Genomic DNA, 57671 nt, shown 5'->3' with positions numbered 1-57671 from the left:
TTTCTGATGATAACGGATGGCTGCCAACAAGGCAAGTATGGAATCAGCAGGGGTACGCTGTAACCAATATTGGGGATGATTTGTCTGTTCCTTGTCCTGCTTTGGATATGACAACTGTCTTTTCAACAGGCGATTGCCCAAATGGCCTCCCTGGTCCCCAGACTCCACTGAATACGTTTATGAATCAGGTGCCTACTTTAGGTGCAGATGGTTGCCCTTTCTTTCCAGCTCCTGATATCTCATTCGTGGGTAATGATCCTACGCTAGATCCTAGTGATCCAGACTATGTAGACCCCAGTGACCCTAATTACTTCCCAGCTGTGGAGGTAATACCGCCAGTATGTGGTCTAAGAGGAATTGAAGTTGCTTTTAATATTATTAATAGTGGTTCACTAGCAATCACAGACAATTTAGATGTTAGTTTTTGGGAAGGTAACCCTACGTTAGCTGTAGATACGCTCACAGGAGAGCCAGCTACTTTATTAAATACGGAGGTTCTAGCATTATTAGGACTTCAAGTAGGAGATACCTTAAGCCAGGGCGGTATTACGTTCGATTACAGCGGAAGAGTATCTACTCTATACATTGTATTAAATGATGATGGAACTGAATTTCCTGTTGATTTATTTAATAATGAGTTCAGTGAGTGTTTTATAGATAATAACATTTTCGCATTTCCAATAACACCAACACCATTTACAGTAACAATTCAGAAAATTTCTGATAATACCAATTGCGATCCATCTGTAGCTACTAGTAATGACGGTGAGTTAACAGCAGTGATAACGCGAGATGGTGTGACACTTCCTTTAAGTGACTTTTCTTTTCAATGGTATGATGGACCTGATACAACATCGGCTCCTTTGCCAATTGCTCAAGGTGGTGATGCCAGCACTGCATTTCAACTTTCTAATGGTGATTATACTTTGGTTGTTACCGATTTAGACAAAGGTTGTTCAAGTTTACCCATCAGCGAAACAATTGTTCAACTGGCACAGACACCTCAGGCTTCTATTCAGGTAAACTCTAATCAAACAGTCTGTCTGCCGCCTAATGGAGAATTGGAAGTTGTCATGGCTGATTTTTCTGGTGTTACCTTTCAATGGTTTGATCAATTCCTAAATCCATTAGGAATAACAGGGCCTGTAGCTAGTGACCTTGACGAAGGGGGTTATAACGTAGTGGTAACTAAAAATGGTTGCGATACCACATTAGTGGCCAATATTCAAGGGCCGCTAGTGCCTGATATTACCGCTTCCGTAACACAAAATATTGTTTCATGTGCCGATGTTAATACAGGTGCTGTTACATCTGAAGTATTCCTGGCAGGTGTTTTACAAGATCCTGCTCAATACACCTTTAATTGGTATTTCTACGATATTGCTACATCTACACAGGGAAGTGCATTGCCACCTGAAAATGGTACAGGACCATCTCGTACCGGGCTAGCAGCCGGGGATTATGCCGTCTTTGCAACCCAGAATTCCACCAACTGTACCACCACATTTCCGGCCATTGTTACGATTACAGATAGTCGAGTTTTTCCAGAGGCAACTGTTGTGGAGGTTGCTCCCCAGACATCTTGTGACCCTGCTCAACCCAATGGTATTTTGGAAGTACAAATTAACTATCCTGGAGGTGGCCCTGAAGATCCGAACAACTTTACAATACGTTGGTTCAGGGGTGATAATACACTTGATTCAAATGAACACTTTGATGTATCTGCCGATGGTTCACAGGCATTTAATGTTCCTGGAGGTGGTGTGCCTTACACGGCACAAGTTGTTGATGTAAATGGCTGTGATGCTACCGACTTTTTAGCAGTTAGTGAGAGTATCATTTACCCTCAATTAACACTCACCAAGATCAGCGATAACACTATATGTGACGAGACACTAGCAGGAACTTCGTTCAATGGTGAGATTCAAGTTTCTGTAACATATGATGGAGTAAATATTCCATTGCCTGACCCAAATTATGAAATAACCTGGTATGATGGAGGTTCTATTGGTGCTCCCGTTATTGCCGTAGCAGACCCAAATAATCCTACATTATCAGAGCTTCCTGGTGGCCAGCAGTATACGGCAGTTATTACCAGAACAGATATATTTTGTCCTTCGAATGCGGGGACTGTGAACGTGCTTAACTTAAGCGTTCCTCCGGTAATTGATTTTACTATGTTTCCTAGTACAAGGTGTGCAGCGCCATTTAATGGAGCTGTGACCTTAAATACTATTGATGGAGCGGCCGTTGATTTTGGTACTCACACCGTAAATTGGTATGATGGAAATGCTTTAAAAGCCATTCCTGATGGTACTAATATTGGTACTTATTTCGGTTCAGGATTGGCTCCGGGAGATCAGGTATTGTTAGAAGTTATTGATAACGCTACCGGATGTAGTACTACTCAAATCAATACTATTACAGAGGGGCAGGCTAAGCCTACTTTCACCTTTACAACACAGCCCAACTCAGTTTGTGACGAATCTTTGGCTTCAAGTTTATTTACAGGTGAAATTGTAATTACCCTGGATGCGTATCCCAATGATCCGGGTGCGGATGGTATTGCCGACACTTATGATTACACTATTACTTCAGCTGCTACAGGAGCGATAACTCAAACTACAGCTGCAGGAGTAGTTACTTTTAGTAATCTTCCCGATGATAATTATACCGCTATTGTCACTAATAATGATTTAGACTGTCCTTCAGATGCGGTACCAATCACTGTAAATGATATTCAAATACCACCAGTAATTGATTTCACGATGAACCCGAATACAAGGTGTGTAGCCCCATTCAATGGTTCAGTAACGTTGAATACAATTGATGGCAATCCATTTAGTCCAGCGACTCATACAATAAATTGGTACGATGGCAATACCATTGATTTTTCGGGACCTGGGGGAGCAAGAAACCCTGATGGAACGAACATAGAAACTTATCTAGGCTCAGGTATCGCACCAGGAGATCAGGTATTATTAGAGGTAATTGATAATGCAACCGGCTGTAGCACCACACAGCTGAGTACAATTACTGATGGTCAGGCAAAACCTACATTTACCTTTGCTACACAACCCAACTCAGTTTGCGATGAGTCAATCGCTACTAACTTATTTACGGGAGAGATCGTCATAACTTTAGACCCCTATGCGAATGATCCAGGAGTAGATGGAAATCCTGATACTTACACCTACAGTATCACCGGTCAGGTAACAGGCTTTACAGCCAATAATAATACAGGTGTATTCCAAAACTTGGAAGATGACACCTATGATGTTGTAGTTACCAACGATGATTTGGGATGTCCTTCAGATGTTGTTCCAGTGGTAGTAAGTGATATTCAAATACCACCGGTAATTGATTTCACGATGAACCCGAATACAAGGTGTATAGCCCCATTCAATGGTTCAGTAACGTTGAATACAATTGATGGCAATCCATTTAGTCCAGCGACTCACACAATAAATTGGTACGATGGCAATACTATTGATTTTTCAGGACCAGGAGGAACAAGAAACCCAGATGGAACGAACATAGAAACTTATCTAGGCTCAGGTATCGCACCAGGAGATCAGGTATTATTGGAGGTAATTGATAATGCAACCGGCTGTAGCACCACTCAGCTTAATACAATTACAGATGGTCAGTTAAAACCTACATTTACCTTTGCTACACAGCCCAACTCAGTTTGCAATGAGTCAATAGCTACCAACTTATTTACGGGAGAGATCGTCATAACTTTAGACCCCTACGCGAATGATCCCGGTGTAGATGGAATTCCTGATACTTATACCTACAGTATCACCGGTCAGGTAACAGGCTTTACAGCCAATAATAATACAGGTGTATTCCAAAACTTGGAAGATGACACCTATGATGTTGTAGTTACCAACGATGATTTGGGATGTCTTTCAGATGTTGTTCCAGTGGTAGTAAGTGATATTCAAATACCACCGGTAATTGATTTCACGATGAACCCGAATACAAGGTGTGTAGCCCCATTCAATGGTTCAGTAACGTTGAATACGATTGATGGTAATCCTTTTAGTCCAGCGACTCACACAATAAATTGGTACGATGGCAATACTATTGATTTTTCGGGACCTGGGGGAACAAGAAACCCAGATGGAACAAACATTGTAACTTATCTAGGATCGGGTATCGCACCTGGAGATCAAGTGTTATTGGAAGTAATTGATAATGCCTCGGGATGTAGTACTACTCAAGTGAGTACAATAACTGACGCTCAACTTAAACCAACATTTACGCCATCCACTAACCCTAATTCAGTATGTGATGCTACGTTAACTGTAAATCCTTTTACAGGTGAAATCACGTTAACTCTTGATGCAAATGCTAATGACCCTGGATTGGATGATAATTATACTTATGACATTTCAGGACCAGTTGCCCAATCAAATAGTACTGGAGTATTCCAAAACCTTCCTAATGGTAGTTATACAGCAATTGTTACTAACGATGATTTAGGCTGTGCATCTGACCCTGTGCCGGTAGTAATCGATTTTACGCCTTCTGGCCCTGCAATTACTGAGTTATTAACACCAAGCACAAATTGTAGTGGTAGTGCTGATAACGGACAAATTGAGATTACTGCTATAGATGGTAATCCATTTGACAATACCACACATGAAATTAATTGGTATAATGGTAATTCTATTGTTTTTAGCGGAGGAGTTAGGAATCCCAACTTATCAGGAACTGATACTTATAGTTCAATTGCAGGTGACGCAGAATATACTGTTGAAGTTATAGATTTAGCGACAGGTTGTAGTTCCTCCGAAACATACACTTTACCAAAAAACCAAATTGACCCAGTTGTTACACTCAACACAAAACAAAATAACTCAATTTGTAATCCATCATTAACGAATCCCTCGGTTGAGTATAATGGATTAATTACAGTAGATGTTACCGACACCAATGGAGACCCTTCTCATACTTACACTTATACTTGGGTTAACGTTGCTACTGGAAACCCTGTATTAACCGATTTTCCAAATGCGGTTATAACACCAGCAGATGGCACTACTAATAGCTTAGTATCTACATTAGATCAGGTTCCTGGCGGAACGTATTCAGTAACTGTTTTAAATAATATTTTAGGTTGTGAATCTGAAGCTAAGGAGTTTACAATAACCAATGTACAGGTACTCCCTACACCTACATTAAACCTAAACCAACAGCAAACCTCGTGTGGAGCGCCAAATGGTGAGATTGAATTGACAGCACCTCTCGGAGTTAACTTCCAATATGAATGGTTTGTTGGATCTGGTACAGGAACACCATTTGTTAGTGGTACACATGGCACACTAACCTCTTCTACAATCATTTCTGATCTTGCAGGTAATACCAGATTTACTGTAAGAGTTACTGACTTAACAACAGGCTGTAGAGATTTGGCTGAGGAGTTGGTAATAGAAAATCTTGTTGATCCCGTTGTGGCTGAACTAAATAAGAATCCTAATGCTACTTGTGATGTTATCAACTTAGGCCCTACCGGAGATTTTGAAGTACAAATTACTTCAGGTTCAGGACCAGATTTAACATTCCCAACTTCTGATTACGATGTATTGTGGTATACAGGCTCAACTCCAACAGGCACTGAAACTAGAATTGATGGTGATGCACTAACAGCAGGCTCTCCAACTCTTTCAGGCTTAGATGATGGAGATTATACAGTCGTTATTGAGGATCAAACTACATTTTGTACTTCCGATCCTTTAGTTATTGAAATTGTTGATGCAATCGTTAACCCAACTATAACCACTGGTTTCACACAACAGACCAGTTGTGATTATACGAACAATCCAAATGGAGAAGTTACGGTAACTGTTACAGGTCCGGCAGGCCCATATACAGTAACGTGGTTCACTGGTTCAGATATTACAGGTACTGATATTACACAGTCTTCAAATACAGGAGTACCCGTAGGTACACCAATCACAGATGATATGGCAGGTTACCCAGCTGGTGATTATACAGTGCTTGTTTATAATGAAGTAACAGGTTGTACTTTTCAGGAGACTGTTACTATAACCCAAAATATAGTTAACCCTATAGTGTCTCTTACTCCTTCAGATCATACAGATTGTACTTTCGATGGGACTATTACTCCTAATCTAGTTCAAGGAGCCAATGTTAATTATTCATTTAATTGGTATCAAGGGCAAACTGTAGGTGCACCGGGTTCTGAAGTTTATAGTGCAACTGCTCTATTTGGAAGTGGTGACGAAGTGTTGAATCAAACGAATATTCAAGCTTTTGGAGTTTTGAATAATTTATATTCTGACTTCTACACACTGGAAGTAATTGATAATGAGAATTTTTGTACAATTAGTACGAGCACATCTTTTATTGCACCAGCACCAGCGCAACTAGATATTCGTTTTATAGATGTGGTTCAACCATCTGATTGTGCTCTGGCTGAAGGAGTATTAACAGGGTATGTTGATTTAAATGGTAGTGGTACAGCAGATTTGGCAACTGAAGTGCCAAATTCAGGTGATTTTAGATTTACCTGGTATGAAGGTCTTCCATCGGATCCTGATCCCAATTTCTTTGAAAATACAATTGACTCTTATTTTAATGGTTCAGCACTAAATGTTGATGTTAACGATATTTATACTAATGGTCCAGTGCCTGGTGGTACGCAAGATGTTAATTACTTTGAAAGTGTATCCGCTACTGACGGTGCAACAATTTATGAACAACCAAGTGGTACTTATACACTAGTTGTTGAAGACCTTAGAGGCGTTGGTGGAACAGGTTGTATTGAATATGCGTCCTTCTTTCTCCCATTCGTTGATGCTCAGGTAACAACGTTCATCTCTAAATCTGATGATACAGATTGTGATCCAGCAGTGGGTAATGGTACAATAGAAGTAATTGTGAATGAGGCGGATGGAACAGTTGCCAACCAGGCCCTTTATCCTGTTTATTTATTTGATGTACCCAATCCAGATATAGTTACTGATCCTGTAAATCCTAGTCCAGTACCAATTCAAACGATTCAAAGAGGCGGATACACGAGTGATTTCAGTGTGGATGTTGATGGGTGGAGTTCAACAAGAGCGAATATTACCAATTTATTAAGTCAAAATGATGGCCTTGCCGATCCAAGAAATGATGTATTGGAAATTGATAATACATCAACTACAGGAGTGCATTATATAGAACTTGACGTAGTATTCGTACCCGGAAATAATTATACGATTAATATTGAATACTTTATACCAAATTCAAATGCCAATGTAGACGGATTTAGGCTATTCAGTCCAGGTGCAGGTTTTTTCTTTGATGGGGCTGCTGGAGCAAACGGTGTGGTAACGAATATTTGGGATACAAAATCAGCAAGTTTCACCGCTTCAAATGAATCAATTAGGATTTATTCTATGAATGGAGTAAGTAATAATTTTCTTGCATCCTTGGGTAATGATTATCTATATATTGCCCAAATTGAGATAATTGATACTACTATTCCAACTACCACTTTCTCGAACTTGGGTCCCGGAGACTATTCAATTGTTTCTCAACAAGATTTTGGTTCAGGCTGTTATTCGGAATTATTACAAGTAACAATTGAAGATGCTGCTCAGCCACCTGTATTAACTCCAACCATTGCTCATGACACTTGGTGCGACAATTCAGGTAATAATGGGGATGGTTCAATTTCAGTAGTTCCAGCGTTAAATCCTTTAGATATAGCATCAGTGGATAACTCACCTGGTTCACCGCAAAATACTGAACCAAACCCAAGAACTTATACCTATTTATGGAATACTGCTGATGGAACCTTAGCGGTGGATGGATTTACTCAAACCCTTCTGGGGCCTAATCCTTCCACAATTTCGGGTTTGGCACCTGGAAATTACCAGGTAACAGTAACAGACGATGATACAGGTTGTCAAACAATTGAATCCTATGAAGTTATTGATCAGGATGTAGATCCATCATTAGCTGTTTTTAATTTAACTCCTTCAGATAGGTGTACGCCAAATGAAAATGGAGTAATTGAAATAGATGCGAATGATATTACCCCACAAGATGGAGTTACTCCAACCACTTCGGATTACTCATTTACACTATTATTGTTAGATGAGATCACGAATACCTATAACGATGTAACTGCATTATCCACCGAAGTTGATGCTGATCCACTTTATAGATTCGAAGATTTACCTGCCGGTAGATACGCACTTCAGATTGAGATATTGGATAATACATTCCCTGGTTTTGGGTGTGTTTCTCCTCCAATACCTGCTGGAGAAATAGTTGATAATTCTACTGACCCTGTTTTAACTGAAGCGATTACAGTGGATAACAGTTGTGACCCTTCATCTAGTGGTGAAATCCATATAATTGCTGATAACGGAGCCCCAAGCGCAGGAGTTTATACTTTTAATTGGTATTTGGGACTGGATGAAACGGGTACTCCGTTTAACGACCCAACGGATGGTACAATTTATAGCCCAGGTGATACACATCCAACTTTTGGTTTGGTAGGTGATAATGAATCATATATATCGGATGTTATCCATGGCGATTATGCTGTAGAAGTATTTGATCCAGTTACAAATTGCTTCACTATTAGAACCTATGAGGTAAATTATGAGCCATTATTGCCAAGTTTAACGGTAAATTTTGAAAGTCAGCGTGCCTGTGATATTACTATTCCAACTGCCGGTTCAATTGAATTAGCAACTGTTTCTATTGATGCAATTGATGACTATGAGTTTTATTTATATGACAATGAAACAGATCTGAATGTCGGTCCGGGCAATGAAGTGGCCCTGGATAATGATTTAGCCGGTGGAGCTTTATTTAATGGTTTGGTTGCAGGTACTTATTATGTAGTCGGCCTTAAAGTTCAGGGTGCTACAGGAGGCTTGGGATGTGCGACATCTCCTGTGTCAGTTGTAATTGAGGATGAAACTGTTCAACCTGATATCTCAATTGTTCCTGAGTTTGATACTTCATGCGATGCTACAAATCCAGAGGGCTTAATTTCTATTACTACCTCTACAACTGGTGGATTAGGGGATGATTCAAATAACCCAGTTTATACTTACACACTAACCAGTACTAATGCAGCTGCTACTGCTGCAATTACTGCATTAGGTGGACCTTTAACCGGTAATGGTAATCCAACGGATGCCGATAATGATAATGTAGATGACGATGGGGATGATGACATTATTTTTGGCTTACCAGAAGCTCTTTATACCATTGTAGCGGAGAATAGTATCACTGGTTGTTCAGTAACTGGCCAATTTGAAATAACTAAAGTAGAAGAACCTATTATTGTTCAGACAGTAGATGCAACTGACATGACTACCTGTGACTTGACAATAGGTGGTGGAACGGCCACTGTTACTTCAGTCAGCCCACTGGATGTTTTTGGTGCAGGTAATACAATCGATGACGAATACAGTTTCGAATGGTATAGAGGAGAATTTGGTGAGGATTTTAGCACTGCATTTACTAATGGGCCGTTCGTAGGTGTAAACGGTGCGGATACTCAGACTCAGATTGAATTAGATGAAGGAACGTACTACGTGATAGCTACAAGAGAACTTGGTTTTCCTCCAGGATCAGGTTGTGCGAGCCCACCATTTAGAGTAGATATTCTTGATCTAAGTATTGACCCAACTTTTACGGCCACAGCCAACTCAGAGACGAGTTGCGATGGTTCAGGGGAAGGTAGTTTAGTAATTAACAATATCGTAGGCACAGGCCCATTGTATAATATTACGATAGATGAAGTAGATGGCGGAGGGGCATTAATGGGTAACATATCCACAAACAATAACTATGATTTTGGGGCTTCCGGAGCGTATACAGAAACAGGCTTAGGTGTAGGTTTCTACCGCACGACAGTATTTGATATAGGTACTGGTTGTCAGACTATTCAGACCAGAGAGATCACGTTAAGTGAACAGCCGATTATCATTACAGATGCTTCAGCCACAGATCAGACTACCTGTGATCCAACAATTAATGGAGGAACAGTATCGATTAATGCTGTAACACCACTAACAGGAGCATCGATTGTAGCTGAGTATGAGATATTCTGGTATGGAGGGGCACTAGGAGCTGATTTTACAACAGCATCTGCTTCACCAGCGATAGCTACGGATGTAGAAACAGTACCGGACTTAACAGAAGGGACCTATTATGTGCAAGTAAGAAGAAGAGCAGGTTTCTCACCTGGAGCAGGTTGCGAGAGTGCGCCTTTCAGAGTAGACGTATTTGACGTAAGCGTGAATCCTACCTTTACAGCCACAGCGAACTCTGAGACGAGTTGTGATGGTTCAGGGGAAGGTAGTTTAGTAATTAACAATATTGTAGGCACAGGCCCATTGTATAATATTACGATAGATGAAGTAGATGGCGGAGGGGCATTAATGGGTAACATATCCACAAACAATAACTATGATTTTGGGGCTTCCGGAGCGTATACAGAAACAGGCTTAGGTGTAGGTTTCTACCGCACGACAGTATTTGATATAGGCACTGGTTGTCAGACTATTCAGACCAGAGAGATCACGTTAAGTGAACAGCCGATTATCATTACAGATGCTTCAGCCACAGATCAGACTACCTGTGATCCAACAATTAATGGAGGAACAGTATCGATTAATGCTGTAACACCACTAACAGGAGCATCGATTGTAGCTGAGTATGAGATATTCTGGTATGGAGGGGCACTAGGAGCTGATTTTACAACAGCATCTGCTTCACCAGCGATAGCTACGGATGTAGAAACAGTACCGGACTTAACAGAAGGGACCTATTATGTGCAAGTAAGAAGAAGAGCAGGTTTCTCACCTGGAGCAGGTTGCGAGAGTGCGCCTTTCAGAGTAGACGTATTTGACGTAAGCGTGAATCCTACCTTTACAGCCACAGCGAACTCTGAGACGAGTTGTGATGGTTCAGGGGAAGGTAGTTTAGTAATTAACAATATTGTAGGCACAGGCCCATTGTATAACATCACGATAGATGAAGTAGATGGCGGAGGGGCATTAATGGGTAACATATCCACAAATAATAACTATGATTTTGGGGCTTCCGGGGCGTATACAGAAACAGGCTTAGGAGTTGGTTTCTATCGCACGACAGTATTTGATGTAGGTACCGGTTGTCAAACTATTCAGACTAGAGAGGTCACGTTAAGTGAACAGCCGATTATCATTACAGATGCTTCAGCCACAGATCAGACTACCTGTGATCCAACAATTAATGGAGGAACAGTATCGATTAATGCTGTAACACCACTGACAGGAGCATCGATTGTAGCAGAGTATGAGATATTCTGGTATGGAGGGGCACTAGGAGCTGACTTTACAACAGCTTCAGGCGGTGGAACGATCGCCACGGATGTAGAAACAGTACCGGACTTAACAGAAGGAACCTATTATGTTCAAGTAAGAAGAAGAGCAGGTTTCTCACCAGGAGCAGGTTGTGAGAGTGCACCATTCAGAGTAGATGTATTTGACGTAAGCGTGAATCCTACCTTTACTGCTTCAGCGAACTCAGAGACAAGTTGCGATGGTTCAGGGGAAGGTAGTTTAGTAATTAACAATATCGTAGGCACAGGCCCATTGTATAATATTACGATAGATGAAGTAGATGGCGGAGGGGCATTAATGGGTAACATATCTACAAACAATAACTATGATTTTGGTTTTTCAGGACCGTATACAGAAACAGGTTTAGGAGTAGGCTTCTATCGCACGACAGTGTTTGATGTTGGTTCAGGTTGTCAACTGGTACAAACGAGAGAAGTGACCTTTAGCCAGCAACCAATAATTATTACCGATGCAGAAGCAACAGATCAATTAACCTGTGATCCTACTATAAATGGCGGAACCGTAACGCTCAATTCAGTTACACCGTTTGGCGCGTCACCAGATATTCTAACCGAATATGAGATTTTCTGGTATGGTGGAGCCTTGGGTGCAGACTTTGCTACTGCTTCTGGAGCTGGTACGATTGCTACTGATGTAGAAACCGTGCCTAACCTGTCAGAAGGGACTTACTATGTACAAGTGAGAAGAAGAGTTGGATTTTCACCTGGTGCGGGTTGTGAAAGTGCACCATATAGATTGGATGTATTCGATTTAAGTACTTTGCCAATATTGTCTTACGATGTACCTGAACCTGACAGAACATGTCCTGGAGCTACCGAGTTTTATGGACAAGTGACCATTGATTCAGATGTAGATATTAGCTTGAATTTGGCTGATTGGGTATTTGAATATGATGCAGACGATGATGGTGTATTTGGAGAAGTAGGTGATGACGATCTTCCAGGTTCTTACGCGTCAGTAGTCAATACAATAAGATCTGCTACTTTCTCAGGGTTATCAGCAGGTACATATCGACTAACAGTTATGGATGTAAATGGCTGTACGAATACCACTGATGTTGAAATCGTAAATGATCCAACGGCTAGTACACCTAATATTGTAGATATCAACCCTGATTACCCAGATGGATGTGATGGTATTAGTGGTAGTTTGGAAGTAACCAGTATAACAATTGGGTCTTCTGGTACTTTTGGTCTTCCAGATGTAGCTGACCCTTTACAATTTACATATGAATGGTACTTTGAAACATTTGATGCTGCCGGCTTGATAGCTGGTGAAACTACGAATACGCTTAATGGCCTTCAAGTAGGTACGTACTACGTGGTCGTAACTAGTGTATTAACACAATGCACATCAATACCTAAAGAATTTGAGGTTGATGATAGGGATATTATTTATCCGGAATTGGTATTAGAGCAGACAATTCCACAATTAAGTTGTGAGGAACCTTATTCTGGTGAGCTCACTGCCACTGTAGATGAAATTGCCGGGCCAACTGGTCCTTACACTTTCGACTGGACTTATGAAGGTAGTGCTGTATTGCCGCTTAATGTAGTTACCGGTAATCCTGTTACACCAGAATTTCCTGCGCCTAATGTAAGTGTTCTAGATAGTTTACCGGTCGGTAGATATGATGTCGTTGTTACAAATACGGCAACGGGATGTACTGCTACCCAGCTATTTATCGTAGAAGATGAAAGTTTATTCTTCCTACCAGTAATAAATACAGGTACAGAGCCTGTAACAAGTTGTGATGTAAATAATGGTGGTATATTTGGTATAGCAGTGCCTTTCTTAGATGCTAATGGTATTGATATTTACCCTATCAGAAATGCTGGTGGAGGCCCTGCTTATAATTATCAAATAGATATTTATTCAGGTGATATTCAGGGTGATCCTAACTTAAATGATCCGACATTCCTGGGAGATAGAGCATCTCAAAATAATGTAAGTGCTGGTGTGAATGTATCAGTTGGCTCGGTGCAAGCTGGATTATATACCGTTAGGTTAATTGATAATAATACTGGTTGTATTTCGGTAAAAGTAGATGAGGTATTTGTGAGTAATACATTCCCTCAACTCGAAATAGTTGTCGAAAATCCATTAGTTTCCTGTGACCCGGCTGATCCGGATGGGCAATTAAATGTAATTGTCGATGGACAGCCATCGGTTAGCGGGTATACATTTGAGTGGTATGAAGGCACTGTAGCCACTGGTGACCCGGCAGATATTATAGATAACAAAAGTAGACTGGTTGGGGTAGGTGCAGGAGATTATACGGTACGTGTTACAAATAACATTTCAGGCTGTTTTACTGATGCAACAGGTACAGTAGAAGAAGATCAGTTGCTAGCTCCAACTCCAACTCCAGAATTGTTGTCTGATAGGTTCTCTTGTATTGTGGAAGATGGAGAGCTAACGGTTACTGTTGATGGAGAAACACAAGGATACACATTTGAGTGGTATGAAGGTGAAGATGGAACAGGTACAGTTATTTCTACGAATGTAAGAGTACAAAACCTTGATGTAGGAACTTACTCAGTTGTAGCTTTTGATAATGTAACGGGTTGTTCTTCCTTACCAGCTAGTATAAGTGTTGGTGATCAGAGAATTGATCCTGAGTTTGTGTTTGAAACCGAAGGTTCTAAATGTGATGAAGCAACCGGTTTAGCAAGAGTTGTAATGACGAACAATGCTTCTGTAGGTTCGATCACCTGGACGGATTTAAGTAATGGTGCTGGATTAGGACTTGGTCAGGAGATCAATGACGTAGAGTCTGGAGAATACAGTGCATTGGTTGTTACACCATTTGGTTGTGAAAACGAAGGTATTGCCGAGGTTGGTACAGTTATTACAAACTATAACCTTGTTTCTCCAGATGGAAGTGGAACCAATGACAACTTCCAAATTGATTGTATTACCAGATACCCTAACAACAATGTGAAAATTTATAATAGATCGGGTGTGCTTGTGTACCAAATTGATGGATACAATAATGAAGACAAATCATTCGTAGGGTTAGGTGAAAACGGAGTATACGGTATAGGTAATGATTTACCGAATGGTACATATTACTATGTAATTGATAGAGGAGATGGTTCTAAGTTGATTTCAGGATTTTTAGAACTAATTCGCTAAATTCAAGATGAACATGAATAAATTTTTTAAAGTAGTTGTATTCGTTTTCTTGACTTGCACTGGGGCTCAGTCTCAGCAGCTAAGGCCAGTACAGAGCTTATACATGTTCGATCTGTTATTAATTAATCCAGCTTATGCAGGTAGCCAGGTACAGTTAAGCGCAACTTCTATTTATAGAAACCAATGGGTGAACTTGGAAGGAGCACCTCAGACTTTTACAGCTTCTATGCAGTCGAGTTTATTAAATAATAGAATGGGGCTTGGTTTGGTCTTGGGTAAAGATGTACTTGGTGTACATGAGAACTACAATATATTTGCGAGCTATGCTTACAAAATACCAATGTACGGTGGTGCAAGCTTGTCAATGGGTTTGCAAGCTGGTTTTGACTTAATTCAATCTGATTTTACGAGAACCACAGTTCCAACAGCTTCTGGAGCGTCAGGTGCGCCCGGTTCAAGTGACCCTTACTACTTAGCAACAAGTGCCGCTAATCCAAACTTTGGTATGGGTCTATTCTATACTAATAGAGTCTTTTATGCAGGAATTTCGGTGCCATATATTCTGGAGAACGACATCATTCAGGATGTTGAAAGTGGACAGTTAACTACTGAGTCAGTAAAAAATACCCGAAACTATTATGTACATGGAGGAACCACTTTTCAGACGGATCCAAACTTCAAAATTTTAGCTTCAACACTCGTTCGATTTCAGGATGGTGCTCCACTAAGTTTTGATGTAAATGCATTGGGCGTAATCAAAGAAACTGTGGGCCTTGGAATGGGTTACCGTTTAGTTGAAGGCCTTATTTTTATGTTCGAGTTAAAAGTAAATGAAAACTTTCATGTAGGATATGCCTATGACAAAACAGTCTCTACCATCGGTAGAGTATCTAGTGGTTCCCATGAGATTATGCTCAACTACAGAATAAAGATTCAGAGATGGCATCAAGGCCTTGAATGCCCTTCTTACTTCTAATTTACGTTCAGCTCTTTCTCTATTTTATCTAGTAAGGCATCTACTTCTTTAGAAACCTTTTCATAGTCTGATACATTTCCAAGTTTTGTATTAGCACTTAGATAAAATTTGATTTTAGGCTCAGTGCCTGATGGCCTGGCCGATATCTTGTAACCTTCTTGAGTGAAAAATTGCAAAACATTTGATTTAGGAAAGTCTATGGTTTTTTCTTCTCCTGTTACAGTATTGCGTTCAATACCCGCTAAATAATCAGCCACTTTTACCACCTTAGAACCAGCAAAAGAAGCTGGAGTTTGTTCTCTAAAGTTGGACATCATTTTTTTGATCTCCTCTTCACCGGCCATACCCTTTTTGGTAATTGAAATCAGGCGTTCTTTGTAAAAACCAAATTTAACGTACATTTCCTGTAGCATCTCATATAATGATTTGCCATTGTCAGAAGCATAGGCACACATTTCGGCAATCATAGCACAAGAAGCAATAGCATCCTTATCACGAACAAAATCACCTACCATATAACCGTAGCTCTCTTCACCTCCAATGATAAACTGCTCTTTACCTTCCAATTGCTTTATTAATGCTGCGATGTACTTGAATCCCGTTAATGTATCGTAGCAGTTTACGCTGTAATGCCTGGCTATATCATTAATAAGGTCAGTGGTTACAATGGTCTTGATAACGCACTCGTTGCCTTTGAACCGGTTAAGCTCTTTCCATCTATTAAGCACATAATATGTGAGTAAACTTCCAGTCTGGTTTCCATTCAGTAAGATATACTCGCCTTTATCATCTTTTATGGCAATACCCACGCGATCGGAGTCAGGGTCGGTTGCCATAATTAGCTCAGCATTAATTTCCTTCGCCTTATTGATGGCAAGGTTTAGTGCTTCCTTCTCTTCCGGATTAGGATAAACAACTGTTGGGAAATTACCATCCGGTGTTGATTGCTCTTCGAGTAAATGAACGTTAGTAAAACCTAATTCCTCCAAGCATCTTGGCACCATTTTATAGCCCGTACCATGGATAGGAGAGTAAATGATGCTGATATCATGCTGATTCTTCACGGATTCAGGAGATAAGCATTGTGATTTTACTTTATCCAAATAGATTGAATCAATCTCTTCGCCAATAGTCTCAATTAAATTGGCGTTTGAATTAAAGTTTACCTCGTCAATGCTTTTAATAGCGCTAACCTCATTTATTACATTTTTATCATGTGGTGCAATTAGCTGCGCGCCATCATTCCAATAGGCTTTATAGCCATTGTATTCTTTCGGGTTATGCGATGCTGTAATAACAACACCACTATGACATTCGAGATGTTTAATAGCAAATGAGAGCTCAGGTGTAGGCCTTAAATCTTCAAATAGATAAACTTTAATACCATTTGCCGAGAATACAGCCGCTGTATTTTCCGCAAAAAATCTACTGTTATTTCTACTGTCATGAGCAATGGCAACTTTTATCTGCTCATTTGGGAATGACTTGAGAAGGTAGTTAGCCAAACCCTGTGTGGCCATCCCAATTGTATATTTATTCATACGATTGGACCCAATGCCCATAATGCCACGAAGACCACCGGTGCCAAACTCCAGGTCTTTATAGAATGCTTCAGCCAAAGCTTCTTCATTCTTCATCAGCGCTCTGATTTCAGCCTTTTCGCTTTCTTCGATATTGCTATTTAGCCACTTCTCTGCAATGGCCTTAACATCTCTATTCATATCACAAATTTCCTCTTAATGCTTGTTCTCTTTCTATTGCTTCGAACAAGGCTTTGAAGTTACCTTTTCCGAATGATTTGGCCCCTTTTCTTTGAATAATTTCGTAGAAAAGGGTAGGGCGGTCCTGCACAGGCTTCGTGAAAATCTGTAGCAGATATCCCTCGTCATCTCTATCCACTAGAATATTTAAGTCTTTCAGTGGTTGAAGATCCTCATCAATTTCACCAACTCTATCTAATAAATCATCATAGTAAGTGCCAGGCACTTCTAAAAAGTCCACACCACGAGCTCTTAGCTCCGAAACCGTATGTATGATATCGTCAGTAGCGATGGCTATATGCTGTACACCTGCTCCTTTGTAAAAGTCGATGTATTCTTCAATTTGCGATTTCTTTTTGCCTTCAGCTGGCTCGTTAATTGGGAATTTAATATAACCGTTGCCATTAGAAACTACTTTTGACATCAATGCTGTGTATTCAGTACTGATATCCTTGTCATCAAAGGTAATTAGCAGTTTGAAGCCCATAACATCTTCGTAGAATTTTACCCATTTGTTCATTTCTCCCCAACCAACATTACCTACACAATGGTCAACATACTTTAATCCAATAGGCGTTACCTTAATCCCTGATTTCTTAGGGATAAAGCCAGGTAAAAATGCGCCTTTGTAGTTTGTTCTTTCCACGAAAGTGTGAATGGTATCTCCGTAGGTTTGGATAGAAGCCATAATCACCTCTCCATTTTCATCTTTTAGTGTATATGGTTCTTTAACACCTACAGCACCTCTTTTTGTTGTTTCTTCGTAAGCTTTTTTAGCATCATCTACCCATAAAGCCAGAACCTTTACTCCATCCCCATGTTTTTTTACATGTTCTGCAACCTCAGTTTCAGGGTGCAAAGTTGATGTTAACACTATTCTTATTTTATCCTGAACTAGAACGTAACTTGCTCTATCTCTTAATCCGGTTTCGGGCCCAGCATAAGCCACTAATTCGTAGCCAAATGCATTTTGATAGTACAATGCAGATTGCTTTGCATTTCCTACATAAAACTCAACATGATCGGTACCTTTTAATGGTAAAAAATCTTCTTGCATGATGCTCTTTTTTTGATTTCAAAATTAGTGTTTTATACCTCCCAACAAAAATATTTTATTGATTCTAATTGTCATTTCAATCGATAATTGACATCATTGAAGATTATTGAATACCAATACCTTAAACCGATTATGGACATTCAGAAACTCAATAATAAATTGATAGAACTTATCACTAAAAAGAAGGAGTTATGCGGAATGTCTTACAGTGATGCAAGCTACGATGCTCTTGAGGAGCAATTGCATGATTTGGAAGATCGGTTTTTGTCTGATTATGGTGTCTATCTCGAAGAAGTGCTACATGAAGTGCATGATGAGTATTGCCCGGATAACGAAGTGTTATTACCAATAGCCTATTTTCCATCTCAATTTGAATTACTGCCGAATGGAGAATTCAAAGTTGGTTGCGATCAAGGAGTTTATGTTGATGTGGATGATTACGATGCATCAGAAACCAAGCTTGTACTAGTTCCAAATCCCATTAGGTTAGTTCTTAATGTAGGAAAAACACAACAAGAAATTGTCTGGCAGGCGTAAATTAATTAAAAACCGAGCTTTGCTCTTACCACTTCCAATTTTTTCGTAGCTATAGCCTTGGCTTTGGCTTCACCTTCACGCAATTCTTTATCAATTAGTTCTGGAGACTCCATATAAGTGTTAAAAATTTCGCGCTCTTTACTAAATTTTTGCACTATAAGTTCAAACAAGGCCTGCTTTGCGTGACCATAACCGTAGTTACCGCCTTCATAATTATTCCGCATTTCTTTAACCTGACTTTCAGTTCCTAGTAAACTATAGATAGAGAAAACATTGCACGTATCAGGATCTTTTGGTTCTTCAAGTGGAGTGCTATCGGTAATTATACTCATTACCTGTTTTCTTAATTTTTTATCGGGTAAAAAGATATCAATTGTATTTCCATATGATTTGCTCATCTTTTGACCATCAGTACCCGGAATAGTCATAACCCTCTCATCAATTTTCGGTTCAGGTAATACAAATGTCTCCCCGTAAGCCTGATTGAATGCATTGGCAATATCTCGCGCAATTTCTAAATGTTGTTTTTGATCTTTGCCCACAGGTACATAATCAGCATCATATAGAATGATATCTGCAGTCATTAATACGGGGTAAGTGAACAAACCAGCATTCACATCAGAAAGCTTATCAGATTTTTCCTTAAATGAATGAGCGTTGGCCAGCATAGGATATGGCGTAAAGCAGCTTAGATACCAAGTTAACTCACACACTTCAGGTATGTGCGATTGCCTGTAGAAGATGTTTTTCTTTGTGTCGAAACCAAAAGCTAACCATGCTGCTGCTGTGGCATTAATATTTTCCTGACGTACCTGTGCATCTTTTATGGTAGTGAGCGAGTGCAAATCAGCAATAAAAAACAATGACTCATTCTTTTCATTTTTTGAAAGCTCAATACCTGGAACGATGGCACCTAAAATGTTACCTAAATGCGGGCGACCACTGCTCTGAATTCCTGTTAATATCCTCGACATAGCTACGTATTATAAAAACTGCACAATGATAAGCCTTGTTAAGTGAATGTTAAAATCAATTGTCGTTTACAATTTAAGTATTGATTCTATAGTTTAGTGAAAAATAAAGGATTATGAGAGGCATTGGAGTGTTATTACTATGGTTTCTGGCTGGTAATTTATTTGCTCAACAGGTGGAGCAGATAAAATTTCTTGAAATGTCACATGATTTTGGTGTGGTGAAGGAGGAGGACGGACCAATCATTCATGAGTTTAAATTCACTAACAATAGCTCAGACAGCATTCAAATTTTGAATGTGAAAGCATCGTGTGGTTGTACAACGCCCGCCTGGAGCAGGGAGCCTGTAGCCCCTGGTGAAACAGGTTTTATTCAAGCGCAATACAATCCAAGAAATAGGCCTGGTAGATTCAATAAGTCATTAACAGTTACAACATCTTTACGCCAACCAATCAGACTTTATATAAGTGGTGAAGTAACTCCCAGGCCAAGAACACCAGAAGAAAATTACCCTAAAGAGATCGGTGCATTGAGATTCAAAACTTCATCAGTTAATATCGGTAAAGTTTATGTAAACAGAGAGCAAGTAGAACGCAAATTTGAAGTATATAATCAAAGCGATAAGCCGGTAAAGATTCTGGAGAAAATTAATAAGCCCAAACATATTGAAATGGCTTTCGAATCAAATGTTATTCCTCCTAAATCGATCACCAATATGGTAATTACCTACAATGCCGGGCTGAAGGACGACTTGGGTTTTATGAATGATCAGGTTGAGTTTTTTACGGATGAGAAGGAAAATGCATCAAAACCAATAACAGTTTATGCGACCATTGAAGAGTATTTTCCTCCATTAAGTGGTGAGGAGCTACAGAAAGCGCCTAAGCTTGTTATTGCTGAATCTGTACATGACTATGGCAGAATTAAGAATGGCGAAACAGCACAAACATCCTTTACTATTGTCAATCAAGGGCAATCGGAATTGCAAATTAGAAAGGTAGTGCCTAATTGCTCTTGCTTAGTAAGTACACTGGATGCTAAAAAAATAAAGCCGGGTGAAAGCACCCAGCTTAAAGTGATATTTGATTCTGATGGCAGAAGAGGTAATCAACAAAAGTCCGTTACCATCTATTCTAATGATCCTAGAGCTTCTGCACAACGCGTTACAGTGAAAGCATACATTGAGAATTAAACTCCCAATTCAGAAGTAAGGTAATACTTACCATCAACTTTTATTACAGTAAAGTCTATGGGAATCTCATAATCCATTTCTATTGGGACAATAACTTCGTACAACTCCAAGGGATGATATTCGCCTCCTTTATATTCGGTATATACGAGATCAGCCATAACAACTTTATCTAGGTCGATATTTTTGGTGTCGAAGAAGTGAAGTAAATTATCAAAGTACTCTTGCTCTTCATGCAAACTAAACCCGTATTCGTGCAAGAACTCCTTTCTAATTGTTGAATCCTGGATTTTTTCAGCCTGCGACATCTCCATTTCTTTTGTCATTATATGGCTATAATAGCTATCGTAATCTCTTTCTTTTAAAGATTTAACCACCGAAGCGGCCAACTTTTCTATTGTTTTGAAGCCTTCAATTTCAACTTCTTCAGAGGTAGTTTCTTCAACAACTTCGGTGTTATTTTCAGAAGTTTCCTCTTTCGATTGGTTAGAACAGCTGAAGGTGCTTAGTAAGGCTGGTAAAACAAGAATGTACAGTTTTTTCATAGTTCAATTTTATTTTAAGAAATTGAAAATATAGATAATAGTCTGATAAACAAAGTTTTCTAAAGCCTATAATGCAAAAAGCCTGCAGATGCAGGCTTTAAATATTCAATTAATAGTGGGGTTTATTGAAATGCCGGTATGCCAGTAATATCAGCACCCAATATTAATAAGTGAATGTCATGTGTTCCTTCGTACGTAACAACAGACTCTAAATTCATCATATGGCGCATCATCGGATATTCTCCTGTGATTCCCATGCCGCCATGAATTTGTCTCGCTTCTCTGGCAATTTTTAATGCCATTTCTACAGAGTTTCTTTTGGCCATGGATATCTGAGGGGTAGTGGCTTTACCTTCATCCATCATTTTACCCAATTTCCAATTAAGCAATTGTGCTTTGGTAATTTCGGTAAGCATTTCAGCGAGCTTCTTTTGAATTAGCTGAAATGATCCTATTGGCTTGCCAAATTGAATACGCTCTTTTGCATATCTTCTTGCTGAATCGTAGCAATCCATTGCTGCACCAATTGCGCCCCAGGCAATTCCATAACGTGCAGAATCAAGACACATCATTGGAGCTCCCAAACCACTCTTGCCAGGAAGAAGATTCTCTTTAGGCACTTTCACATTGTCAAAAACAAGCTCACCAGTAGTACTTGCCCTCAAAGACCATTTTCCATGAGTTTCTGGAGTGCTGAAGCCTTCCATTCCTCTTTCAACAATAAGCCCATGGATTCTTCCTTCTTCATTTTTAGCCCAAACTACTGCAATATCTGCTTTGGGAGAATTAGAAATCCACATTTTAGCACCATTCAAAAGATAATGGTCGCCCATATCTTTAAAGTTGGTAACCATGCCGCTTGGGTTAGAGCCATGGTCTGGTTCAGTTAAGCCAAAGCAACCTAAAAACTCGCCTGAAGCTAATTTTGGCAAGAATTTTTTCTTTTGTTCTTCAGAGCCAAACTTATAGATAGGATACATCACTAACGACCCTTGTACTGAAGCAGTACTACGCATTCCAGAGTCTCCACGCTCAATTTCCTGCATAATAAGTCCATAAGAGATGTAGTCTAGTCCGCCACCACCATACTCTTGAGGTACTGTAGGGCCAAAAGCACCAACATCGCCAAATTTCTTTACTATCTCATAAGGGAAGTGAGCTCTTTCGCACCAATCTTCGATGTACGGACTGATTTCTTTCTTCACAAAATCTCTAATAGAGCTTCTAATTAATTTATGTTCTTCTGTAAGCAAATCATCGATCTGATAGAAGTCTGGGGACTCAAACATATCTGCTGATGACTTTTTGCTTTGTGCCTTTGCAAACGTTGTAGACATTCTTATTTGGGTTATTCGTATTTAAATTTCAAATTTACGCAAGGTTAAACATATATTGTAAAACGTCCATGAATAAGTCAGAAATTGACCCAAAAATACTGGAGCAAATAAAAAAGTTAGAGGAGAAATACCAGGTGATGGGGCAAGACCTGTCTTCATATTTAGATGGTCTCTTGTACAGCGATTATCTCACTTATTGGGACTATGTGCATCTCGATACTTTGCTAAGCCTGCAGAATCCTAAAACAGGTTTTAAAGATGAAATGATCTTCATAACCTACCATCAGCATACTGAGCTGTTTTTTAAACTCATATTATGGGAAATTGATCAAATTGCTGAAAAGGAAAAGCCAGAGCTCGATTTCGTTATTGAACGAATGAAGCGAATCAATGGCTATTTTCAGGTTCTTGAAAATTCTTTTTCTGTGATGGTTGATGGCATGGACAAAGAACAGTTTCTAAAGTTCAGGATGTCTTTACTTCCTGCCAGTGGCTTTCAATCTGCACAATACCGACTAATAGAAATCAGCTCTACCGACATTTTAAATTTGGTAGACGTGGACGCACGTGATCAGTTTAATTCCAAATCTTCGATTGAAGACCTCATGGAAAAGATTTATTGGCGCAGCGGGGCAACTGAGTTGGCTTCCGGCAAAAAAACGCTTACGCTGAAGCAATTTGAGGATAAATACATGCATGAATTCCTGGCCAGAGCAAATAGTTTTAAGCAGAACAATTTATTGAAAGTGTATCAAAACAATTTTGCTGAGCTAAATAATGAGGCCTTAATGAATGAGTACCGAATTTTTGATGTTTATGCGAACGTGAAATGGCGATTGGCACATTATAAATCGGCAGTCAGATATTTACAGAAAGACCCTGAAGATATAGCTGCTACAGGCGGTACTAACTGGCAGAAATACCTGCCACCTCGCTTTCAAAAAATCATATTTTTCCCTGAATTATGGAGTAAAGAGGAAAAAGAACAATGGGGTAAGTCGTGGGTACTCAAAGAGGTTTTTAATCAGGAATAACAGCTATAATTCTTATTGATTATCTTTATAGTCGTTTATGGTACTTAGGCTGACTATATTTTCTTCCATTATTTTCCTGGCTTTTTCGTCAAGAGCACAAGTCTTGCGCACTGTTTATCACGATGAAGATAAGAGTAAGCTAAAGGAAATGTATTATGTGAAAGATACTATTTCTAATATCCTTCAAGGTAAGTACCTCTCTTATTATCTAAATGGAAATGTAGAGTCTCAGGGGCAGTTTGTTAATAATGAAACTGTTGGGGAATGGAATTTCTACTACGAAACCGGTTCGCTAAAAATGAAAGGCGTTGTAAAACGAAACAGCAGCGATGGCTTTTGGGAGTATTACTATGAAAGTGGCACTAAAAGCATGGAGGGTGAGATTAGTAATCAGAAAAGGAGAGGAGAATGGCGCATTTACTATGAAAGTGGAGAACTGAAAGAAAAAGGAATTTTTGTCAATAATAAGCGAGAAGGCCATTGGGAAGAATATTATGAAGACGGAAGATTAAAAGGCACTATAGATTACACCTATGATAAAGGCAAATACACTGAATATTACCCATCTGGGGAAATAAAAGCAGAAGGACCAAAGTCTGGGACGCATCATGTAGGTCTTTGGAAATATTTTTATAGAGATGGAAGTAAACAGGCTGAAGGTCTGTTTTTAAATGGTAAACGTACAGGTGATTGGAAATTCTACCATTCAAATGGCCAATTGTCGGCTACAGGTTCTTATAATAAAGTGGGCGAATCTTCAGGCGAATGGACCTATTACTACGATAATGGCCAGGTTAGCTCCAAAGGCTCCTTTGTTGATGGTAAAAAATCAGGGCATTGGGGGTTGTTTTATGAAGATGGCTTGTCTAAGGGTGAAGTGGAATTTAATGAAGGTACAGGTGAGTATAAGGAATATTACAAAAGTGGGAAGTTAAGGTTAGTCGGAACGATCGTTAATGATAAACATGAAGGCATTTGGAAGTACTACTATGAAAGTGGTGAATTGGAAGGAGAGTGCGACTTTACAAATGGAAGAGGCGAGTATTACGGTTATTACCCTGATGGCACATTACAAACTAAAGGAACCATTGAAGAAAATAACAAGAAAGTAGGAAGATGGGAATTGTATAAAAATGATGGAACATTATCGGGGTATTATAAACCAATATATGATCAGCCCATTGAAAAACAGCAAATTGTTGAGGCTAAATCAACAAGAAGAAAACAGTATGGCGTTGGTGCATACAAATATAAAGGCAGAAGAAAGTTCAATTACTTTGATGCCAAGGGTAATGAATTTCAGGGTTTGATTATGAGCTTTAACCCCTTTGCTACATTTATTGGAAGAATACCTTTTGGTATGGAGTTTTATATGCAAGAGCGTCTGGGGCATGAATTTGAATTCGAAGGCATTAGAGATCCGTTTTATACGGAAGATTTTGATGTGCCACTGGGAGAAGTTTTTACGCGAGGGTATAGTGTAAGCATTCGTCAAAAGTTTTATAACAAAACCACCAGAAATTATGCGCTGTGGTACTTTGGTCATGAGCTGAGGTTTAGTAACGAAAGCCACTTTGTAAATACACAGAATATATTATTCCCTGATAATGTCGTGAGAGCCAGTGCTTCAGAGCAAAGGGTAGAGTATATGCTTCTACTCGGGTATAGGCTTATGCAAAATACCAGGGATAAAGGATTTACCATTGACCTATTTGTTGGGGCTGGCTCTGGTTACCGAAACTTTGAGAACGATCCTAACTTTGGTGAGGCATTTGATAGTTTAGAAAAAGGAAAAATTACCTTTGCATATACTTTCGGAGTAAACTTCGGGTATAACTTTTCATTCGCTGGTTCGAGATAAATTTTAAGGATAAAAACCTTACAACATTGAAAAAGACAGTAACACTAAGGCTCACTCCTGAGGAGGCCTTCTCTACCGATTTACATACGCATGTACTAAAAAAATCTGCGTTTCAATCCTCTGATTGTGTATATGTACAAATACAAAAACGCTCCATTGACGCACGTAAGAAAAAAGTTTGGGTAAACATTCAGGCGGATATTTATGTGAATGAATTGCCTGATTCACAGTCTTTTAGCAAAGAATATCGTGACGTAAGAAATTCAGAGGAAGTAATAATCATTGGAGCCGGACCGGCAGGGTTGTTTGCTGCATTGCGATTAATTGAATTAGGAGTTAAGCCAATCGTGTTGGAAAGAGGTAAGGATGTGCGCGCAAGAAGGCGAGACCTGGCAGCTATTAATAAAGAACATATTGTAAACCCCGAATCTAACTATTGTTTTGGTGAAGGAGGCGCTGGAACATATTCTGATGGTAAGTTATATACCCGATCAAAAAAACGAGGCGACCTTCAAAGGATATTAGAAATATTGGTAGCTCATGGTGCTAAAGATGACATTCTCTATGATGCTCATCCGCACATTGGCACAAACAAGCTCCCAAAAATTGTTCAGGCTCTACGTGAAACAATTGTTGAGTATGGCGGAGAAGTGAGGTTTGATTCTAAGGTTGTAGACTTCATAATTGAACAAGATTCTTTAAAGGGTGTGAAGCTGTTGGACAACAGCTTCATTAATGCTAAAGCCATATTATTAGCTACCGGTCACTCAGCCAGAGATATCTTTCATTTATTGAATGATCGAAAAGTGAAAATTGAATCTAAACCCTTTGCATTGGGAGTAAGGGTGGAGCATCCGCAAGCGTTAATTGATTCTATACAATACAGTTGCGATGGAGATAGAGGCGAGTATTTGCCCGCATCTTCCTATGCGCTAGTAAACCAAACATACCTGGACAATGAGCAACGAGGTGTATTTTCATTTTGTATGTGCCCTGGAGGTTTTATTGTACCATCAGCCACGTCTCCGGGTGAGGTAGTAGTGAATGGAATGAGCCCCTCACGAAGGGACAGTAGGTTTGCCAATTCAGGAATCGTTGTAGCAGTAGAAAATTCTGATTTGAAAGATTATTCTAAATATGGTGAATTGGCAGCCATGAAATTTCAACAAAAAGTGGAACAAGATGCGTTTAGGTTAGGAGGTGAAACTCAGGTTGCTCCAGCCCAAAGGTTAGTAGACTTTGTTAATGGTAAGATTTCAAATCAGCTTAATGAAACATCTTATCAGCCAGGGCTTAATTCTGTAGATATGCGCACTGTCTTGCCTGAATTTATTCACGCAAGACTAAAAATGGCTTTTAAAGGATTTGGCAAAAAAATGAAAGGCTATTTAACGAACGAAGCTCAGATTGTAGGTGTTGAAAGTAGGACATCTTCGCCTGTAAGAGTTCCAAGAGATAAAGAAACGTTGGAACACGTAGAATTAAAAGGCTTATTCCCTTGTGGCGAGGGGGCAGGTTACGCTGGCGGAATAGTTTCTGCAGCTATGGATGGTGAGAGGTGTGCCGAAGCAATTGTGAACAAATATTATAATTAGATGAAAACAGTAGTAATAGGGGCAAGTACCAATCCGGCAAGGTATTCATATGTAGCATCGAATATGTTGAATGACAGAGATATGGAGTTTGTTCCTGTAGGTATAAAAAAAGGTCAGTTGTTTGGCAGGGAGATTTTAGATTTGAGAACCAAACCTTCTATCGATGATGTACATACAGTAACCCTATATATTGGCCCTGACAATCAGGTGGAGTGGTACGATTATATCATCGGCTTGAAGCCTAAGAGAATTATATTTAATCCGGGTACAGAAAACCCTGAATTGGTTGAGCTGGCTGCAAAAAATGGTATAGAAACTGAAATGGCCTGTACCTTGGTATTACTTAGCACCAACAGCTACTCCGAGTAAATGACAACTGACCCTTGAGCGCGTAGCTGCTCAAAAAAAACAAGTAAAAATGGTTCATTCTCTAAATTAATGGGGTTGCCATAAAAATAGAGGAGTTCCAGATTAGTTAATTTAGTGATCTCTTCAGAGATAGCATCTATTTGATTTTCTGAAAAATCTAGGTTTTTTAAACTGGTGAGATAATACACTTCTTTTGGAAGAGAAGAGAAATAATTACTATTCATCCTCAATATTTTCAATGAATCAAGGTTTTTAATTGATTCTGGCAAATAACTAAGCCTGTTGTGATGAACGTATAATTCTTTAAGGTTGGAAAGTTTACCAATCTCTTCCGGCAAAGAATATAATCGGTTGTTTGATATATATAGGATTTCCAGATTGGTCAGGTTTTCAATTTCAGGACTAACTTTCTCAATCTCATTATAATAAAGATCCAATTGTTTCAGACTGCCCAATTCGTATACAACATCTGGCAATTCAGTTAATTTATTATCATAAAGAGTAAGATATTCCAGCTTATTAAGCTTTTCGAGCTCCTTTGGAATGCCGGTTAAGTTATTTCCTGCCAACTGCAGTAACTTTAACTGCGTTAAAGAGGCCAACTCTGTGGGTATGGAGTCCAACTCGCATTTATTTAGTTTTAGCTTATCTAATTGAGTAATTCTTTTAAAGTTGCTTTTATATAAGTTGATAGGGTTTCCACTTAATTCTAAATCAATTAACTCCTTCAGACGCCTTGTATTAGGTATTTTTAAGAATTTATTATTTCCTAAATCAATGGCTTGAAGTGACTTTAATCTCCGTAGCTTCCTTGGTATTTTTTTTAAATCATTTCCTTCCAGGTTAATTCGTGTTATGGTATTATTCTTTTTAAGTTTAATTCTGTGCTTACCATTCAAGTTATCCTTCCATACAATCGACTTAAGATTTTGTAGTTGATTAATTTCTTTTGGTAATTTCTTTATATGATTATTTGAGATATCTAATGATCTGATATTTCTAAACTCATAGACAATATCTGGCAATTCCTCTAAATCAAGATAGGATAGATCTAGAAATTTAACCTGCGATTTATCTTTCGTTGACAGATAAGACTCATACCGTTCTTTAGCTCTTGATTTATTGCGTGATAATCTCAGCTCCCTTAAAGAATCTTGAGATATTTCTTCGCCCTGATTTTGTGCTAAACTGGCTACAAAAGAGCCTAAAATGAACAGAATAAGAGATGCCAATTTCATATCTGTAAACTAAATAATTAGTTGATAATATTACAAGAAAAAAGCAATGTAAAAAAGGTCATAAAAGTGTAGTTTTGGGAGATTTTGAAAAGTGATTATGGCAGAGAAAAAAGAAATAAATAAAGGCGATTATTCAGCAGGTAATATTCAGGTTTTAGAGGGCTTAGAAGCCGTAAGAAAAAGACCTGCGATGTACATTGGTGATGTAGGTGTAAAAGGATTGCATCATCTTATTTGGGAGGTTGTAGATAACTCAATCGATGAGGCATTGGCCGGTCATTGTGATACCATTTCCGTAGTTATCAATAACGATAATTCCATTACTGTAAGTGATAACGGTAGGGGTATTCCAACCGACATTCACGAGAAAGAAAAACGTTCAGCGCTGGAAGTAGTAATGACAGTGCTACATGCTGGTGGTAAGTTTGATAAGGATACTTACAAAGTATCCGGTGGACTTCACGGTGTGGGTGTTTCGTGTGTGAATGCACTATCAACCATGTTGAAGGCTACAGTTCATCGAGGCGGTAAAATATATGAGCAAGAATACAGCAAAGGAGTTCCTCAATATAGTGTTAGAGAAGTAGGTACAACTGATAAAACAGGGACTACCGTACACTTCAAGCCGGATGGAGAAATATTTAATGTTACCGTTTACAATTATGAAACCGTTGCTTCTCGTTTAAGAGAACTTTCATTCTTGAATGCTGGCATTACCATTACTTTAGAAGATACTCGTGAGCAAGATGATGATGGTAAAAACAGAACAGACACGTTCCACTCTGAAGGTGGGTTAAAGGAGTTTGTTACGTATTTAGATAGCACAAGAGAGCGATTGATTCCTGAACCTGTTTATATGGACAGTGAAAAAGGGGAAATCCCAGTTCAGGTAGCACTTAATTATAATACATCTTACACTGAAAATGTGGTTTCTTATGTGAATAACATTAACACCATAGAAGGTGGAACCCACGTTTCTGGTTTTAGAAGAGCATTAACCAGAACACTTAAATCCTACGCAGATAAATCGGGACTTTTAGATAAAGTAAAAGTTGAGATTAGTGGTGATGATTTTAGAGAAGGATTAACAGCAGTTATTTCTGTTAAAGTAGCTGAACCTCAATTTGAAGGTCAGACTAAAACCAAGCTTGGTAACTCTGATGTAAGTGGTGCGGTAGATGTTGTAGTGGGTGAGATGCTTACAAACTATTTGGAAGAAAATCCAAAAGAAGCAAAGGCCATCGTTCAAAAGGTAATAATTGCTGCTCAGGCTAGACATGCGGCTCGTAAAGCGCGTGAGATGGTTCAGCGTAAGAATGTAATGAGCGGAACTGGTTTGCCAGGAAAGCTAGCGGATTGCTCAAACAACGATCCTCAAATTTGCGAACTGTACCTAGTGGAGGGTGACTCTGCAGGAGGTTCAGCCAAGCAAGGTAGAGATAGAAATTTTCAGGCTATTTTGCCTTTAAGAGGTAAAATTCTGAACGTAGAGAAGGCTCAGGAGCACAGAATCTATGAGAATGACGAAATCAAGAATATGATTACTGCCCTAGGCGTTAGCTTCGGTACTGAAGAAGACGACAAAGCACTTAATATTTCTAAATTAAGGTATCATAAAATCATCATCATGACCGATGCCGATGTGGATGGTAGTCACATTCGCACATTAATTCTTACTTTCTTCTTTAGGTACATGCATACACTCATTGAGAAAGGGTATGTATACATTGCTCTTCCACCGCTTTACTTGTTAAAGAAAGGCAAGGATGAGCGTTATTGCTGGACAGAAGATGAACGTGTAGCGCTGATCAAAGAAATGGCGAAGGATGGAAAAGAAGAGTCTGTAGGTATACAGCGATACAAAGGTCTTGGAGAAATGAATCCTGAGCAGCTTTGGTCAACCACCATGAACCCTGAAAGCAGAAGTTTGAAAAAGGTAACAATTGAATCAGCTGCTGAGGCAGATCACTTATTCTCAATGCTTATGGGTGACGAGGTTGCGCCAAGAAGGGAATTCATTGAGAAGAATGCTAAATATGCTAAAGTAGATATATAATTTTAAGCTTGTGATAGATGGAGTGCTGCGATGAACTTGGAAGTAATTTATCGCAGCACTTTTTTTTATCCTTAGCTGTTAATCAAACTGAAGTAGAATTATTTAAATAAAGATAAGATGGTTATTCCTGAACGTCTGAAGAAAGAAATATCCAAAAGTAACTACATAAGCCGTGATTTAAGCTGGCTAAAATTCAATCAACGAGTTTTAGATCAGGCAAAAGACGTAAACAAAAATCTCATCGAGAGATTAAAGTTTTTGGCGATTACAGGCTCAAATTTGGACGAATTCTTTACCATTCGTGTGGGAAGTTTGTATAACTACTTGGATTATGGCAAACAAAGGTTTGACTATTCCGGTCTCAGGGAACAGCCTTTTAAGCAAGTACTATTATCCAGAGCAAAAGAGTTTACAGATGATCAGCATGAACTCTTTTTGAAAAACCTGATGCCTGAGTTCGAGAAATTTGGTTTTTCAATTACTCTTTACAAAAAATTAACTCAAGAGGAGCGGGCAAAAGTGAATAGCTACTTCGAGTCAACAATCTATCCTATGCTTACTCCCATGGCGTATGATAGCTATCATACGTTCCCAATTCTTAGTACTAATAGGTTGGTATTTGGTGTTGTAACCCGTTCAACAGAAGATGACAATAAAAAGCTCAACTTTATTCAGATACCTTCTAACTTGCCCAGATTCTATGAAATAGAGAAGGATGATGTGTTACACTTTGTTCCGATAGAAGATATCATCAAGAATAACATCCATCACCTCTTTAGGAATATTAAAATTCTATCGGTTAACCTGTTTAGAATAACAAGAAATGGAGATTTTACCCTCGATGAAAGTGATGACATTGAAGCGAACTTTCTTGAAGAGCTAAAACAAAAACTTAAAACCAGGAGAACGGGTAGAGTTGTTAGGCTAGAGGTAATTGGCCGACCTGATTCCTGGATGTTGAAAGTATTGAAAGAACGCTGGGAATTAAATGACGATAACATCTTTCGCTACAAAAAGAAAAGTGTTTTAGACTTTACAGCCCTTTGGGAGATTGTTCGGCATAATGAATTTAAGGAACACTTATTCGAAATGCCATCGAATAAACCACCTTTAAGCTACCCTGAAATTGGTGAGAACAACATTTTTGATGTTCTAAAGGATAGAGATGTATTGCTCCATCATCCTTATAATAACATTGAGCCGGTAATTGAGCTGCTCGAAAAAGCTGCTGAAGATCCAGGGGTATTGGCCATTAAAATAACCATATACAGGCTGGCCAAAGACTCTCGTGTAACAGCATCCTTATTAAAGGCGGCTGAAAACGGTAAACACGTTGCAGTTCTATTTGAGGTAAAAGCCAGATTTGATGAAGAGAATAACCTGCGGGAAGCTCAGCGACTGCAAAAGGCCGGTTGCTTCGTGATTTATGGTATCAGTAGCTTTAAAACACACACGAAGCTTTTGCTCGTGGTAAGAAAAGAAGGTGAGAAGGTTACGCGTTACGTTCACCTTTCCAGTGGAAACTATAACGAATCAACGGCTAAGTTATATACAGATTTAGGCTTACTAACCACTGATGATGAATACGCTCACGATGTGTCGGAATTCTTTAATGTAATCACAGGGCATTCATTACCAAGCGTTTATAAAAACCTGATTACTGCGCCCAAAGATATGAGGCAGCAGCTGATCAATCTAATTCGTAAAGAAGCTCAGAATGCAAAAGATGGTAAACCAGCAGGTATAGTTATTAAAATTAACTCACTGCAAGACAAAGAGTGTATCGATGAATTGTATGCTGCTTCTCAGGCCGGTGTGCCAATTAAATTGGTGGTGCGTGGTATGTGTTGTCTGCGTCCGGGTAGAGTAGGGTTAAGTGAGAATATTGAAGTGATTTCAATTGTTGGGCATTATCTGGAGCACTCAAGAATCTATTACTTCCACAATGAAGGAAACGATATCGTTTACATTGGCAGCGCTGATATGATGGTACGTAGTTTCGACAGGCGCTTAGAGTCACTCTTTATGATTAACGATGATTTGATTCAGCGACAAATAAAGAATATCCTGCAGTATAACCTGATGGATAATGTTAACTCGTATCAGATGCAGGAAGATGGTACCTACATTAAAAAGAGTGCAGGTGTGGATCAAGAGTTTAACATTCACAAAGAGTTTTATAATGTTAGTAGAGATAGTTTACTTGATCTTGACTTAACCACCAAATTTATACCACCTGTAGCCGAATCTGTACTAAACGGAGAGCGGGTAGTAGAAGAAGCTAAAACCGGAGATTAATTATTATGATTAGCTAGCGATTAGATTAAAGAAACTTAATCTTTTCCTGTGAGGTGTTTTTAATGTAAAGGTGTTGCATGATACCATCTTTTAAACCTACTTCAGGAACAATAATGTTTTTGGCTTTGGCCCAATCCATCACGGCAATGTAAATTTCAGAAGCTGGCACAATTACATCGGCACGGTCGGGGTTTAATTGTAGTTCGTTTATTCGATCTTCAATAGATGTATTTCTTACAAATTTTTGAACCTCCTTTAATTTGGTAATTCCTAATTTCTCGCCTGGTTGTTTCATAGCCAATTCAAAGAGTTTATTGATGTTTCCTCCTGTACCCACCGCTGTTATTGGCGAATCGTATTTGGCACATTGATCAATCACCCATTTCTTCATGTTTTTCCAAATAACAGGAGAGTCATGGTGTTCCAATCTTCGTACGGATCCCACTTTAAAAGACCTTGAAATGACTTTTATTCCTCCTTTGATAATAGTGAGTTCAGTACTACCACCACCCACATCTATATGCAAATAATTTTTCTTTTTATCGAGGAATGAGCTGATCGCATTATTGATTAATAGTGCTTCATTAGCGCCATCAATTACACGGATTTTTAATTTGCATTCTTCTTCTACCTCTTTTACGATATCGGCACCATTTTTAGATTCCCGCATGGCAGACGTTGCACAAGCCATGTAATCATCCACTTCGTAGAGGTCTATTAAGAGCTTAAAGGCCTTCATTAATTTTTTGAACTTAGCCTTTTTTTCCGGACTAATGGAACCGGTGTTAAACACATCCTGCCCTAAGCGGAGTGGAAAACGAACATATTCTAATTTCTTAAAATTTAGTTGCCCCTTAGTGCGAATTGTAGTTGTAACCTGTAGGCGAATGGCATTGGAACCAATATCAATAGCTGCTAATTTCAAATCGACTTCAACGTTTTAGGTAAAGTTCTAAAATACATAACTAATTCAAGTATCATAAACTTATCCATATTCAAAAGTGTTTATCTTAGCATTAACACAAAAAATAAATGCATGAGTGATCTGAAAAATATTTTGAATAAAAGAATTCTTGTTTTAGATGGCGCCATGGGTACAATGATCCAAAGGCATAGTTTAACAGAGGATGATTTTAGAGGAGAGAGATTTAAAGATCATGAGAGTTCATTAAAAGGTAATAACGACTTATTGTCTATAACAAGGCCCGACATTATTAAGGATATCCATAGGGCTTATTTTGATGCAGGTGCTGATATTGCAGAAACAAATACTTTTAGCGGGACAAGCATTGCTCAGGCAGACTATCACTTGCAGCATGTTGTGTATGATTTGAACTACGAGTCTGCGAAAATTGCCAAAGAAGTTGCCAACGAATATACTGATAAACCACGCTTTGTAGCGGGCTCAATAGGGCCAACCAATAGAACAGCATCAATTTCACCAGACGTAAATAATCCAGGTTTTAGAGCAATTACTTTTGAAGAATTGAGTAAGGCATATAAAGAACAAGCTAAAGGATTGCTAGATGGGGGGGTAGATATGTTTCTAGTTGAAACGGTATTTGACACATTGAATGCAAAAGCTGCGCTATTCGCCATTTCTGAACTACTTGAAGAGGAGGGTAAAGATATTCCAATTATGGTTTCCGGTACTATTACAGATGCCAGTGGACGAACGCTCTCAGGTCAAACGACACAAGCATTTTTAATATCTCTTGAGCATATGCCATTACTGAGTATAGGCTTAAACTGTGCCCTTGGTGCTAAAGAGTTAAGGCCCTATTTACAAGTGCTTGCTAAAAATGCTGATTTCTTTGTAAGCGCCCATCCCAACGCAGGTTTGCCTAATGAATTTGGTGAATATGACGAAACACCTGAGATGATGGCCAATCAAATTAAAGAGTTCTTGGATGAAGGCTTAATAAATATTATTGGCGGTTGTTGTGGTACAACTCCCGAGCACATAAAAGCTATTGCCGAGCTAGCAGCAAAGTATCAACCCAGAAAATTGAAATTATTTGAAGGAGCATTTAACTAATTCTATCTTCATCATTTTGATCATCCTGTTCTAACCCAAGGCTTACTTTTCTAATAACTTTATCAAGTTCTTCTGTTTGTTCTTGAATCTTAGAAATAAAAATATGAGGATTATTGTCCTTATCTAACTTACTAATATTGGCAAGACCCAGTAACCGTGCAATGGGGCCTCGTATGTCGTGAGCAACATTATGACTATATGTAAGTAATCTTTTATTCTTTTCCTTCAATAACTTGGTTCGCTCTTCTACTTGCCTTTCTAAGTCAATATTTAATTGGTTTAAATTATCCTGAATTTGAAGTAGTTCTTCATTTTGTGCCTCTATTTCCATAGCCTTATCATGAAGGTTTGAATTCAATTCTTTTAAATGATTTCTGTTGGAATCATATTTTGATTTTAGAAAGAATGTTGAAGAGGTGAGTACACCATAAAGGATAAAAAAAGTTACAGCCAGCGTAAGAACTTCAACCGGTTCTTGCTGAAATCTTAGTTCAGCATTGGATGCTTGCAAAATAAAAATAGTGGTACATAATAAAATTGTTATGGCATGCATTGTAACTAATACTGCCTTCTTTAATAGTATGGAAAATACAAAACCAATAACTAATATAATGGAAAGCGATATGGTTGTATTAACAGGAACAGTCAAACTTTGCAATAGCATCAGGCCTAACACAACTGTTCCAAAAACTATGGTAGCTGCACTAATATAATTTCTACTTAACCAGTAGCAAAATATACTTGTAATTAAAATAGCAGCATCAATAATTAAGGATAAGGTATCTTCAGGATAGATAATAGCATCAAGTATGAGTACGATCCCAACACCTAGTAAGGCAACTTTCAAAAAGTTTGTAATGAAAAATTTCTCGATACTCATACCTTGCAAATTCAATATAAGTATACTAAAAAAAGGATCAATTATTTAGGCTGGCGGATGTAATTACATTGAAAAGGTACAGAATCTTAGAATTAGGGTATGCCTATTAATTGATTCAAGTACTAAAGTTAACAATACGGGTGTATTACTCAGCAAGCAATCTGACATTAAGAAATATCGCCATTAACGGAATTTAATTTCAACTAAACAAGTGTGATAGGTGAAATTTAGAAGGATTGAACTGTTAAAATAAGTACCGTAATGAACGACATTTACTTTCTACTGATAGCTTTCATTGCTGCATCCACAATATTCTGTGGACCTAAGCCATATTTTACCAGAAGGTCTTCAGGTGTACCACTTTCTCCAAAACTATCGTTAACTGCCACCATTTCTAATGGAGTAGGGAGATTACGAGATAGCGTTTGAGCGATGCTTTCACCCAACCCACCATTCATTTGGTGCTCCTCTGCAGAAACAGCACAACCTGTTTTCTTAACTGACTCTAGAATGGCTTTTTCATCCAACGGCTTTATGGTGTGGATGTTAATGATCTCTGCAGAAATGCCTTTTTCTGCTAAAATAGCTTCTGCTTCAATAGCTTGCCATACCATGTGACCCGTGGCAAATATGGAAACGTCTTTACCTTCTACCAGGTGCAGTGCTTTACCTATTTCAAATTTTTGATTTTCAGGGGTAAAGATGGGCCACTTTGGTCTTCCAAACCTTAAATACACAGGACCCTCATGCTCAGCAATGGCAATTGTAGCAGCTTTAGTTTGATTGTAATCACACGGATTAATTACCGTCATGTGCGGTAACATTTTCATCATTCCTAGGTCTTCTAAAATCTGGTGGGTTGCTCCATCTTCACCTAAAGTAAGTCCGGCATGCGAAGCACAGATTTTAACATTTTTACCCGAGTAGGCAATGGATTGTCTTATCTGATCATAAACTCTACCTGTAGAAAAGTTAGCAAATGTACCTGTGAATGGTATTTTTCCACCCACTGTCATACCAGCTGCAAGGCCCATCATATTTGCTTCTGCGATACCAACCTGAAAGAATCTTTCAGGAAATTCCTTTTTGAAAGCATCCATTTTTAATGATCCCGTAAGGTCAGCACAAAGTGCTACAACATTAGGGTTTGATTTGCCTAGTTCTAGAAGACCTTCACCAAATCCTGAACGGGTATCTTTCTTTTCTGTATATGTAAGCTTAGTCACGATTTCTTTTTCTTTTCTTTTTTAATAATCACCTAATGTTTCTTCTAACTGGCCAAGGGCTTTTTCAAGCTCTTCATCGCTTGGTGCGATACCATGCCACTTATGTGTGCCAACCATGAAATCAACACCAAAACCCATTTCTGTTTTCATTAGGTTGATTACTGGCTTACCTTTACCGCAAAGGGCTTTGGCTTGTGCTAATGATTTTATTAGGCTTTCAATATCATTTCCTTCGCTTTCAATTACCTGCCAACCAAATGCTTCCCACTTGGCCTTTAAATCGCCCAAGCCCATTACTTCATCCGTACTTCCATCTATCTGCTGACGGTTATAATCAATGGTAGCGATTATGTTATCCACTTTGTGGTGCGCTCCATACATTGCTGCTTCCCAAACTTGCCCCTCATCTTGCTCACCATCACCCATCAAAACATATACGTGGTGTTTGTCATCATTCAACTTCTTGGCTTGAGCAGCGCCTAATGCAGCAGAAAGGCCCTGACCTAGGGATCCGGAAGCAATTCTGATACCCGGCAAACCTTCCTCAGTAGCTGGGTGGCCTTGTAGGCGAGAGTCTATCTTTCTAAACGTGTTTAATTCATCAACAGAGAAATACCCGCTTCTTGCTAAAACACTGTACCATACTGGTGAAATATGTCCGTTGGATAAAAAGAAAAGATCTTCTCCTATACCATCAGGGTTAAATGATTTGTCATGTTTTAATACATGAAAATAGAGTGCGACAAAGAACTCGGTACAGCCCAAAGAACCACCTGGGTGGCCGGATTGAACAGCATGTACCATTCGTACGATATCTCTTCTTACCTGGGATGAAATGTTTTTAAGTTCTTCGATATTAGGGGCAGTGCTCATAGAAAATAATTTGATGCTGCGAAGTTAAAAATATTCATATAAGTAGACTTGAAATCACCGTAAAAAATGGCATAAAAAAACCATCAGCCAGCTGGCTGATGGTTTTCTAATAGTTTAGTTCTATCTATTTCGAAGTATCAATTTTAGTATTGTCTTTTACGACATTGCCCTTTTCATCAATCTGAACAATCTCATAACCTAACCTTGCCAAACCAGGTTCAATATTTTTCTTATCGCCCACTACAACAATATTCATTTTATCGTATGGTAGTTTTTCAGAGGCAAGCTCATTAATACGCTTCACAGTCATGTTATCAATGATTTTGTTTTGCTGCTTAACGTAATCGGTATCCAGATCATAATGTAGAATTCTTCTTAGGAATCCTGTTTTTTGCCAAGGGGCTTCATAAGCTCTAGACTCTCGCTGACCTATCGATTTCTTCATAAAACTCAGCTCATCTTCATTAATACCTTTATCGGCATATAGTTTTATTTCCTTCATAAACTCTGACACAGCACTGTCGGTAACATTTGCTCTAACTCCTGCATAGGCCGTGTATGGTCCAGGATCATCGTCACTGCTGAAATACATTCCTGCACCGTAAGTATAGCCTTTATCTTCTCTAAGGTTCAAATTAATTCTACTGTTAAAAGCGCCACCCAGGTTGAAATTCATCAGGTAGCTTTCAAAGTATTCTCCAGTGGCATCGTAGGTCATGTCCGTAAGGTATCCAATCCTAATTTCTGACTGTGGTGCAGATTCTTTATCAACCAAATAGATTTTTGTTCGATCAACTTTTTTATTCACGTTCACATCAGGGATTGTTACCTCTTTGGCCTGCCAATTAGTTAAAAAAGAGAGTTTTTTAATGATGTCATTCTTACTGATGTCCCCAACAATTACCAGTTCAGATAATGATGGTGAGTAATAATTGGTATAGAAATTTTTAACATCTTCTAATGTTATTTTTTCTACTGTTTCTTCTATACCCGATGCTGGCACGGAGTATACATGTTCATCACCATAAATCAATCTTCGATACACATTACTAGCAATGGATGAAGGCTGCTTTTGTTGCGATTTAACACCTTCCAATTGTTGCTTCTTCACTCTATTGAAATCAACTTCAGTAAACTTTGGTCTTAGTAACACCTCCTCAAACAACTTGATGGTCGGTTCCAGATTTTTTACAAGTGTTTGAACAGTAATCGTAGTTGTGTTATCATCCACCGAGGCACTGATGCTACTTCCCAATTTTAGTAATTCTTCAGATAGCTGCTCGGCAGTATAATTCTCCGTTGATTCGGTGAGCATTGATGAGGTCATTTCTGCTACACCCGACTTCTCAAGCATATTGGCTTCCATTTTATGACCACCATTAATGGTTAACTCTATCGCTACTGTTGGAATTTCGTCTGAGATAGTACCAATTACCTTAATGCCGTTCTTCATTTTAGTAGTCCATACTTCAGGTACTGATACTAACGGACTTGCGCTAGGAATAGGACGTTTACTTCTATCAAAGCTGCTCTCAGGTCTTTTATATTCTAAGCCACTATAATCTGTTGTTGGATAGGGGTTAGGTCCTTCAATGGTAGGCTCGAAATTGTCAGGTTTTGCTGGTTGGCCATCTTCCTCTGCCAATACACTCTGAATAACTGCTGGTTTACCTTTCACATATTTGTTGTAAACCCTTATTACATCTTCTTTTGTAACAGCTAAATACTTTTTAAGCTCTTCCTGTATGTAGTTTGGGTTACCTGTGTAAGTTTCAAATGCAGCTAGTTGAGCCACTTTACCACTTACAGTTGCCAAACCGTTAATACGGGAAGATTCGTATCGCGCTTTGAACTTTTCGATATCTTCATCTTTAACACCATTTTTTTCGAACTCCTCTAATGCCTGGCGCATTTCCGCTTCAAACTCACTGAGTGATTTGCCGGGATAAGGCAAAACAAACATGGTAAATTCACCCGCCAATTCGCTTGTGCCGTGGAAAACACTGGCTTGTATCGCTTTTTGAGTTTCTACAAACTTCTTATAGAAATAGCTACTTCTACCAGTGCCTAAAATCTCACCTAAACAATCCAATGCAGGCTCATCAGGATGATACTGAGGCACAGTAGGCAATGTCATTAATAGCGCAGGAAATCGAATGTTTTTATCGTAATAGGAAACATATCTGTCTGTGTCTATAGAGATAGGATCTAACTTTAGTGGTTCAACTTCAGGGCCTCTTGGAATATCACCGAAGTATTTTTCTACCTTACTAATTACATCCTGTACTTCAACATCTCCACCAATTGTAAGTGTAGCATTGTTTGGCCCATACCATCTTAAAAAGAATTTTTTTAGATCAGAGACATCTACTCGGTCAAGATCTTCAAGAATACCAATGGTTAACCATGAATAAGGATGGCCATAGGGATATAATGCCTTTGAGTTAATTTCTCTCCACTGACCGTATGGACTATTATCATAATTCTGACCTTTCTCATTTTTAACTGTCTCACGTTGAATTTCAAACTTCTTTTGAGTAACAGAACTTAATAAAAAACCCATCCTGTCGGACTCCAGCCATAGTGCGGTCTCTAACTGATTTTTTGGGAGCGTTTCATAGTAATTAGTCCTGTCGCGATTGGTGGTTCCGTTCAATGTTCCTCCGGACTCGTTTACAATTTTAAAATGTTCTTCGTCAGCCACATTTTCTGAGCCTTGAAACATCATATGCTCAAAAAAATGAGCAAAACCTGATTTTTTTAACTCTTCGCGCGCTGAACCAACGTGATAGGTGACATCTACATGGACTAGAGGGTCAGAATGATCTTCATGAATAATCAGCGTTAAGCCATTCTCCAGTTCGTATTTTTCATAGGGAATAACTATCTCGCCCTCTTTCTGCTCTACCTTTTCAATCAGCTTTGTCTGACCAAAGCTTAGGCTGGTGGATAGTAAAACGAATAAAAATATATATTTGGTTTTCATGATTGGGTTGGTTTAACTGCTAAAGTAAATGAACACATAGATATTGTGAAGTTTTAAAAATAAAAGACCATTCAGAAATCTCTAAATGGTCTTTTATTCATGTAAACGGACTGTTTATTTTAATATCTGAGCAGCGTGCTCCTTAGTTTTCACCTTTTCAATAACTTCTTCAATTACACCTTTCTCATTAATTAAGAATGTAACTCGGGCCGTGCCCATATATTTTCTACCATACATCTGTTTTTCTACCCAAGTGCCATACTTTTCATGAATTTGTTTCTCCGTATCGGCCAACAGCGTAAAAGGTAGATTTTGCTTTTCAATAAATTTCTGATGTGACTTTTCGCTATCAGTACTTACACCGAGCACTTCGTAACCTGCAGCTTGAAGAGCTTGATAATTATCTCTCAGGTTACAAGATTCTGCCGTACAGCCCGGGGTATTATCTTTAGGGTAAAAGTAGAGTACAACCTTTTTGCCTTTGAAGTCAGATAGTTTAACAGCATTGCCGTTCTGATCATTTACTTCAAAATCTGGCGCTTTGTCACCTGCTTTTAATTCCATAGTTTTTAATAAATTTTAGTTTCCAATATTGTTTCATTGTTCATATTATCACGAACAATCAACTTAACAATTCCATTAAAAGGTTTGTTTTTATTGAGCTTTTCAGACCAGATTAATGCTCTTTTATAATCGTAATGCATTAATACCCATTCATCATTAACATAGCAGTTGAAATCCTTTATTCCGGATAGGTTATCACTTATCTTAAACATCAAGTCATTTGAGTTTACTCTAACTTGCCTTATATAGGGTGCGATACTATCAGTAAGAATGGTGAAGTCTCCAAACTTACGGGTCCAGAAAGAAATCTGATTTTTCTCCCAATTGCCGCCTTCATAGTAAGGTGTTTTTCCATCCAAGAAATATGCGGCTGAAAAATTTCTGTCGTAATCTTTGTCAGTCTTTAATTCAACTTTTATCGACTTTCTTAATGGGACTGTTGTGCGTCCAACTGTCCAAACTTCGTTTTTGGCAATGGAATCGGAGATGTAGTTACTTTCAAAATACAGTGTATCGAATAAAGCCTCTCGTTGAAAGTAAACGTCAACCTCATCACTGTAATAAGTATAGGACTTATTAGGCGCAATAGTCTCTTTAAATGAAAGTGGAATAAATTCGCCTCCCACATCCATTAATTTTGGTAAATCTTTCCTAAGATCGTACAAGTATACTTTACTGCTTGCAGTGATATAGGAGGGAAGTAGTGGAACACCATTGAGAGAAAGATTATCATCAAATGACTTTGGCGATGAAATGATCATGATATTTTCCTGAATATCTGTATTTATGCCGCTTACCCATTGGTTACTCAATGGTTTTGATAGTTTTCCTTCGATGGATAAATCAACATGGCTTCTGTTTCCATAAGTATCTATCATGGTAATTTTCACAGTTAACTGATCGCCCTCTTTTACATAGAGTTTACCGTTATTTTTATTTGAGCTATAGAATCTTAATTCATTGCCATCATCCACATACAGTTTGTGCCAACGCTCACCGCTTTTATATAGATCTTCATAGCTCATATGTTTGTAAATATTCTTTTGTTCACCGAATGAGAACTTCTTAATTCTGTATTCATAAGTAGAAGTGCCATTTACCTCCATAATCATGGTATTAATCCCACATCTAAATCTTGAATAATCAAGTTTGTCATGTGCATCGAGCATCAAACCAATCTCACCTATCGCTTGAATGGGTCTATCAAGCTTGTAATTATTGCCGATACGTCTTAGGCGATATTCTTCCTGGCCAAATACTCCGCCAACGCGCGACTTTTCGTTTAATGTTCTGGCTATTATCTTTTCTGCAATAGGTGGTGTACGATCTAGAACCTCATCAAAGCCGTAACTCAATGGGTTGAGAGGTTGTTGCTTTTCATCCCTTATATCAAAATGAAGATGTGGGCCACCAGAAGATCCGGAATTACCTGACCAGGCTATTGTATCACCTTTTTGTACTATAAACTTACCTTGATAAAGTGATTGATCTAATTCAAATGTTTTAAGTCTGTATTGTTCTTTCAACACATATTCCGCTATAGGTCCTTCAAACTTCTCAAGGTGGGCATAAACAGTGGTGTGTCCGTTTGGGTGAGTTACATATAATGCATTCCCATAACCAGATGTAGAAACAGCTACTCTGGAAATATAACCCATGGCCGCAGCATGTACTGGTAAACCGGTTCTGCCTTCAGTCCTGATATCAATGCCTGTGTGAAAATGAGTAGATCTTAATTCACCCATGGTGCCGGCCAGCGTGTTTTGCGTGCCCGGCTTGATTGGAAACATGTAATACGCTTCGCTACGATAGTCGGCCGCTTCTAACTGAGCAAAGCAGTTGAAATATTGCCCAAATAACAGCGCACTACTTAATATTAACTTCCAACAATTTCTCATCCTCTATAAATCCCTCCAGTTTTTGTCCAATTTCAATAGGTCCTACTCCGCTTGGTGTTCCTGTAAATATTAAATCACCTGTTTTTAATGTGAAGAACTTTGACAGATAAGATACCATGTAATCGAACCCAAAAAGCATCAATGATGTATTTCCCTGCTGCCGCACTTCATTATTAACCTTTAACGAAAAGTTGATATTATTTATATCCTTAAAACCAGATAAAGGTAAAAAGTTCGAAATAGGGGCAGAGCCGTCAAATCCTTTTGCTATGGCCCAAGGTAACCCTTTTTCCTTAGCCTTTGATTGCAGGTCTCTGGCTGTAAAATCTATTCCTAATCCAATTTGATCGTAATACTTATGAGCGAATTTTTCCTCTATGTTTTTACCAACTTTACAAATTCTAAGCACCAATTCAATTTCATGGTGGATATCCTTTGAATAATCCGGGTAATAGAAGTCCTCACCATTTTTAAGTAGGGCAGTGTCTGGCTTGGTGAATATGACAGGCTCAGAAGGACGTTCATTGTTTAGCTCTTTGATGTGCTCAGCATAATTGCGGCCTATGGCTAGGATTTTCATAAAATGTATTCAATCAAGTTAATGCAAGTTAAAGTTATAAAAAAAGACCCGCTGTTGGGCGGGTCAGGAAATTATTTGTTCAGTTTAAAAAGTTGCCAGCCAATGTATGCTTGTACTCCTTGGTTTTTAATTCCATCTTTAGTTTCAAATAAATCACCTTCCTCTACATTGCTAATATCCGATACACCTTTATCAAACCTACCGCCAATTATTAAGCCGAAGCCAAAATCAACTTGAAAACCGTATACAATTGAAATACTAGTATTTTTAAATCCGTCTTTTATATCATCACCAAGGCCGTTTTCTGCTTTAGCTAAAAAACCAAACTGAGGACCTGAGTAGATACTAAATGCTCCAAAGTTAATCCTCATTAACAATGGGAGATCAATGTAGTGAAGTTGAAAGTTAGCCAAAGGCGCTGATTTAATATATGATCCTTTTTCGCTGTACAGTAGTTCAGGTTGAAATGTAAATCTCTTGCTTAATGGTATTAAGCTAAATGCTCCAAAATGATAGACATTATAAGAATAGTCATCTGGACCTGCAGCAAACACGGTTCCAGGAGGCTGCTTGAACTGATAATCCTGGCTAAAGCTTCCATATCCACCTTTTAAGCCAATCCCAATGGGATTTTGCGCCTGAGAATTAATAGCAATAATTAAAAATGTAATTGTAAATAGTTTAGATTTCATAGGGTTTATGTTGAAAATATCGGCAAATCTATCAATTGCTTTTTATTTTCAAAACCTACAATTCTAATCTTACTTTAGCTGTTGCCGATTCCCCTCAACTTAATCTCAGTCAACTTTCTTTTGGTGTCTTGTGGGAAATCACCATTCATCATCCAGTTGTAATAGCCAGGCTCTTTTTCCAAAACTTCAGATACTAATCTATTTCTGAACTTACCAAAGTTAAATACCTCTTGACCGTCTTTATTTAGCACCATTCTACCAGCAAGGTCTACCAGATTAGAGCTTGTGATTTCATGCAATACGGCCATGTCATTTTTAATGACGCCTACTTTTTTGCCAAGGTTGTCAACTACATCCTCACCATCATATTTGGCTACTTGTGCTTGTAATACTTCTAAGGTGGCAAGCGTATCTGCTTCAGCGCTATGAGCGTCATCCAGCGTTTTGCCACAATAAAATTGATAAGCAGCCGATAAAGTACGTTTTTCCATCATATGGAAAATCTTTTGGGCATCAATCAACTTTCGTTTGGAGGTGTCAAATTCAACACCTGCTCTCAGAAATTCTTCAACCAAAAGAGGCACATCAAACTTAAGAATATTGAAGCCGGCCAAATCAGACCCTTCAAGAAATTGAGCTAAGCTCTTAGCAATATTTTTAAAAGTGGGAGCATCCTTCACATCCTCATCATAAATACCGTGTATTAAGCTTGTTTCCACCGGTATCGGAACGGTTGGGTTTATCTTGTTGGTTTTGGTAATAGTCTCGCCATTTGGCATCACTTTTACTACAGAGATTTCCACAATTCTGTCTTGAACAGTATTAGTACCTGTTGTTTCCAGATCAAAAAAAGTGAGCGGGTTCTTGAGGTTTAACTTCATTCGAAATACTACTTTAAAAGCTCTGGTAAAGAATGGTAATCAAGTCCGTTAAATGTGCCAGACGTCATCAAAAGTAAATTTTTATTACGCCAGTTTTGCTGTTTTAAGAACTCAATCATTTCATCTCGGTCATCAAATACGTTCAAGTTAGCTTCACCAAAACTCTTTTTAATATCATCTTTTGAGATAGGATCAAGCTGTTTCTTCTCCAAGGTGCTTGGACTATAGAACACAATGGGAACATTGGCATATTTCATTGTGCCTTTGTATTGATCAATAAAGTCTTTGTTTAAACTGCTGAACGTATGCAACTCAAGGCAAGCCACCAAATCCCTTGCAGGGTACTGTTCTTTTACTGCTAGCGTTGTAGCCTTTACTTTTGACGGTGCATGGGCATAGTCTTTATAAATTGCCATTCCGTTGTTTTCGCCTATCAATTCCAATCGCTTATCCGCGCCACTAAAAGATTGAATGGCCATGTAAAACATGTCATCAGTAATTCCAATTCGTTTTAGCACCGCCATGGCACCACTGATATTCTGCAAATTATGCTTGCCAAATAGTTTTACCGGTATAGTTTCATTCCCATGAGTAAGATATGTTACACCATCCTCAATACTATGCGGATGTGTTTTATATGGTATTTCATTTACATCTTCTCTTCCTTTTTGACCAATAACAGTACCTAGCGAATCATCATCGCTGTATATTAACGATCCCGCTTTTGGAGTCGCATCTGCGAATAGGTCAAATTGTTTTACATACTCTTCCTCTGTAGGGAATACGTTAATATGATCCCACCAAACACCTGAAATTAAACCTATGTGATGGTGGTATTTTAAAAATTTAGGAGTCCTGTCGATAGGGGAAGAAAGGTATTCATCACCTTCAATGATGATAATTGGTGCGTCAGATAATTGAACCATTTCTTCAAAACCCGCAATTCGAGCACCTACTGCATAATCAAACTTTTTATTATGATACTTTAAAACATGCATAATAATGGATGTAATAGTCGTTTTACCATGGCTACCAGCTATTACTATGCGTTGTTTATCTATGGATTGTTCATAAATGTAATCTGGGAAGGAATAAATTTTTACTCCTAGTTCTTGAGCTTTCTTTAATTCCGGATTATCCTCACGTGCATGCATCCCCAAAATCACAGCATCCAGCCCTTCATGAATTTTACTTTCATCCCAACCAACTTTTTCAGGCAGAAGGCCATTTTTTTGTAATAATGATCTTGATGGTTCGAAAATTTCATCATCTGAACCGGTAATATTGAAGCCTTTTTTCTTTAAGGCGATGGCCAGGTTATGCATGATGCTTCCACCAATGGCTATAAAATGTATGTTTTGTGATTCTTGACTCATGAACAGATAGGTTAAAAGTCAAAAATAGAAGAAAAAATATAAAAACAGGACAATTTTTCTTCTTTGACCTTTGTTAATAACATTGTGGATAACTTATTAATTTGTTGATAACACCACAATTTTTTCACATTAAAATGTGTATATTATTTACCAACGTGTGGAAAAGCAGGTGTTAACTGATACAAGTTGCCGATAGTGTTACTTAAGGCTGAACATTTGTAAACATTGAATAAAATTTTGAGGTCATCCACCTGAATTGTACCGCTTTCAATTTCTGTTTAGGTTTGGCGTTGCGATTTAAAATTTAAACCGACAATCACTACATGGAAAACAAATCATCGTCATTAAGAGTAGGGCACAAGTCAAACAGGCTTGTGAAAGATATCAATGATACTTTAGGCAAGCTACCTCCTCAGGCGATTGATTTGGAAGAGGCGGTATTAGGTGCGTTAATGTTAGAAAAGGACGCACTTTCTACCGTTATCGATATCCTAACACCGGAAAGTTTTTACCAGGACAACCACAAGGAAATCTACAAGGCAATTGTTGAGCTTTTCAATAACTCCGAGCCTGTAGATATGCGAACAGTGGTAAGTCAACTTAGAAAAAATGGTAAGCTGGAGTTAGTTGGCGGATCGTACTACATTGCCGAATTGACATCCAAAGTATCATCTGCAGCTAACATCGAATATCATGCTCGTATTGTTACTGAGATGGCCATTAAACGCGAGCTTATTAAAGTAGCTTCTGAAATACATCACGATGCGTATGAAGATACAACCGATGTATTTCAATTGTTAGATAAAACAGAAAGTGCCCTTTTTGAGATTTCAGAGGCAAATATCCGTAAGAATTACGATAATATGACTTCTTTAATGGCTCAAGCAATTCAAGAGCTTGAAGAAAGGAAGAATCATAAAGATGGCCTTACTGGTGTTCCTAGTGGTTTCACTGCACTTGATAGAGTGACATCTGGTTGGCAGAAATCTGATTTGGTCATTATTGCCGCAAGACCTGGTATGGGTAAAACGGCATTTGTAGTTTCTGCATTAAGAAATGCTGCTGTAGATTTTAATCAGGCAGTTGCTATATTTTCTTTGGAGATGTCATCTGTACAGCTGGTAAACAGACTTATATCTGCTGAAGCTCAGTTGGAGAGTGAGAAAATTAAAAAGGGTAATTTGGAAGATTACGAGTGGCAGCAGCTCATTCATAAAACTAACAAACTTAGTAAGGCGCCTATATTTATTGATGATACACCTGCTCTATCCATCTTGGAGCTTAGAGCCAAGTGTAGAAGGCTGAAAGCGCAGCACGATGTTCAGCTGATTGTAATTGACTACTTACAGCTAATGAGCGGTGATAGCTCTAAAGGCGGAGGAAATCGAGAGCAGGAAATTGCATCTATTTCAAGAGCATTAAAAGGGATTGCGAAAGAACTTGAAGTTCCTGTGATAGCACTTTCCCAGTTAAGTAGGGCCGTGGAAACCAGAGGTGGTGATAAAAGGCCTCAGCTTTCTGATTTAAGGGAATCTGGTTCTATTGAGCAGGATGCTGATATGGTAATGTTCCTTTACCGACCTGAATATTATGGTATTACAGAAGATGAGAATGGAATGCCTACTTCAGGTGTTGGTGAAGTGATTATTGCCAAGCATAGAAATGGTTCACTTGAAAATGTTCAACTCAAGTTCATCGGTAAGTACACTAAATTCTCAGATTTAGATACGCATAGTTTTGGCGATCCGTTCCCAAGTGGCGGAGGAATCCCATCTGAATTTGATGATTCGCAAACTCAGACATTCGGCAGCAAGTTGAATGAAAATCTTGATTTAGGCAGTCCGAATGACTCTAAGGGATTCGGTTATTCCGATCCTGAAGAAGATGAGGATGCACCATTCTAGCAAATACGTTAATTAACGTATTGATACGATCAATTCCTTTTATTACCTTCATTTAAAATTAGTACTATGAAGGCATTAGCAATTGTATCGGCTGGCAAGATCAAAATTGTAAATAAAGATCAGCCTAAGCCTGAGCCAGATCAGGCCATTATTAAAGTAAGTGCAGCAGCGCTGAATAAAAGAGATCAGTTTATTCGGGAAGGAAAATATCCTAACATTCAGTTTGGGTCAACACTCGGCTCAGATGCCGTAGGAGAGGTGGTTGAGGTAGGCGAGTCGGTTTCAAAAAAACTTATAGGGCGCAGAATGATTATTAACCCAAATATTGGTTGGGGGAATAATGAACAAGTTCAGTCAAGAGTTTACTCCATTTTAGGGATGCCTTCTGATGGAACATTTGCCGAGTATGTTGCTGTGAATGAAGACAGGTTACATCCTATTCCCGGTCATTTATCTGATGAAGAGGCAGCATCTATTCCACTAGCTGGACTAACGGCTTATCGTGCACTTTTCAGGCATGGTGAAATTAAGAAGAATGAAAATATATTGATTTCAGGATTTGGTGGAGGTGTGGCACAGTTCGTATTTCAATATGCCGTGGCATTTGGTGCCAATGTGTTCGTTACTTCCAGTAGCAATGCCAAGATCGAAAAGGCAATTTCTTTAGGTGCCCAGGGTGGTTATAATTATACATCCCCCGACTGGTATAAAAATATGTGGCAAACAAAGGGTGGATTCGATGTTGTGATTGACAGTGCCGGTGGAGACCAGGTGAATACATTTGTAAAATTAATGCGGCCCGGTGGGCGGATAGTTTTCTATGGTGCCACTAACGGTTTGCCTTCGTCTCTGGACTTATACAGAATGTTTTGGAATCAGATAAAGTTGCAGGGCAGTACAATGGGTAGCGACAAAGAGTTTGTGAAAATGCTGGACTTCATTACTGAACATAAAATTAAGCCTTTAGTAGATTCTGTTAGACCATTTGATGAAATAGAAAGTGCCTTTGATGAAATTGCTTCTACTTCAAAGCTTGGTAAGATAGTTGTTAAACTTTAACTTGAGTTAAGTATTATTTAAGTATCTGATTTACTGATGATTATAAAACTAAATACTAAAAATATTAGTAGTTAATTATTCGAAGAATTCTATTTCATCCAAAGCATTTTTTAGTTCTCTCAATGTGTTTTGGTTGTTCTGAAGCTGTGCAAGTTTTATCCCCTTTCGGTATGTATCTTTTGCCAATTCTGTTTCATCAATTTCTTCATAGAGATGTCCAACCTGATAATAAGTAGCTAAATATTCCGGGTGTTCTTGAAGCAATAACTCGAAGTACTTCCTTGAATTTTCCAGATCAGATTTCCAATACTCCATGGCGATACCATAAATAATAAAGGGGTCATTAGAATCTTCTTTGTAGTAAGTTAAAAGTTGATTAAGTCTGTCTGAATTCATCTAGTATTCAATTTTTATTTGCTTCATTATTCGTTATCTTCACGGGCAAATTTAATACCTTAAATTACAACTTTTTAAATCCATATATTTAGATGAAAATATTAGTTTGTATTACTCATGTACCTGATACAACATCACGTATAGCTTTCACTGATGGTGATACTAAATTTGATACGAATGGTGTTCAGTTTATCATTGGTCCATACGATGATTATGCATTAGCAAGAGCAGTTGAATTGAAAGAACAATCAGGTGGTTCCATCACAGTTTTAAATGTAGGTGGTGCAGAATCTGAGCCTACTATTAGAAAGGCATTGGCTATTGGCGCTGATGATGCTATTCGCGTAAATGCAGAACCAACAGACTCTCTTTTTGTAGCGGCAGAAATTGCTAATGTAGCAAAAGACGGTGGCTATGACTTAATATTAATGGGTAGAGAATCGATTGACTTCAATGGAGGAATGGTGCATGGTATGGTAGGTGAAATATTAGGTATTCCATCAATTTCACCTGTAATGACATTGGATATTGAAGGCGATACCGCTAAGATGTCGCGAGAAATTGAAGGTGGTAAAGAATATTTGGAAGTTAAAATGCCATTCGTGGCAGGCTGTCAGGAACCGATCGCAGAGTGGAAAATACCTAATATGAGAGGTATTATGTCAGCCAGAACGAAGCCTTTGAATGTAGTAGAGCCTTCTTCTAATCAATCAGGAACTAAACTAGAAAAGTACGAAATGCCACCGGCAAAAGGTGCTGTTAAAATGATTGATGCCGACAATGTGGGAGAATTAGTAAGCTTGCTGAAAAACGAGGCCAAAGTAATATAAGTTTAATCTAAAGAGAATTTAATTATGTCATCAATATTAGTATTTGTAGAAAGTGCTGAAGGAGCTGTTAAGAAGACCTCTTTAGAGGCTGTATGCTACGCTAAAGGCATGGGAGGCGATGTTACAGTTATTGCCTTTGGTAATGAAGTAAGTGAAAGTGAGCTTTCAGATTTAGGTAAATATGGAGCTTCAAAAGTGCTTCATGTAAATGATGAAAAATATAATAAAGGAGTTATTCAGGCGTATGCATCAGTTATTGCAGATGCAATGGAGAAAGAGGGAGCTGATGTATTAGTGTTAGCGAATTCCTCTTTAGGAAACCCTGTTTCAGCGAGAGTAGCTGTTAAAGTAGATGCAAGTTTAGTTTCGAACGTTACTGAATTGCCAGATACATCTGCAGGCTTCAAGGTAAAAAGAAGTATCTACACCGGTAAAGCATTTGCCAATGTTGATCTAACCAAAGACAAGAAAATATTAGCTATAAAGAAAAATGCTGCTGAAGTAAAAGAAGTGGGTGGTTCAGCCACTGTAGAACCTTTTGCCGCAAGTGCACCTGATGGCGATTTTAGTACAAACATCACTAAAACTGAAAAGGCGACTGGCGAAATATTGCTACCAGAAGCTGAATTGGTTGTTTCAGGAGGAAGAGGTTTGAAAGGACCTGAAAATTGGGGTATGATTGAAGAGTTAGCCAAAACGTTAGGAGCTGCTACGGGTTGTAGTAAACCTGTTTCTGATATGGACTGGAGACCTCACCACGAACACGTAGGACAAACTGGAGTAAAAGTAAGTCCGCAGCTTTATATAGCGGTTGGTATTTCCGGAGCTATCCAGCACTTAGCAGGGGTAAACTCATCTAAGAATATAGTAGTAATTAATAAAGACCCAGAAGCACCATTTTTTAAAGCTGCAGACTACGGTATTGTAGGAGATGCTTTCGAAGTGGTTCCGAAATTAACTGAAGCGTTAAAGGCAGCGAAATAAAGATCGGTGGATAAATTACGCTTAGAAATATTAGGATTATCATCCAGTCAATCGCAATCAGGTTCTTTTGCTTTGGTGCTCGGAGAAACTGACGGGAATCGAAGATTGCCTATAATCATCGGCATGTTCGAGGCACAGGCTATAGCCATTGAAATTGAAAAAATAATCCCTAACAGACCAATGACGCATGATTTGTTTAAATCATTTGCGCATAGTTTTGACTATAAGGTGGAAGAAATTGTAATTTCTGACCTTAAGGAAGGAGTATTTTTTGCTAAAATAGTTTGTACTAATGGTTCTAAATCTATTGAAATAGATGCCAGGCCTTCAGATGCTATAGCGATTGGTTTGAGATTCGATGCGCCCATATTCACTTATGAATCAATACTCGCAGAGGCAGGAATAGTGCTTACTGATGAGTCTGAAGATGATATCAGTGAAATTAAAAGTGAATTAAGCTCTACAGTTAAAAAAGAGAAGGAAGAAAGTAAGAAGGGAGGGTTAAAAGATATGTCTGTAGACAAATTGAATGAGCTTTTAGACGAGGCAATTGAGAACGAAGACTACGAGAAGGCGGCCAAAATCAGAGATGAATTAAGCCGAAGAAATTAATAATTAAACCATGGGCTGATAGGTAAATTCTTATCAGCCTATTTTTATGCCCAAATACGAATGGATTATCTGAGAGGATTAATTGGCCTTGCCATATTAATAGGATTTGCCTATTTATTTTCAAGCAATAAAAAGAAAGTCGACTGGCGCCTGGTTGGTATTGGTGTATTACTGCAAATTGTTTTTGCACTGCTCATTACAAAAATTGGATTTGTAGCCGGTGCATTCGATTGGGTAAGTGAGAAGTTCGTTAAATTCTTAAGCTTTTCAGGTGATGGCGCCAAGTTCTTATTTGGAGATTTGGCTGGAGACTCTTTCGGATTCATTTTTGCCTTTCAGGTATTACCAACCGTAATTTTCTTTTCGACTATTTCAACTGGTCTTTATTACCTTGGCGTACTTCAGAAAATAGTATATGGCATTGCATGGGTTATGTCTAAAACGATGCGTTTATCTGGGGCAGAGAGTCTTTCGGCTGCAGGGAACATTTTCTTAGGTCAAACGGAGGCTCCTTTATTGGTGAAGCCATTCGTTAAAAGTATGACCAAATCGGAATTAATGTGCCTGATGACAGGAGGCATGGCCACCATTGCCGGGGGTGTATTAGCTGGCTATGTAGCATTTTTAGGTGGTGATGATCCTGTAGAAAGAGCTAAGTACGCAGCTTACCTTTTGAGTGCTTCAATCATGAACGCACCGGCCGCTATTGTACTGGCCAAAATCATCATACCTGAAACAAATAAAGATGAGATTAACACGGATCTGAAAGTAGCTCAGGACGATATGGGTGTTAACCTGGTGGATGCCTTGGCACGTGGTGCCGCTGACGGTGTAAAGCTTGCCATTAATATTGGTGGGATGCTTCTTGCGTTTATTGCTATCATTTATGCCATTAACTGGCTATTGGTTGATGGTATTGGTAGCTGGACTGGCCTGAATGAATTTGTGGTAAATAGCACGGGTGGAGTATTTCAGGGTTTTTCGTTGGAGTATATTTTAGGTCAAATATTTAGAGTTTTTGCCTTTATTATGGGAGTTGAATGGGCGGAAACTATTTCTGTAGGTAGTTTACTTGGTCAGAAAATAGTGATTAATGAATTTGTAGCCTACTTAAGCTTAGCTGACATGAAAATGGCGGCAGGACTAAGTGAAAAATCGATAGTGATTGCAACCTATGCTCTATGTGGTTTTGCAAACTTTAGCTCAATTGCAATACAGATAGGTGGTATTGGCGGTATGGCACCTAACAGGCAAGGGGATTTGTCTAAACTGGGACTACGAGCCTTATTTGCCGCAACACTAGCTACTATGATGACTGCCACAATTGCCGGTGCTTTGTTTGGTTAAAATCATAATGTAACTTCATCGGTATGAAGTTTATCTCAATAGCTTTATTATTATTATCCCCAGCTATTTTATTGGCTCAACAAGAACCAGATAAAATAGAAATAGAAGAACGTATCTCTGAAGACGAGGTGCCTGATCTTGTTAAGCAACGAATGTCTATGTTGTTTGATACGAAAGCTAAAATCAAATGGTATCAGGAAAGGAATGAGTCATTTCAAAATTTTGAAGCAAAAGTAGTTAAGAACAAAAGAAGGTACAGTATTGAATTTGATACCCTATTCAACATTCAAGACATTGAGGTCGAGTATGATTTAGATGAATTATCTGAAGAAACCAAAACAGGATTAACTAATTATTTTGATTCAAATTATAGTTCTTACAAAATAAGGCGCATTCAATTGCAACTATCCGGTGATTTTGAAAGCCTCGCAAAATATTGCAAAGAAGGTATTTTAGATCAATTAAGAATCAGGTATGAAATTGAGTTTGAAGGGAAAGAAGAGGACTCATTTATATACTATGAAGGGCTTTTTGAAAAGTCAGGAAGTCTGGTGAAAAGAAGGCATATCATATTAAATACTTCAGATAATATTAGTTATTGATGCACCGGCTAGCAATAACACTTATTTTCTTAATGTGGTGCTCAGGCGTTTTAGCACAGTCAGATGTGGTTTATGGCGGGTATTTTCCAGAGATGGCATTTAGCAAAAACATCAACTCCAACTATTCAGCAACCTTTAAAGTTGAAACACAAATTGGGCAGTTTTATGATGACGAATCTATTAACACAGACTATTCCTATTTCCATGATAGAACGGATCTTCAAGGTTTTATTTCAAGGCAATTAGGCTCTTTAGTAAAAATTGCCGTTGGATATCAATATCGCTTTGAAGACACAGATCCTAATAACCATCGATCTATCCAGCAAATTGCATTCATTCAACGACTTTTTGGTCTAAGGTTAGGGCATCGGTTTCGATTAGACCAGACATTTTTTGAAAATGAAAAGAATCAATATAGAGTTCGGTATAGAATAGCATCCGAAATACCATTGCAAGGTACTAATCTGGATGTAAGCGAGTATTATTTTATTACTTCGGAAGAAATAATATATGGAGTACAAGGTAAGGATGATGATTTAGAAAACAGATTTACTATGGCTATTGGTAAACTTGTAAGCAAACAAATAAAAGTTGAATTAGGATTGGATTATAGGACGGATCGAATAATTACTGCAGGAGAAAGGCAACGAATATGGCTCAAATTTGGGGCTTTCTTAACATTGTGAAGCATAAAAAAAGGCGCTTTTTAAGCGCCTTCTCTATTCTCAATAAATAATTCTTAGACAGTTTCCTTTATAGTGGGCACTGCCGCTAGAATCTCCTCGTTTGCAAATTCAGCAAACTTCTCAAAGTTTTTATTGAATTGATCAGCTAACTTATTTGCCTGTGCATAGTAGCCTTCATCATCATTCCATGTTCCTCTAGGGCTCAACACTTCTGTTGGTACCCCCGGGCATTCTTTAGGAATAGCTACATGGAATACAGAGTGGTTAGTATACTCTACATTGTCCAATTGACCATTAAGCGCTGCAGTAATCATAGCTCTTGTTAAAGGCAATTTCATTCTGCTACCTTTTCCATACGGACCGCCAGTCCAACCAGTATTAATTAGCCAAACGTTAACACCTGCGTCTTGCATTTTTTTGCTAAGCATTTCAGCATATTTTGTTGGGTGTAATGGCATAAATGGCGCTCCAAAACAAGCAGAAAATGCAGTTACAGGTTCCGTAATGCCCGCTTCTGTTCCAGCTACCTTTGCAGTATAACCTGAAATAAAGTGGAAAGCAGCCTGTCCAGGAGTTAGCTTAGAAATAGGAGGTAACACCCCATATGCATCGCAAGTAAGGAAAAATATGTTTTTAGGATTCTTACCAATAGATGGCTGTGCGATGTTGTTGATATGATCGATAGGGTAGCTAACTCTAGTGTTTTCAGTTTTAGAGCCATCTTTAAAATCAATATCACCATCTTTTATTACTACATTTTCAAGAAGCGCTCCTTCTTTTATGGCGTTATAAATATCTGGTTCTTTTTCAGCAGATAAATCAATCACTTTGGCATAGCAGCCACCTTCAAAATTGAAAACTGTGTTTTCATTAGACCAGCCGTGCTCATCATCACCTATAAGTTGTCTATTAGGATCAGCAGATAACGTAGTTTTTCCAGTTCCTGATAATCCGAAGAAAATAGCAGTATCACCATCTTTACCCATGTTCGCTGAACAGTGCATAGAAAGCGTATTTTTCAAATGAGGTAACTCAAAATTTAAGGCAGAGAATATACCTTTTTTAATTTCACCGGTATAACCAGTACCACCAATTAATGCAATTTTTCTCTTGAAGTTAAGAATAGCAAAGTTGTGCTGTCTTGTTCCGTCAACCTCAGGGTTTGCCTTAAAACCTGGAGCGTTAATTACAGTCCAGTCTGGGTTGAATGACTTAATTTCTGATTCTGTTGGTCTTAAAAACATGTTATAAGCAAACAAATTAGACCAAGGGTATTCATTTACAACTCTAATGTTGGTTCTGTAATTATCATCAGCACATGCGTATGCGTCTCTCGCATAAATTTCTTTTCCTGATAAGTAGGCAACTACTTTATCATATAGTTTATCAAATTTCTCAGAGTCAAATGGAATGTTAATATTTCCCCACCAGACAGCATCTTCAGTAATTTCGTCTTTAACTATAAACCTGTCTTTTGGAGACCTACCCGTGAATTCACCGGTATCTACAGAGATTGCTCCTGAATTAGTTCTCGTTGCCTGGCCTGCCTCAACCGCAATGTCCGCTAGTTTTTTTGGAGATAAATTCCAGTGTACAGTCGCATCTTTGATTCCCAATTGTTCAACAGATGCTTTCTCTGATTTTAATCCTAGTTCCTGCATGATACTGTTTTTGTTTCTAGATTTCGTTAAAAAAGTAAAGACTGCAAAAGTAGTGAAATTATTATTTCACTAATAGCTAAAAATGAAATTTCAATCGTTTGCTTTCGTTGGAATCACCGTTTAAGTTCATAAAGGGCTCAAGCGGTGGAAGTTTATTTGCTAATCAACGTTAGTAATGTTAGTTTTAGCGGAATTTTTTAAATTAAACCGTATTATATGTCGTCAATAACAATTGATCATC

General features: G+C 38.5%; 39 protein-coding genes (2 of these 39 running past the window's edge). 20 read left to right on the top strand and 19 right to left on the bottom strand.

The window, feature by feature from the left end; all coding sequences use genetic code 11:
• Together JR347_RS14425 and JR347_RS14420 are read left to right on the top strand one after the other, a co-directional pair.
• Positions 1 to 14531 carry the 3' portion of a T9SS type B sorting domain-containing protein gene (locus JR347_RS14425; protein WP_205721294.1) on the top strand. 1720 nt of this gene lie to the left of the window's left edge, so the window shows 14531 of its 16251 coding nt (coding positions 1721–16251); the start codon falls outside the window, past its left edge; it ends in the stop codon at positions 14529 to 14531.
• A gap of 13 nt (positions 14532 to 14544) precedes the next feature.
• A complete protein-coding gene (locus tag JR347_RS14420; RefSeq protein WP_205721293.1) occupies positions 14545 to 15507 on the top strand; it encodes a PorP/SprF family type IX secretion system membrane protein in 963 nt (320 codons plus the stop codon).
• On the opposite strand, the gene JR347_RS14415 is transcribed toward JR347_RS14420, so the two are convergent.
• Together JR347_RS14415 and hppD are read right to left on the bottom strand one after the other, a co-directional pair.
• The gene (locus tag JR347_RS14415; protein ID WP_205721292.1) at positions 15504 to 17228 is read right to left on the bottom strand and encodes a phospho-sugar mutase; all 1725 of its coding nucleotides are present in this window, start codon (positions 17226 to 17228) and stop codon (positions 15504 to 15506) included. The genes JR347_RS14420 and JR347_RS14415 overlap by 4 nt on opposite strands.
• A 1-nt stretch (position 17229) precedes the next feature.
• A complete protein-coding gene (gene hppD / locus JR347_RS14410) occupies positions 17230 to 18324 on the bottom strand; it encodes a 4-hydroxyphenylpyruvate dioxygenase (RefSeq protein ID WP_205721291.1) in 1095 nt (364 codons plus the stop codon).
• A gap of 132 nt (positions 18325 to 18456) precedes the next feature.
• On the opposite strand from hppD, the gene JR347_RS14405 reads away from it, so the two are divergent.
• Positions 18457 to 18861, top strand: a complete 405-nt coding sequence (locus tag JR347_RS14405; RefSeq protein ID WP_205721290.1) for a hypothetical protein — start codon at positions 18457 to 18459, stop codon at positions 18859 to 18861.
• A 5-nt stretch (positions 18862 to 18866) separates the two neighbouring features.
• On the opposite strand, the gene trpS is transcribed toward JR347_RS14405, so the two are convergent.
• Entirely contained in the window at positions 18867 to 19835 is a 969-nt protein-coding gene (gene trpS / locus JR347_RS14400; protein WP_205721289.1) for a tryptophan--tRNA ligase, read from the bottom strand.
• Positions 19836 to 19948: 113 nt separating this feature from the next.
• On the opposite strand from trpS, the gene JR347_RS14395 reads away from it, so the two are divergent.
• Complete coding sequence (locus tag JR347_RS14395; protein ID WP_205721288.1) at positions 19949 to 21025, top strand: DUF1573 domain-containing protein; 1077 nt, start codon at positions 19949 to 19951, stop codon at positions 21023 to 21025.
• Here JR347_RS14395 and JR347_RS14390 read toward each other — a convergent pair.
• Together JR347_RS14390 and JR347_RS14385 are read right to left on the bottom strand one after the other, a co-directional pair.
• Positions 21022 to 21567, bottom strand: coding sequence for a hypothetical protein (locus tag JR347_RS14390; RefSeq protein ID WP_205721287.1), 546 nt, complete (start codon positions 21565 to 21567; stop codon positions 21022 to 21024). The genes JR347_RS14395 and JR347_RS14390 overlap by 4 nt on opposite strands.
• Positions 21568 to 21689: 122 nt before the next feature.
• Positions 21690 to 22904 carry an acyl-CoA dehydrogenase family protein gene (locus JR347_RS14385; RefSeq protein WP_235689685.1) on the bottom strand — a complete coding sequence of 405 codons (1215 nt, stop codon included), beginning with the start codon at positions 22902 to 22904 and terminating at the stop codon, positions 21690 to 21692.
• A 68-nt stretch (positions 22905 to 22972) separates the two neighbouring features.
• Between JR347_RS14385 and JR347_RS14380 the strand changes: the two genes are divergently transcribed.
• The 4 genes from JR347_RS14380 to JR347_RS14365 are packed head-to-tail and all read left to right on the top strand — an operon-like array spanning position 22973 to position 27763.
• Positions 22973 to 23938 carry a tryptophan 2,3-dioxygenase family protein gene (locus tag JR347_RS14380; protein WP_205721286.1) on the top strand — a complete coding sequence of 322 codons (966 nt, stop codon included), beginning with the start codon at positions 22973 to 22975 and terminating at the stop codon, positions 23936 to 23938.
• A 37-nt stretch (positions 23939 to 23975) separates the two neighbouring features.
• Complete coding sequence (locus JR347_RS14375) at positions 23976 to 25799, top strand: toxin-antitoxin system YwqK family antitoxin (protein ID WP_205721285.1); 1824 nt, start codon at positions 23976 to 23978, stop codon at positions 25797 to 25799.
• A 26-nt stretch (positions 25800 to 25825) separates the two neighbouring features.
• Positions 25826 to 27394 carry an NAD(P)/FAD-dependent oxidoreductase gene (locus tag JR347_RS14370; protein ID WP_205721284.1) on the top strand — a complete coding sequence of 523 codons (1569 nt, stop codon included), beginning with the start codon at positions 25826 to 25828 and terminating at the stop codon, positions 27392 to 27394.
• Positions 27395 to 27763 (top strand): CoA-binding protein, encoded by a 369-nt coding sequence (locus tag JR347_RS14365; protein ID WP_205721283.1) that lies wholly within the window; start codon positions 27395 to 27397, stop codon positions 27761 to 27763.
• Here JR347_RS14365 and JR347_RS14360 read toward each other — a convergent pair.
• Positions 27751 to 29001: a leucine-rich repeat domain-containing protein gene (locus JR347_RS14360; RefSeq protein ID WP_205721282.1), complete on the bottom strand. Its 1251-nt coding sequence runs from the start codon at positions 28999 to 29001 to the stop codon at positions 27751 to 27753. The two genes, JR347_RS14365 and JR347_RS14360, sit on opposite strands and share 13 nt — an antisense overlap.
• A 97-nt stretch (positions 29002 to 29098) precedes the next feature.
• On the opposite strand from JR347_RS14360, the gene gyrB reads away from it, so the two are divergent.
• Positions 29099 to 31057, top strand: a complete 1959-nt coding sequence (gene gyrB, locus JR347_RS14355; protein WP_205721281.1) for a DNA topoisomerase (ATP-hydrolyzing) subunit B — start codon at positions 29099 to 29101, stop codon at positions 31055 to 31057.
• A 117-nt stretch (positions 31058 to 31174) separates the two neighbouring features.
• The gene (gene ppk1, locus JR347_RS14350) at positions 31175 to 33355 is read left to right on the top strand and encodes a polyphosphate kinase 1 (protein WP_205721280.1); all 2181 of its coding nucleotides are present in this window, start codon (positions 31175 to 31177) and stop codon (positions 33353 to 33355) included.
• A gap of 25 nt (positions 33356 to 33380) precedes the next feature.
• Here the strand turns inward: ppk1 and JR347_RS14345 are convergent, their stop codons facing one another.
• The gene (locus JR347_RS14345) at positions 33381 to 34280 is read right to left on the bottom strand and encodes a Ppx/GppA phosphatase family protein (RefSeq protein WP_205721279.1); all 900 of its coding nucleotides are present in this window, start codon (positions 34278 to 34280) and stop codon (positions 33381 to 33383) included.
• 111 nt (positions 34281 to 34391) lie between these two features.
• On the opposite strand from JR347_RS14345, the gene JR347_RS14340 reads away from it, so the two are divergent.
• On the top strand, positions 34392 to 35393 hold the full coding sequence (locus tag JR347_RS14340; RefSeq protein WP_205721278.1) for a homocysteine S-methyltransferase family protein: 1002 nt from the start codon (positions 34392 to 34394) through the stop codon (positions 35391 to 35393).
• Here JR347_RS14340 and JR347_RS14335 read toward each other — a convergent pair.
• From JR347_RS14335 to JR347_RS14290, 10 genes are all read right to left on the bottom strand, one after another.
• Complete coding sequence (locus tag JR347_RS14335) at positions 35386 to 36273, bottom strand: HAMP domain-containing histidine kinase (RefSeq protein WP_205721277.1); 888 nt, start codon at positions 36271 to 36273, stop codon at positions 35386 to 35388. The genes JR347_RS14340 and JR347_RS14335 overlap by 8 nt on opposite strands.
• A gap of 272 nt (positions 36274 to 36545) precedes the next feature.
• Positions 36546 to 37502, bottom strand: coding sequence for a transketolase family protein (locus JR347_RS14330; RefSeq protein ID WP_205723923.1), 957 nt, complete (start codon positions 37500 to 37502; stop codon positions 36546 to 36548).
• Between the two features lie 18 nt (positions 37503 to 37520).
• Positions 37521 to 38372, bottom strand: coding sequence for a transketolase (locus JR347_RS14325; protein WP_205721276.1), 852 nt, complete (start codon positions 38370 to 38372; stop codon positions 37521 to 37523).
• A 124-nt stretch (positions 38373 to 38496) separates the two neighbouring features.
• Positions 38497 to 41358, bottom strand: coding sequence for a M16 family metallopeptidase (locus JR347_RS14320; protein ID WP_205721275.1), 2862 nt, complete (start codon positions 41356 to 41358; stop codon positions 38497 to 38499).
• Positions 41359 to 41472: 114 nt separating this feature from the next.
• Positions 41473 to 41922: a thioredoxin-dependent thiol peroxidase gene (gene bcp, locus JR347_RS14315; protein WP_205721274.1), complete on the bottom strand. Its 450-nt coding sequence runs from the start codon at positions 41920 to 41922 to the stop codon at positions 41473 to 41475.
• Positions 41923 to 41927: 5 nt separating this feature from the next.
• On the bottom strand, positions 41928 to 43820 hold the full coding sequence (locus JR347_RS14310; protein WP_205721273.1) for a M23 family metallopeptidase: 1893 nt from the start codon (positions 43818 to 43820) through the stop codon (positions 41928 to 41930).
• Positions 43789 to 44400, bottom strand: coding sequence for a fumarylacetoacetate hydrolase family protein (locus JR347_RS14305; RefSeq protein ID WP_205721272.1), 612 nt, complete (start codon positions 44398 to 44400; stop codon positions 43789 to 43791). Before JR347_RS14305 ends, JR347_RS14310 begins: the two co-directional genes overlap by 32 nt.
• Positions 44401 to 44471: 71 nt before the next feature.
• On the bottom strand, positions 44472 to 45092 hold the full coding sequence (locus JR347_RS14300) for a porin family protein (protein WP_205721271.1): 621 nt from the start codon (positions 45090 to 45092) through the stop codon (positions 44472 to 44474).
• A gap of 74 nt (positions 45093 to 45166) precedes the next feature.
• Positions 45167 to 45973, bottom strand: coding sequence for a 3'-5' exonuclease (locus tag JR347_RS14295; RefSeq protein WP_205721270.1), 807 nt, complete (start codon positions 45971 to 45973; stop codon positions 45167 to 45169).
• A gap of 8 nt (positions 45974 to 45981) precedes the next feature.
• The gene (locus JR347_RS14290) at positions 45982 to 47349 is read right to left on the bottom strand and encodes a UDP-N-acetylmuramate--L-alanine ligase (RefSeq protein WP_205721269.1); all 1368 of its coding nucleotides are present in this window, start codon (positions 47347 to 47349) and stop codon (positions 45982 to 45984) included.
• Positions 47350 to 47672: 323 nt separating this feature from the next.
• On the opposite strand from JR347_RS14290, the gene dnaB reads away from it, so the two are divergent.
• Positions 47673 to 49253, top strand: coding sequence for a replicative DNA helicase (gene dnaB / locus JR347_RS14285; protein ID WP_205721268.1), 1581 nt, complete (start codon positions 47673 to 47675; stop codon positions 49251 to 49253).
• Positions 49254 to 49319: 66 nt separating this feature from the next.
• Positions 49320 to 50312, top strand: a complete 993-nt coding sequence (locus JR347_RS14280) for a zinc-binding dehydrogenase (protein WP_205721267.1) — start codon at positions 49320 to 49322, stop codon at positions 50310 to 50312.
• A 75-nt stretch (positions 50313 to 50387) separates the two neighbouring features.
• On the opposite strand, the gene JR347_RS14275 is transcribed toward JR347_RS14280, so the two are convergent.
• Complete coding sequence (locus JR347_RS14275) at positions 50388 to 50708, bottom strand: tetratricopeptide repeat protein (RefSeq protein ID WP_205721266.1); 321 nt, start codon at positions 50706 to 50708, stop codon at positions 50388 to 50390.
• Between the two features lie 92 nt (positions 50709 to 50800).
• On the opposite strand from JR347_RS14275, the gene JR347_RS14270 reads away from it, so the two are divergent.
• From JR347_RS14270 to JR347_RS14245, 6 genes are read left to right on the top strand one after another with little or no spacing between them, the layout of a single operon-like run.
• The gene (locus tag JR347_RS14270) at positions 50801 to 51538 is read left to right on the top strand and encodes an electron transfer flavoprotein subunit beta/FixA family protein (RefSeq protein ID WP_205721265.1); all 738 of its coding nucleotides are present in this window, start codon (positions 50801 to 50803) and stop codon (positions 51536 to 51538) included.
• A gap of 24 nt (positions 51539 to 51562) precedes the next feature.
• Positions 51563 to 52522 (top strand): electron transfer flavoprotein subunit alpha/FixB family protein, encoded by a 960-nt coding sequence (locus JR347_RS14265; protein ID WP_205721264.1) that lies wholly within the window; start codon positions 51563 to 51565, stop codon positions 52520 to 52522.
• A gap of 6 nt (positions 52523 to 52528) precedes the next feature.
• Positions 52529 to 53134, top strand: coding sequence for a bifunctional nuclease family protein (locus JR347_RS14260; RefSeq protein WP_205721263.1), 606 nt, complete (start codon positions 52529 to 52531; stop codon positions 53132 to 53134).
• Between the two features lie 60 nt (positions 53135 to 53194).
• On the top strand, positions 53195 to 54481 hold the full coding sequence (locus tag JR347_RS14255; protein ID WP_205721262.1) for a NupC/NupG family nucleoside CNT transporter: 1287 nt from the start codon (positions 53195 to 53197) through the stop codon (positions 54479 to 54481).
• A 23-nt stretch (positions 54482 to 54504) separates the two neighbouring features.
• Positions 54505 to 55083, top strand: coding sequence for a hypothetical protein (locus tag JR347_RS14250; protein ID WP_205721261.1), 579 nt, complete (start codon positions 54505 to 54507; stop codon positions 55081 to 55083).
• Entirely contained in the window at positions 55083 to 55769 is a 687-nt protein-coding gene (locus JR347_RS14245; RefSeq protein ID WP_205721260.1) for a DUF2490 domain-containing protein, read from the top strand. The genes JR347_RS14250 and JR347_RS14245 overlap by 1 nt, the downstream gene beginning before the upstream one ends.
• A 53-nt stretch (positions 55770 to 55822) precedes the next feature.
• Here JR347_RS14245 and pckA read toward each other — a convergent pair whose 3' ends face one another.
• The gene (gene pckA, locus JR347_RS14240) at positions 55823 to 57430 is read right to left on the bottom strand and encodes a phosphoenolpyruvate carboxykinase (ATP) (protein WP_205721259.1); all 1608 of its coding nucleotides are present in this window, start codon (positions 57428 to 57430) and stop codon (positions 55823 to 55825) included.
• A gap of 216 nt (positions 57431 to 57646) precedes the next feature.
• Here pckA and JR347_RS14235 point away from each other — a divergent pair, with 216 nt between their 5' ends.
• Positions 57647 to 57671, top strand: the 5' portion of a protein-coding gene (locus JR347_RS14235) for a peptide MFS transporter (protein WP_205721258.1). It continues 1391 nt past the right edge of the window; the window shows 25 of its 1416 coding nt (coding positions 1–25); it begins with the start codon at positions 57647 to 57649; its stop codon lies beyond the right edge, outside the window.

The sequence above is a fragment of the Fulvivirga lutea genome (assembly GCF_017068455.1).
Classification (GTDB): domain Bacteria; phylum Bacteroidota; class Bacteroidia; order Cytophagales; family Cyclobacteriaceae; genus Fulvivirga; species Fulvivirga lutea.
The sequence above is the reverse complement of the archived record's forward strand: the minus strand, read 5'-3'. Positions and strand labels throughout refer to the sequence as shown.

Coding starts and splice junctions, on each gene's coding strand:
- JR347_RS14415 (WP_205721292.1), bottom strand. CDS start 17,228: ATGAATAGAGATGTTAAGGCCATTGCAGAGAAGTGGCTAAATAGCAAT.
- JR347_RS14245 (WP_205721260.1), top strand. CDS start 55,083: ATGCACCGGCTAGCAATAACACTTATTTTCTTAATGTGGTGCTCAGGC.
- JR347_RS14250 (WP_205721261.1), top strand. CDS start 54,505: ATGAAGTTTATCTCAATAGCTTTATTATTATTATCCCCAGCTATTTTA.
- JR347_RS14265 (WP_205721264.1), top strand. CDS start 51,563: ATGTCATCAATATTAGTATTTGTAGAAAGTGCTGAAGGAGCTGTTAAG.
- JR347_RS14270 (WP_205721265.1), top strand. CDS start 50,801: ATGAAAATATTAGTTTGTATTACTCATGTACCTGATACAACATCACGT.
- JR347_RS14255 (WP_205721262.1), top strand. CDS start 53,195: ATGGATTATCTGAGAGGATTAATTGGCCTTGCCATATTAATAGGATTT.
- JR347_RS14300 (WP_205721271.1), bottom strand. CDS start 45,092: ATGAAATCTAAACTATTTACAATTACATTTTTAATTATTGCTATTAAT.
- pckA (WP_205721259.1), bottom strand. CDS start 57,430: ATGCAGGAACTAGGATTAAAATCAGAGAAAGCATCTGTTGAACAATTG.
- JR347_RS14380 (WP_205721286.1), top strand. CDS start 22,973: ATGAATAAGTCAGAAATTGACCCAAAAATACTGGAGCAAATAAAAAAG.
- JR347_RS14395 (WP_205721288.1), top strand. CDS start 19,949: ATGAGAGGCATTGGAGTGTTATTACTATGGTTTCTGGCTGGTAATTTA.
- JR347_RS14360 (WP_205721282.1), bottom strand. CDS start 29,001: ATGAAATTGGCATCTCTTATTCTGTTCATTTTAGGCTCTTTTGTAGCC.
- JR347_RS14390 (WP_205721287.1), bottom strand. CDS start 21,567: ATGAAAAAACTGTACATTCTTGTTTTACCAGCCTTACTAAGCACCTTC.
- JR347_RS14420 (WP_205721293.1), top strand. CDS start 14,545: ATGAATAAATTTTTTAAAGTAGTTGTATTCGTTTTCTTGACTTGCACT.
- JR347_RS14275 (WP_205721266.1), bottom strand. CDS start 50,708: ATGAATTCAGACAGACTTAATCAACTTTTAACTTACTACAAAGAAGAT.
- JR347_RS14295 (WP_205721270.1), bottom strand. CDS start 45,973: ATGAAGTTAAACCTCAAGAACCCGCTCACTTTTTTTGATCTGGAAACA.
- JR347_RS14320 (WP_205721275.1), bottom strand. CDS start 41,358: ATGAAAACCAAATATATATTTTTATTCGTTTTACTATCCACCAGCCTA.
- JR347_RS14385 (WP_235689685.1), bottom strand. CDS start 22,904: ATGTCTACAACGTTTGCAAAGGCACAAAGCAAAAAGTCATCAGCAGAT.
- dnaB (WP_205721268.1), top strand. CDS start 47,673: ATGGAAAACAAATCATCGTCATTAAGAGTAGGGCACAAGTCAAACAGG.
- JR347_RS14310 (WP_205721273.1), bottom strand. CDS start 43,820: ATGAGAAATTGTTGGAAGTTAATATTAAGTAGTGCGCTGTTATTTGGG.
- JR347_RS14340 (WP_205721278.1), top strand. CDS start 34,392: ATGAGTGATCTGAAAAATATTTTGAATAAAAGAATTCTTGTTTTAGAT.
- JR347_RS14325 (WP_205721276.1), bottom strand. CDS start 38,372: ATGAGCACTGCCCCTAATATCGAAGAACTTAAAAACATTTCATCCCAG.
- JR347_RS14280 (WP_205721267.1), top strand. CDS start 49,320: ATGAAGGCATTAGCAATTGTATCGGCTGGCAAGATCAAAATTGTAAAT.
- JR347_RS14335 (WP_205721277.1), bottom strand. CDS start 36,273: ATGAGTATCGAGAAATTTTTCATTACAAACTTTTTGAAAGTTGCCTTA.
- ppk1 (WP_205721280.1), top strand. CDS start 31,175: ATGGTTATTCCTGAACGTCTGAAGAAAGAAATATCCAAAAGTAACTAC.
- JR347_RS14375 (WP_205721285.1), top strand. CDS start 23,976: ATGGTACTTAGGCTGACTATATTTTCTTCCATTATTTTCCTGGCTTTT.
- JR347_RS14365 (WP_205721283.1), top strand. CDS start 27,395: ATGAAAACAGTAGTAATAGGGGCAAGTACCAATCCGGCAAGGTATTCA.
- JR347_RS14290 (WP_205721269.1), bottom strand. CDS start 47,349: ATGAGTCAAGAATCACAAAACATACATTTTATAGCCATTGGTGGAAGC.
- trpS (WP_205721289.1), bottom strand. CDS start 19,835: ATGTCGAGGATATTAACAGGAATTCAGAGCAGTGGTCGCCCGCATTTA.
- gyrB (WP_205721281.1), top strand. CDS start 29,099: ATGGCAGAGAAAAAAGAAATAAATAAAGGCGATTATTCAGCAGGTAAT.
- JR347_RS14405 (WP_205721290.1), top strand. CDS start 18,457: ATGGACATTCAGAAACTCAATAATAAATTGATAGAACTTATCACTAAA.
- bcp (WP_205721274.1), bottom strand. CDS start 41,922: ATGGAATTAAAAGCAGGTGACAAAGCGCCAGATTTTGAAGTAAATGAT.
- JR347_RS14305 (WP_205721272.1), bottom strand. CDS start 44,400: ATGAAAATCCTAGCCATAGGCCGCAATTATGCTGAGCACATCAAAGAG.
- hppD (WP_205721291.1), bottom strand. CDS start 18,324: ATGCAAGAAGATTTTTTACCATTAAAAGGTACCGATCATGTTGAGTTT.